The organism is Erythrobacter alti (assembly GCF_037996805.1).
Lineage (GTDB): Bacteria > Pseudomonadota > Alphaproteobacteria > Sphingomonadales > Sphingomonadaceae > Alteraurantiacibacter > Alteraurantiacibacter alti.
Window position 1 is genome coordinate 1 of sequence record NZ_JBBNAX010000008.1, and the last position, 54,533, is coordinate 54,533.

Sequence of the window (54,533 nt, forward strand, 5' to 3'; positions counted from 1 at the left end):
CGGGCATGTAAGCCCAGCCTTCACGGCAAACCAACAAAACGGGGCCGGGAGAGCAATCTCCCGGCCCCTTTTGTTTGATGGCGGCCTATTAGCCTTAGTCCGTATCTGCGGGTGAGCGGCGAGTGCGATCCCAGCGCGCGCGGATCATGTCGGAGGTTTCGCGGCTGCCATCGTGGGTCCAGCCGGGTTCGCGCCACAAGTAGGAAAGCTTGTGCCGCCACGGCGCTCGCCAGACGTCCTTTCCGATTGCCAGCCATTCGTGGAATACCGCTTTCAGCACGTTGAAGCTGCCAAGCTGGTGGACGATCCCGTAACGAATGCGGTCGGCGTCGTCCTCTGGCGCAAATGTGCCGAAAAGCTTGTCCCAGATGATGAAAGTGCCAGCGTAGTTGCGATCGAGATAGCGAGCATTGACGGCGTGATGGACGCGGTGGTGCGACGGGGTATTCATCACCGCCTCGAACCAGCGCGGCATTCGCTTGATGGCCTCGGTATGGATCCAGAACTGGTAGATCAGATTGATCCCGCCGCAGATCAGAATCATCCCCGGTTCAAATCCGGCAAGAGCCAGTGGCAGGCGGAAGATGAACGACAGCGCGAAAAAGCCGGTCCAGCTCTGCCGCAGTGCGGTCGAAAGATTGTAGTGCTGGCTGGAGTGGTGGTTGACGTGGCTCGCCCAGAACCAGCGGACCCGGTGGGCGCTACGGTGGAACGCGTAATAGGCGAGATCATCCAGCACGAAGCAGAGCGGCCAGGCCCACCAGACCCAGCCTATCGACAGCGGGGAAAGCCCGTGTCCCCACACCAGCAGGGCCGCAACCGCTCCGCCGGTCAGGGCACCCGCCACCGTGCTGCCCAGTCCGATTGCGAGCGAGGTGGCCGTATCGCGCGACTCGTAGGCGTCGGCACGTCGTTTCCGTGCCCAAAGCAATTCTGCCACGACCAGTACAACGAAGACCGGGATCGCATAGGTGACGGGGTTGAAGTCCATAATCTCCTATTTAGCAGCGCTGCTGCTGTTCGCCCAGTTCGCCGCGGCTTCTCCGAGCCGGAGCGCGATTGGCTTCGCGCCGAGTATCGGGTCATCAATTTTGAGAGTGCCGCCGTCAACGCTGCTCTTGGCATCCGGTCCGAGCGGCCTTGCAATGAACTGTTTCCCATGCGGCACAAGCACGGCGAGGCGGTGCTCGCGGTCGCGGGCGATCGCGCCGCATCCTTTGGCATCGAGCGCGATCTCGTCAGCCTCGAATCCTCCGGGCATGAGTTGGAACAGCGACCGCGCCTCTGCTTCGCTTTCGAGCCGTCCGCCTTTCGAAAACCCCAGATAATGCGCAGCCACTACCAGAGCTGTAATTGCGGCCAACGAGCCGAAAAATTGCAGTAGTTGGGCGTCCATGGCAATTTCAGTCGCGCTCGCTCGCCAGCATCTCGAGCGTTTCTCGAACCGGGCTCACGTCGTATCCGGCACCAAGTGCCGCGGCAGTAATCGTGTTGGGATCGTCCCCCGCACTGGCGCGGGCAAGCGCCCAGAGGAATGTGGACCGCGTGCCCGATCGACAATAGGCAAGCACCTTGCCGTTATCTCCGGCTGAATCGAGCGCGTCGGTCATCGCTGCGACTTGCGCCTGCGAAAATCCCGAATGCGTGATCGGTATGGCGCGATAGTCCATGCCCTGCGCATTGACCGCGGCAGCGATCGCATCACCAGCCGGTTGTCCGGTTTCTTCGCCATCGGGACGATTGTTGATGACCATGACGAAGCCCTGCGCCCGGGCTGCCGCGATGTCTTCCTCGCTGATCTGAGGACTCGCCCACACCTTGTCCGTCAACTTGCGAAAATCACTCACCGATCATCTCCTTTACCGAAATCGTATGGCGGCAGTCCCATGCCAAGCCCTGTGACAACAATGCAAGATGTGCGGCAGAAGTCACCATTGACACAGGCCTGCAATCTTAAAGTATTCGCGTCACCCCGATTTTACGGCTATACCCTGCATCAGGAGTGGCGGGGAAAGTCCATCATTTCTGGGTTGGCGGATATTTCGTCTGCACCGCCAGCTGAATTCGAAGGACGGAATTGAAGGTTTTTTAGGTTCATGGGTTACGACAAAGGACGTCGCGGTCGGGGGCGTGACAAGCGCGATAATATCGGTGAAGACGGTTTCGATCCGTTTATGGACGGCGCAGCTCCTCCGCCGATGGATAGCGGCGGTTGGCGCGATGGCGGCAATGATCGCTTCGGCGGCGGCGGCGGTGGCGGAGATCGCTTCAACAATGATCGCGGCGGAAATCGTGGTGGTGGCTTTGGTGGCCAGCGCAGTGGTGGTTTCGGCGGCGGCGATCGCGGCGGCGCACCGCGTGGCGGCGGCGGCGGCGGTGGCGGCATGCCTGCCCAGGTCGTTGGCACCGGACAGGGCAAGGTCAAATTCTTCAATGCACAAAAGGGCTTCGGCTTCATCCAGCGCGATGAAGGCGGCGAAGATGTGTTTGTGCATATCAGCCAGGTCGAACGCGCCGGGCTGGAAGGTCTCGCCGAAGGGCAGGAATTGCAGTTCAACCTCGTCGATCGCGGCGGGAAGGTTTCTGCAGCAGACCTGCAAGTTGTTGGCGATGTGATCGAAGCAGCACCGCGTGCTCCCCAGCGTGAACTCACTGGCGAAAAAGCGGTCGGCACGGTCAAGTTCTTCAATTCCATGAAGGGCTTCGGCTTCATCACGCGCGATGACGGCAAGGAAGACGCTTTCGTCCACATCAGCGCTGTAGAGCGTTCGGGCCTGCAGGGCATCGACGAAGGTGATCGCTTTGAATTCGACCTGGAAGTTGACCGACGAGGCAAGTACTCGGCTGTCAATCTGGTCCCGGTTCAAGGTTGAGCCACGTGTGACCAGGCGGCGGCCCGAGTTTGACCGGTCGCCTGCTCCATCATAGAGAGAAAGTCATAAGGCGGTCGGTCCCACGGGCCCGGCCGCCCTTTCTCTTTGTTTGCTTTTTAAGGATCTTCCGCGATGTCGATTACCCCGCTTATGCCCGTCTACCCTCGGTGCGGCGTTCGGCCCGTCCGTGGCGATCATTGCCACCTGATCGACGAGGACGGCACGCGCTATCTGGATTTCGCCTCTGGTATCGCAGTCAATTTGCTCGGCCACAGCCATGAAGGCCTGATCGGAGCCATCCAGCGGCAGGCGGCCACGCTCATGCATGTGTCCAACATGTATGGCAGCCCGCAGGGCGAGGAACTGGCCCAGCGACTGGTCGATAAGACATTCGCGGACACCGTATTCTTCACCAATTCCGGCGCCGAAGCGGTGGAGTGCGCGATCAAGGCGATCCGCGCTTATCACCAGCATGAGGGCAATGATGACAAGTTCGAGATCATAACCTTCAAGAATGCATTTCACGGGCGCACGATGGCAACGATCAGTGCTTCGAACCAGGAGAAGATGCACAAGGGGTTCAACCCATTGCTGCCCGGATTCCGCTATGTCGATTTCAACGATCTCGAAGGCGCAAAGGCGGCGATCGGCCCGAATACCGCAGGCTTTCTGGTCGAGCCGGTGCAAGGCGAGGGCGGCATCCGGCCTGCCACGCAGGAATTCATGAAAGGTCTGCGCGATCTTGCCGATGAGCGCGACTTGATGCTGGCGTTGGACGAAGTGCAATGCGGCGTCGCTCGCACAGGTACGCTCTACGCCTACGAACAATACGGGATCGAGCCGGATATCATGGCCAGCGCCAAGGGTATCGGTGGCGGTTTCCCGCTCGGCGCCTGTCTCGCCTCCGAAAAGGCGGCGCGCGGCATGGGTTTCGGCACGCACGGTTCCACCTATGGCGGCAATCCGCTGGCCATGGCCGCTGGCATGGCCGTTATGGATGCGGTGGCGAATGACGAATTCCTCGCCGAAGTGCGCGCCACGGGAGAGCGCCTGCGTGGCCGGCTTGAGCAGTTTATCGGTAATTATCCCGACCTATTCGAGGAGGTCCGTGGAATGGGACTCATGCTTGGTCTGAAGATGAAGAGCGAACCGCGACCCTTCATGGTTCATTTGCGCGACAATCATCAGTTGCTGACGGTGGCTGCAGGCGACTCGACACTGCGGCTGCTTCCGCCACTGGTTATCGGCGATGCCGAGATCGACGAATTCTTCGACAAGCTTTCCGCCGGTGCGGCAAGCTACAAGCCGGCCGAGAGCGACTGATGACGACCAGGCACTTCCTCGACCTGTCCGATGCGGGCGGCGACACGATTGCTGCGATGCTGTCCGACGCGCTCGACCGCAAGACCGCGCGCAAGAGCTGGCCGAAAGGCAAGGCTGACAGTGATGCGCCGCTCGCAGGCCGAGTTCTGGCAATGGTGTTCGAAAAGAACTCGACGCGCACCCGCGTGAGCTTCGACATGGCGATGCGTCAACTCGGCGGAAGCGCCCTCATTCTCGATGCCGGCACGTCGCAACTGGGCCGCGGCGAATCCATCGCCGACACAGCTCGTGTCCTCAGCCGGATGGCCGATGCGATAATGGTGCGGACAGACGATCACGCCAAAATCGAAGAGATGGCGCGCCACGCGACAGTTCCGGTCATCAACGGCCTGACAGACCGTTCGCACCCGTGCCAGATCGTCGCCGACTTGCTGACTGCGATCGAGCACCGCAAGGCCCTGCCGGGGCTCGAGGTGGCATGGTTTGGTGATGGCAACAACGTGTTGCACTCGATCTTGGAAGCTGCCGCTCTGATGAAGTTCAACGTGCGCGTCGCAACGCCTGCAGGGTACGAACCAGAAGAGGAATTCATCGAAATGGCGCGCGCTGCCGGGTGCACGGTAACATTGACGCAGGATGCCGGGGCAGCCGCAGCAGGTGCGGATGTCATTGTGACCGATACGTGGGTTTCGATGGGACAGGCCGACACCTCGGAAAAACTCGCGGCGATGCAGCAATACCGTGTTGATACGGCGTTGATGGCACGCGCGAAATCAGATGCGATCTTCCTCCACTGCCTGCCCGCTCATGTCGGCGACGAGGTTAGTGAGGAAGTTTTCGAAGGCTCCCAGTCGGTCGTCTTCGATGAAGCAGAGAACCGCATTCATGCGCAAAAATCGGTCTTGCTCTGGTGTTTTGGCCTGCTTGGCTGACACATCTTCCAATGGCGCGCATGCTCCCCATATTCGCGGGCATGAGCCAGACACCAAGTCAGACCTTCTCCGATCAACTCCTCAGCTTCACCATTCCCGAACGCGATTGTCGCGGTCGGGTGGTGCGGCTGGGCCCTGTGCTCCAGGATATCCTCGGCGCACATGATTATCCCACTGCGCTGACACATTGTCTGGCAGAGGCACTGGTGCTCACCGTGCTGATGGGAGGGTTGCTGAAGGATGATGGCGACCAGCTCACCATGCAGGCGCAAAGCGAAGGCGGCTTGGCCAATCTGCTGGTGTGCGATTATCGCGCCGGGGAGTTGCGAGGCTATCTCGAGCACGACCGGGCGCGCGATAGCGAGGCCGGGGCCAGCGCATCGCTGGAAACCCTGTTCGGCAAGGGACATCTTGCTATCACCTTCGATATCGCGCGTTCCGGCAAGCGATATCAGGGAATCGTGCCACTTGAAGGTGAATCATTGTCGGCCGCGGTGGAAAGCTATTTTGCCCAAAGCGAGCAAGTGCCCACTTTGATCAGAACCGCAGTCAAATCTGGGCCCGAAGGGGTCTTTGCCGCCGGGTTCCTCGTTCAACACCTGCCGGAAGGTGAGGAGGGGCGAGAGCGCCTCCACGCGCGGCTCGATCACCCCGAGTGGGAGCATGTCTCGATCATGGCCGAGAGCCTCCGCCACGAGGAGTTGGCGGACAACAGCCTACCGTTGGAGGATTTGATCTGGCGCCTCTATCATGAGGAAAGTGAAGTCCGCGTGCTGCCTGGTGCGCAGATATCCAAGGGCTGCCGATGCACGGTCAACCATTTTGAAGACGTGCTTGCCCGCTTCCCCAAGGAAGACCGTCGTGAAATGGTAAATGATGACGGGATAATTGTTGTCGATTGCGCGTTTTGTTCAAAGAAGTTTGCGATCCAGGACTGAACTTTCCAGCACAAGAACGACTCGTCGCTCAATAAGTGCAATTGGTCGTTCAGCTTTTGTCTGATATAGAGCATCGACACATGATCAAATTACCGAACATACCCAACGCTGTTACAGCGAAGGTTGCAGTGGGCGCCATTGCGGCCTTGTTTGCTGTCTTCCCGGCCTCCGCGCAGGCGCCAGGTCTTGCCATGCTGAATTCGCTGGATCGCGGCGGCTGGACACTCAATCTGCGCAATAGCGACCGCGATACGCGCATTTGCGTCAGGACGGGGCGCGAGTTTATTCAACTCCGTCATCGTCAGCCCGGTTGCGAGCAGTTCGTTGTCGAGGATGGTCCAACGCAGGTCACCGTGCAGTACACTTGCCGCGGCAACGGATATGGTCGCACGACGATTCGCAAGGAAGGCAGTGCTCTCGTTCAGGTTCGGAGTCAGGGTATCCAGGGTGGCACGCCCTTCTCGTTGGAAGGCGAAGCCCGGCGGACCGGCAGCTGTTAAGAGACACACTCGGGCTTGTGGCCCACGTGCTTGACGATTAGCGAGACCGGATGTCAAAAACCGGAAAAATTGCCACCATTCTTCTTTCGGGCGGACTGGATTCAATGGTCACAGCAGCGATGGCGCGCGAAAGCGGGTTTGCGCTGCACGCGCTGACCATTGATTATGGTCAGCGGCATGTCCGAGAATTGCAATCCGCTGTCAGCATTGCAGAGAAGCTGGGCGTGAAGCGACACGTCACCCTGCCTCTTGATTTACGAGAGTTCGGCGGAAGTGCACTGACAGCGGACATCGATGTACCGAAGACCGGCGTAGGCGAGGACATCCCCGTCACATACGTGCCTGCAAGAAACCTGCTGTTTCTCGCGCTGACGACTGCATTTGCTGAAAGCTCGGGTTCGAGCGATATTTTCATCGGGGTGAACGCGCTCGATTACTCCGGCTATCCGGATTGTCGACCGGAATTCATTGCGAGTTTTGCCGAGACTGCGCGGCTCGGCACCAAACAGGGCATTGAAGGCGATGCCTTCGAAATCCACGCCCCGTTGCAGCATATGACCAAGGCGGACATTGCAAGTGAATGCGCGCGCTTGTCGCTTGATCCGGCCTGGAGCTGGTCGTGCTACGATCCTACGGCAGAAGGGCTGGCATGCGGTCTGTGCGATAGCTGCCGATTGCGACGCAAGGGCTTTGCCGACGCACGCGTTCCGGACACGACGCGCTATGCAGCCGATCCTGACGAGTAAGGCCTAACCGCGAGTAACGACGCCGCAGGCTACCCGGCCGCCCGCTGCTCCGGCCGGATCACTGCGATAATCGTCCGCGCCTTCATGTACGACAATTGCCGTACCGTCGCTGTCGAATAGATTGTTTGTGACCGCGCTGACCGTGCCACGCAAGATCGTGCTCATTGTTCCGGATCCATCGGCTGATATGGAAACATTTGGCAAGTCACCTAAGTGCGCGCCACGCGGATTGAGCGTGCCATGTTGGTTGTTGCCGGGATTGAGATGTCCGCCTGCAGAAGTGAAATCCCCCGCGCTGCAGTTGCCCACGCCATGCAGGTGGACTGCGTGCGTGCCCTCTGAGAGTCCGGCAAAGCTCGCATTAAGTGTCACTTCACCGCGGAGCGAATACATCCGCGCCGTTCCCACTTCCGTGCCTTGACGATTCAGTATTGTGGCAGACGCGATTTGCGTGGCTGCGCTCTCGTAGACTGTCTGGCAACCGGTCAGAGCAAGCAATGCAATCGGGGCAGCGGCAATGATGGTGAGTCTTGGCATCGTATCATTCCTTTTCCTGTCATGCGCTGTAACACAACAGCTTGAGAAAAGGTCCCCTCAGCTTCCTGGTATCACGCCTGAATTGACCAAGGCTGCAATCAGCTGAGAAATCGCATTTCGCGCTTCAACATCCTCGTTCGCGCCTCCCACAGGAGCCGAGATTGCAGCTGAGCGCAACCATTCTCCATCGAAGTGAGCGACCGCGCCGCTACTCGCATCGAAGACCCGCATTCCTCGCGTCGGCACCGCAAACAACCAGTTTCCTGCCTGCCGCAATGCGATCTCGCCTGCATGGCCAGACCATTCGCCGGTCGGTTCCGGGCCAATGATCCAGCTATCACCGTCATCGGCCGCGGCGGGGGGGCATTGGCCTCTCCCTCGACTGCAGGATGCAACAGCCCGTCGATACGCGCCATAGCCTCGTTGATCGTAAACTCTTTTTGCGCCTGGGCGACAAGCATGGCTGTGTTGTGGTCCGCGTAGGCTCTCTGGTTCACCCGCCGAAAAGAGCGTTGCCTGCGCCCCGCCCGGCCATGTCAGGCGGCGCAGCGACGGCTCGAAAATCGGCCGGTCGTCACTGTCCCCGCAGCACGCGAGGATGCCGCTTTCGCCTTCCACCATGACCGCGCGTGCTTCACCGATGGAACGGGCGACCAGCGCGATGCGCGCCTCGTCATGCACTTCGGCAACATGCCTGACCCATTCGGCTCCGGCGCGGGTCTTGCCAAAGCCGCGTCCCGCGCAGATCAGCCACAGGCGCCATTGTGCGGACGGAGGCATCTGCTCCGCGCGAGCCCAAAGCGGCCAGTAATTTTCGAGCAGGTCGTTCTCTTCATCTGTCAGCTCTGCCAGAAACGCGCGGCGCTTGTCCGTGTTCAGCGTGGCGAGGGCCGCTCCGCGTTCAATCGCGGTCATTCGCGATTTCCCTGCGTGGCGCATCCTCGGCCAGAAGCCGTTCGGCCGCAGCGCGCCTCTCGCGCATCTTGTCCAGCTTGGCATTAAGGCTGGCGAGCACCGTTACACGGTCACGCTTGCCGCGGCGCGCCTTCTCGCGCGCCACCGACTCCTTGTGCGCGGCGAGCAGGCGAAGCGCATTGGGAATGTCGAACTTGGTGTCTCCTGCCGAGGTGCCGAAGCGCAGCCGCTCGAGCGTTTCCATCTCGAGGTGCTCGTACCCCTCAAGCAGTGCCGCGCCCCATTTACGGCGGAACTCGGGGTCCTCGCGCCGGTGCTTGTAGACATAGGAAGTCATCGCACCGCACTTCGTCGCTGCCTTGGTCACGTTGGAAGTTTCGGCAAGCTCTTCCAAGAAAACAAATTTCCAGTTCTGGGCGAGGTTCTGGTGCTTCTGGTCTTTCCTTGGTTTCACTCTCTTTGCCATGCGATCCCGTCCTTCTGGCGCGATAGGTGCCGGACACGAAAAAGGGCGGCTCCCCTGCGGGACCGCCCTTTTTGCCATCGTGCTGCCGACTCGGTTTATCGCGATGTTCCGTTTCTCTAACCAAACAGTGTCACGATGTCAATATAAAAGTGCCAAATGGGTTAGTTTGTAGGACTTGCGCCGCGCGTTGGGCTGGCCTAGTGGCGCGCAACACTGGCGCAAAACGGGATAATCACGCGATGATGGGTATGCTGCGCGGTCTATATGACTGGACCATGGCCAAGGCTGCCCACCCCAAGGCGGAGTGGTGGCTGGCCTTCTTCGCCTTCGTCGAGTCGAGTTTCTTCCCCATCCCTCCGCACCCGCTGCTCGGCCTCATGTGTCTGGCCGAACCGAAGAAAGCGATCCGCTTCGCGCTGGTGTGTACGGTCGCATCGGTCCTGGGCGGCCTGTTCGGCTATATGATCGGATACTTCCTTTACGAAGCCGTGGGGGCGTGGCTCATCGGCGCACTTGGCCTGACCGAAAGCTTCCCGGTCGCCGCCTGCTATATCCGCGAACAGGGCGCGGCAGCCGTGTTCCTGGCCGCAGGAACTCCGATACCCTTCAAGCTGATGACCATCACTGCCGGCTTCATCGAGATGAACCTGCTGACCTTCTTGCTTGCCGCGATCGCGGGCAGGGCGCTGATCTTCATGGTGGTTGGCGTATTGTTCCAGGTCTTCGGCGCGCCGATCAAGCGGATCATCGACGAATATCTGGGCACCGTGACGACGATCTTCGTCGTACTTGTGGTAGGCGGGTTCATCGCCCTCACGCAGCTTGGCGGGGGCGGAGAAGGCGACGCGTCGGACCATCCCTGCACCCAGGCAGCGAGCTCCGAACGCTAATAATTCGACTATTATCGAAATAACGCTTGCAAATCCGATTTATGTTTCGATAATAGTCGAAATGAAATCGGATGATGCAATCGCCGCGCTTTCTGCGCTCGCCCATGACCACCGGCTCGCGGTGTTTCGCCTGCTCGTGCAACAGGGGCGTGAAGGGCTTGCTGCGGGGACGATCGCCCGAATGCTCGACCTGCCCAATTCGTCGCTATCGTTCCATCTCGCGCAATTGCAGCAGGCAGGCATCGTCTCGCAACGCCGCGAAGGGCGCTCGCTCATCTATTCCGCTGACTACGCCGCGATGGAGGCTTTACTGGGCTTCCTGACCGAGAATTGCTGCGAAGGCGCCGAATGCGCGCCAACGGCACGCCAGAGCAAGGAGCAATGCAATTGAAACGGATGCACGTCCATGTTGGGGTCAAGGATCTCGAGGCCTCGATTGCCTTCTACAGCGAACTGTTTGCAGCGCAGCCTGCGGTGCAAAAGCCCGACTACGCAAAGTGGTTGCTCGACGACCCGCGACTGAATTTCGCCATCACGCAGGGGCATACCGACCGCGGGATCGAGCATCTCGGCATCGAGACGGATTCGTCTGACGAACTCGCCGAAGTCTATTCGCGCCTTGAACGCACCGAATCCGAAGTCCTCGAAGAAGGGCATACGACCTGTTGCTACGCCAAGTCGGAAAAAAGCTGGATTGCCGATCCTGACGGCGTGCTGTGGGAGACATTCCACACCAGCGGCGAGGAAACGGTTTATGGCGCGCATCCCAAGGACAAGGGCCTGCCTGCCTCCGCCCGCCCGAGCAATGTTTGCTGCCCCGGCTGACCAACCATGCGCAACATCCTGTTCCTGTGTACCGCCAATTCGGCGCGCTCGATATTGGCCGAAGCGATCCTGCGCGATCGCGGCAATGATCGCTTCACCGCATTCTCGGCCGGCAGCAAACCGCGCGGCGAGCCCAATCCGCTGGCTTTGCAGTTGCTGGAGGCAAAGGGCCATGACATCGCGCATCTATCTTCCAAGAACTGGGACAAGTTCGCAGTCCCCGGTGCGCCCGTGATGCACGCGGTGATTACCGTGTGCGACAATGCCGAGGGCGAGAGTTGCCCCATATGGCCCGGCCACCCTGTGCAGGCGCATTGGGGCATCCCCGATCCGGCAGGCATCGCGGCTGACGGCAGCCACATCGACGGCGACCTTGGCGGCTTCGAAACCGCCTATCGCCGCCTGGCGCAGCGTGTTGATGCAATGCTCGCACTGGATGAAGACTCGCTCGGCGACCGCGAATGGCGCGATGCGCTGAGCCGGATCGGCCAACAATCGGAAGGGGCCGGTTGATGGCGCTTTTCGAGCGGTACCTGTCGCTGTGGGTAGCCCTCGCAATCGGTGCCGGAGTCACGCTTGGCCTAGCCGCGCCGGGCTTTTCGGCGACATTGGCGCAGCTCCAGTTCGCCTCGGTCAACCTCGTGGTCGCGGTGCTGATCTGGGCGATGATCTACCCCATGATGGTGGCGGTAGATTTCTCCAGCATTTCGGAAATTGGACGCAAGCCCAAGGGCCTGATCATCACGCTGGTGATCAACTGGCTAGTGAAACCCTTTACCATGGCGGCGCTGGCCGTGGCATTCTTCGACTACATCTATTCCGGGATCATTTCCGGCGAGGATGCGCAGCAGTATATTGCCGGGCTCATTTTGTTGGGCGCTGCACCATGCACGGCAATGGTGTTCGTATGGTCGCAACTGACCAAGGGCGATCCGGCCTATACGCTGGTGCAGGTCTCGGTGAACGATCTGATCATGATCGTGGCCTTCGCGCCGATTGTGGCACTGCTGCTGGGCGTGACCGACATCGTCGTGCCATGGGATACGCTGCTGCTATCGGTAGTCCTGTTTGTCGCGATCCCGCTGCTGGCAGGATGGCTGACCCGCAAATATCTCATCGGCCGGTCGGAAGGTGACGATCAGGCAGTTGACGACTTCGTGGCCCGCTTGAAGCCGTTTTCCATCATCGGTTTGCTGGCGACCGTGGTCTTCCTGTTCGCATTTCAGGCCGAAACGATTGTATCACGGCCGGTGTTGATCGTGTTGATCGCCATCCCCATCATCATCCAGTCCTACGGTATATTCGCGATTGCCTATGCGGCAGCATGGGCGTGGCGTGTTCCGCACAACATCGCCGCGCCTTGCGCGTTGATCGGAACGTCCAACTTCTTCGAACTGGCAGTTGCGGTTGCCATTGGTCTGTTCGGACTGTCGAGCGGCGCGGCGCTTGCCACGGTGGTCGGGGTGCTCGTGGAGGTACCGGTCATGCTGTCACTGGTGGCGCTGGCGAATCGTTCCCGCAGTAGCTTTTCCCGGTAGCTGGCTCGTTACCCCTCGAACCGGGTTTCCAGCGTGATTTCCGCATTGAGCAATTTCGAGATCGGGCAGCCCGCCTTGGCCTCGGCCGCCAGCTTCTCGAATGTCGCCTGGTCCATGCCCGGCACCTTGCCTTTGGTGGAAAGCGCGGACTTGGTGACAGTGAAACCGTCACCGTCCTTTTCCAGCGTGACTTCCGCGCTCGTGACTACCGAGCCATCGCTGTGCCCAGCGTCGGCAAGCTTGAACGAGAGCGCCATCGTGAAGCAGCTCGCATGGGCCGCAGCGATCAATTCTTCAGGGTTGGTTCCCGGCGCATCCTCGAAACGCGTGTTGAAACCATAGGGCTGCGCCGCAAGCGCTCCCGATCCAGTCGAGACATGGCCTTTGCCGCTTTTGCCGAGGCCCTGGTAGGTTGCGCTGCCTGAGTTCGTGATCTTCATGGTAGAATTCCCTTCTTCCCAAAGACGATTGGCGAACGGCGGCAGTTCCCTAAATGATGCCCACGGCCTTGCCGGCGCGCTCGAACATACCGAGGATCGTCTCGACCTCTTCTGCGCTGTGTTCTGCGCAAAGTGAACAGCGAAGCAGCGTCATGTTGGCAGGAGTGGCGGGCGGGCGCGCGAGGTTGACGTAAAGCCCTTCCTGCAAAAGCGCCTCCCACATCGCCGCGCCCTTTTCCAGGTCGGGCATGATGACGGCGATGATTGCGCTCTGCGGCTCATCGGTGCCGAGGGTAAAACCAAGTTTTTGAAGCCCGCTGTGCAGGTTTTTCGAATTTTCCCACAAATGCGCTCGCTTGTTCGAGCCATGCATCAGCTTGCGGATGCTGGTCGCAGCGGTCGCCACCACGCTTGGCGGAAGCGATGCTGTGAACACGTAAGGGCGGCACACCAGACGCATGATCTCGAACTTGGGATGGTTCGAAACGCAGAAGCCGCCCACCGTGCCAACGCTCTTTGAGAAGGTGCCGATAATGAAGTCGCAATCGTCGATTACTCCGGCCTCTTCGCAGACCCCGCGGCCATTTTCGCCGATAAAGCCCATCGAATGCGCCTCGTCGACCAATACCATCGCGCCGTGCTTCTTGGCGATAGTGACCATTTCCCTGAGCGGCGCGACATCGCCCAGCATCGAGTAGACGCCTTCGAGAATGACAAGCTTGCCCGCCCCTTCCGGAACGCGCTTGAGGCGCTTTTCCAGCGCCTCCACGTCGTTGTGCTTGAACGGCACGACCTCGGCGTTGCCCATCGCGCAGCCATCCCAGATGCTGGCGTGGCTATCGATATCGAGGATGATGTAATCGCCCTTGCCAGCGATGGTCGAGATGATCCCGAGATTGGCGAGGTAGCCGGTCGAGAACACCATGGCATGGTCCATGTCATAGAATTCGCGCAATGCCTCTTCGCATTCACGATGGCCCTGATAGGTGCCATTAAGGACGCGGCTGCCGGTGGTGCCGGTGCCGAAATCGCGCAGTGCCTGTTCGCCTGCCGCGATGACATCGGGATCGAAAGTCATGCCCATGTAATTGTAGGTACCGAGCAGAATCGTGTCGCGCCCGTTGCAGATTGCCCGGGTCGGCGAGAGCACTTTTTCCATCACCAGCGAGAAAGGATCCTGAACGCCGCTCGCCAACAGGTTTGCGCGCATCGCAATGATGTCGTCGAATTTGGAGAAGAGGTCCTGGCCCTCACCCTCCAGCTCTTGCGGCTGGTCAGCCTGCATCACGCCCTCGCTCATGTTGAAATTACTCCGCCACCATTTTGGTTACAGCATCGACCAGCTGGCCGTACGACTCGATTTCTGCCTGCTGGTTCATGGAGATGATGATGTCGAACTCATCCTCGATCGCGGCGACGAAATCCATTACGGTCAGGCTGTCGAATTCCATATCGCCTGCAAAGGTCGTCGAGTCGTTTATCTCGACGCCCTTCTTGTTGAACGGCTCCATGATGGAGCGGATTTTCGTATCGACTGCGGCACGGTCCATGAACGGTCCAATCCTTGAAAGTGTTCTTTCCCGAAATTTTCGGGGCTATCGCAGCGGCAAAGCTATACCGCCGCCGCTTGTCAAGCGTGCGGCGTAGTGGCAGCGTTGCCGCCCTGTCCTGCAAATCATGCCGAGGGGGGCACGCAATGGACGACACGACACTGGTGTCAGACGATACGCCATCGGGCAAGGCCACACACGGCCCTGTAACCTACAGCCAGAATTCAGTGCACATGCTGCGCACCGTGCAGAACAATACGCTCCAGCTCTCGCAGATGGCCGATCAGAAAGCGTCCATACTTATGGGGGCGACGTTCCTGGTGTTCTCTATCGCGGTCAGCCGGTCGCTGGTCGGCGAACTGCCATGGTCGCTGGCGATCCTGGCACTTTTCGCCTTCCTCAGCTCGTTGCTCGCGGTACTGGCCGTGCTCCCGTCAGTCCGCCAGCCGCAAGCGCCGTCGAAGGCCAATCCGCTCTTCTTTGGGCATTTCTCTGCGATGGACGAAGACGCGTGGCAGCAACAGATGCTGGCCGCCCTGGAGGCGGATGAGACCGTATTTCGCGCAATGCTGCACGATATCTACCAGAATGGAATCGTGCTGCAGCGGCGCAAATACCGCTTTCTCGGCTATGCCTACCGGGTCTTTATCGTGGGGCTGGTGGTCACTCTTGCCAGCTTCGGCATCGAGTTCGGCAAGGCGCTTTAGGCGGCCTTTTCAACCAGCCCTTTCACAGCGGCCATGAACGGACCGATGCTTACCGGCTTGGAAAGATAGCCTTCCGCGCCAGACTCGCGAATGCGCTCCTCATCGCCCTTGCCGGCATAGGCGGTCACTGCCAGCACGGGTACGGCGAAAAGATCGTTGTCGCTCTTGAGCATGGCGATCAAATCAAGACCGGACACGTCCTGTAGCTGTATATCCATTACCACGAGATTGGGAGCGAAGATGCGGGCACGTTCCAGCGCAAGATTGCCATCGGCCACCGGCTCGACCGAAAACCCGCCTGCCTGCAATACGTCGCAGAAAAGTTTGCGGTTCAGATCGTTGTCCTCGACAACAAGGATTCTCTTCGTCATTGCGCCCCCGATGGCTTCGTCTGACCTGCCTTGATCGTAAGCCTTCACCTCGCCCTTACCCTGAAACGGGGCATGTTACAATTCACTCTGATCGTAAACAAATGTATAAACACGCTTCCGAAATGGCGCTCGCCGCCCTTGGCTGGATCCTCGCCGATCAGGCGCGCGCCGAACGGTTCCTCGATCTGACAGGCCTGACGCCGGACGGATTGCGCGCAGGCGTGGGTGACGCATCGACGCACCGCGCGATTTTCGATTTTCTCGCCGCGCACGAACCTGATCTGGTCGGCGCGGCCGAAGCGCTGGATGTGGAGCCGCAGGTCCTGATCGCAGCGCAACAGGAGCTGTCAAGATGAGCCGCCCGTTACTGGTCACCGATTGCGACGAAGTGCTGCTGCACATGGTGCGCCATTTCCGCGACTGGCTCGACAGCGAACATGACATCGACTTTTCGCTCGAGGGTAATCCTTTCGCGCAGTCGATGACGCGCCGCGGAGAGGGCGACCCGATTGACGAGCGTGAGATGTGGCGATTGCTCGGTGGATTTTTCGACACGCAGATGGACAAGCAGCTGCCTATCGCGGGAGCGCTGGAGGCCATTGCCGAATTGCAACGCGATGCCGATGTCGTCGTGCTCACCAATCTTACCGATGAACGCAACGCGGCCCGCACGCAGCAATTGCGAAAGCTCGGCATGGAGGCGCGGGTATTTACCAATCAAGGCCCCAAGGGCGCTGCGTTGAAGCGCATCGTCGAAGAGCATGGGGCGCGGCGGGCGGTCTTCATCGACGATATCGCGCAGCATCACGCCTCTGCCAAAGCCGAGATTCCGCACGTCCGGCGGCTGCATCTGTGCGGCGAGCCCGCGATCGCGCCGCATGTCCCCTGTGCCCACAGCGTCGGCGATGCCCACGCCCGGATAGACAGTTGGGACAAGGCTCTGCCATGGGTGCGCGAAGCATTGCATTCAGGAGATTGAGATGAGTATCGAAGCGCGCTTGACCGAATTGGGAATTACCTTGCCGCAGGCTGCAGCGCCCGTAGCATCCTATGTGCCCGTGGTAGTCGCGGGCAATATCGCGCATGTATCGGGACAGCTTCCTTTCGTTGACGGAGAATTGGTCACCGGACGGTTAGGCGAAGATGTTTCGCTTGAGGACGGGCAAGCAGCCGCACGGGCATGCGGGCTGATGATCCTTGCGCAGCTCAAGAACGCGGGAATAGAACTCGACCGCGTGGAGCGGATCGTCAAGCTTGGCGCATTCGTCAATTCGACCGGCGATTACACCGACCAGCCCAAGGTCGCCAATGGCGCGTCCGACCTGATGTTCGATGTGTTCGGCGAAGCCGGGCGCCATGCTCGCGCTGCGGTCGGCGTACCAGCATTGCCGCTGGGAGCTGCGGTGGAAGTCGATGCGGTAATTGCCCTTGCCGATGGCTGAAGCGCCCGCATGGCTGACGCGGCAGGCCTATGCCCATCGCGGCCTGCATGATGGCGAGATTCCGGAAAACTCGCTTGCCGCCTTTACCGGTGCGATCGAACGTGGGCTGGGTATCGAGTGCGACCTGCGGGTCAGCATGGATGGGCGGGCGATCGTCTTCCATGACGCCGAGCTGGAACGGCTGACCGGCCAGGCGGGTGTCCTGGCCGGGATGACCGTCGGTGAGCTGACTGCGCGCGAACTCGGCAAGAGCGCCGAGAAAATCCCGACCTTGCGCGATATGCTGGATCTTGTGGCGGGCCGGGTGCCGCTCCTCCTTGAACTCAAGACCGATCGGCGAGAAAGCGTGCAAAAGCTGTGCCGCGCTGTGCGCCGCGATGTCGAAGGCTATGGCGGGGAAGTCGCGGTGATGAGCTTCGATCCGCGCATCGCCCGATGGTTCAGCAGCCGTATGCCGGACTTGCCCCGCGGCCTGGTGGTCACCGAGGAAGATGGGCGCACGCTTTCAGGCGCGGTCAAGCGGCATTTGTCGCTGTGGCAGGCCCGCCCCCAATTCCTCGCCTACGACATCCGCGACCTGCCCAGCCGCTTCGCCACGCGCCAATCGCAGGCGGGATTCCCCCTCCTGACCTGGACGGTGCGCAATGCCGCGCAGGTCGATATGGCCCTCGATTGTGCCGCAGTACCGATTCTGGAAGGTGCAGGGGTGGCGGCATGGGAACGGGCTTCCTAGATTAGGCGAATGGCCGACGCCGCGCTGACTGCACGTATATATCCGTCCGTGAGTGACATCGCGCAAGCGGATTGGGATCGGCTGGCGGGCACTGCCAACCCCTTCGTGTCACATGATTTTTTGGCGACCATGGAGGATTCGGGCAGCGTTGGGCCGGGCACCGGCTGGCAAAGCGCGCCGCTAGTGCTGGAAGATGACGCGGGCCGTTTGCTTGGTGCCATGCCCAGCTATCTCAAACATCACAGCCAAGGCGAATATGTATTCGATCATGCCTGGGCCGACGCCTTCATGCGCGCGGGCGGTTCCTATTATCCCAAGCTGCAGATCAGCGCGCCCTTCACACCCGCGACGGGCCCGCGCTTGCTGGTCGGGGACCCGGCGCATGCCTTGCCCCTGTTGCGCGCTGCCGAGCAATTGGTCGCCAACAACGGCTGGTCGAGCGCCCATGCAACCTTTGTCGAGCCAGAACAGGTGCCGTTGTTCGCACAAGCGGGGTGGCTGGAGCGCGAGGATATCCAGTTCCACTGGAGCAATCGGGGTTATGCCAGTTTCGACGATTTCCTCTCCACGCTCACATCGCGCAAACGCAAGGAATTGCGCAAGGAACGTCGCGCCGCGAACGAGGGGATCAGGGTCGAGGCGCTAGGCGGGGCGGATATCCGGCCCGAGCATTGGGATGCCTTCTGGCTGTTTTATCAGGACACTGGCGCGCGCAAATGGGGCACTCCCTATCTGACGCGGACGGCATTCGATCTGCTGGGCGAGAGGATGGGGGATCGCATCCTGTTGCTGCTGGCATATAAAGACGATGCACCGATCGCCGGCGCGCTCAATCTGATTGGCGAGGATGCGCTTTACGGGCGCTATTGGGGTTGCCTCGCCGACAAGCCCTTCCTGCATTTCGAGCTATGCTATTACCGCGCAATCGACGCCGCGATCGAGCGGGGTCTGAAACGGGTAGAGGCCGGTGCGCAGGGTGGTCACAAGATGGCACGTGGCTACGAGCCTGTGGCGACCACATCGATGCACTATATCGCCGATCCCGGCTTCCGCTCTGCGGTTGGCGAATTCCTTGAAGCCGAGCGCCGCGGCGTGGCCCTGGATCGGCAATACCTTTCGAGGCGTATGCCGTTCCGCAAGGATTGATCAGGCGGCGCGGTCCATTCCTGCGCGCAGCCATTCGCGGGCGCGGCGCTGGGCTTCGCAGATATCGCGGGCGGTCATCTCGTCGGAAATGTCGGCGCGGCACCAGCTGGCAGCTTCGTGACCCTTGGAAGCGGCGAGGTTGAACCATTTGTGCGCTTCGATGAGATCGCAGTCCACACCGTGGCTTCCGGTCGAGAATGCTACGCCGAGATCGTAATAGGCGTTGATGTCCCCCTCGGCGGCTGCGGCCAGGCAGCTCGCGACCATCATGTCGGCACCGCTGGTATCGGCTGCTTCGACCTTGGCAAAAGTTTCGATCTTGGCAAGTTCCATGATCGTTAGTCCCCTGTTTGTGGCCAGGTCATCGATTGCCGGGCCTTCTGATCCCGATGTTTGTCCAACGTGGTCAATAATTGGTTAACGCGGCACATGATTTGTTAACACGCACTGGGTGAAGAAGCGCTTCAAAGCGCGAGGGAATGGTCGAATTTGTCGCAAGGACAGGCTTCTCCCAGATTGCCGCTTGTATGCAAAACGCGCGGCCCTTATAGGCGCGCCAAACCGAGCAGCCTTTGCAGCGCGCGTCGACAGACCCGGAAACCGGGCGGGCACCGTTGCAGCAGGGAAGGCTAATCGGATGGGATACCGGAGAACCAGATGGCCACTGCCACCTTTGACGATATCGACATCCTTACGAAGGCGAAGCGGGCCCTGCCGCGTGACTATGCGCCGACGGATGATGAAGAATACATGTCAGCCAAGCAGCTCAACTATTTTCGTGTGCTGCTGCTGGAGTGGAAGAAGTCTGTCGTCCTCGCCTCCGAAGGCACGCTGCAAAGCCTGCAGGACGGCCCGATCCGCGAACCCGACCTCAACGACAGGGCTTCGAGCGAAACCGATTGGGGTATCGAATTGCGCACCCGCGATCGCCAGCGCAAGCTGATCGCGAAGATCGATGCCGCGCTGCGGCGGATCGATGAAGGTGAGTACGGCTGGTGCGACAAATCCGGCGAGCCCATCGGGATCAACCGGCTGATAGCCCGCCCGATCGCCACGATGACGGTGGAAGCGCAGGCTGCGCATGAACGGCGCGAGAAGATTTCGCGCGACGACTGACCCGAATTGGGACAGTTTTACAATTGGCAGCGGCAATTAACTCGCGGTTAGCCTGTGCCCGCGCATGCCGGATCTTCAATTGCACGGTCCCATCGGCAAGGGATATTTCCTTGCGTGATGGCAGGATGCGTGAAGAAGCGAGGGTTGAATTTAGCACGATGAGCAATGTCGATACCCGCCAGGTCGGCCGTGACAGTCTCTTCCTGTTGGCACAGGTTCGTGTCGACGGGCAAGACACCCCCGTCCGCGTGAAGGTGCGCAATCTTTCTGCCGGCGGGATGATGGCCGAAGGCGAAGTACGCGTCATGCGCGGCGCGCATGTCGAGGTCGAATTGCGCAATATCGGCTGGGTCGATGGAAATGTGGCGTGGAAGCAGGGTAATCGATTCGGAATCGCCTTCGCCGAAGAGATCGATCCGAAAATCGCCCGCGCCCCGATTGACAGCACGGTCGACCACCTGATGGGCGACTTCGAGAAGCGAGGACCTCGGATCAACAGGCGCGAAAGAGAGCGATCGTTGCGCAAACTGTAACAGGTCATCCGGGCGTGCGAATCTTTTCCTGATCAAATCATAGCACCAGATCCAGCACGGGCGGTTGAAGCCTGCCCTGCCTCGGCCTATCGCCGCAATATGCTAGGCGCCACTCGCACCCTGAACACCCGTGTTCTAGCCCTCATACTGGGCTTCACGCTTCTTGGAGGATGCGGCAGCGGCAATGACGGCACGCTCGAAGTGGCGCTGATCGGCTCCGAAGACGTGGTGTTTTCGGATGGTATTCGCTTGTCGGCAGGCGCCCAATATGTACGCGCCGCGACCGACTCGGGGCTGGTTTCGCTGAACGAGAACGGCGATGTCATTCCCGCACTCGCCGAGACATGGTTGCCCACGGAAGACGGACTGAGCTTCATCTTCCGCCTGCGCAGCACCACATGGCCCGACGGCACCACGCTGACCGCTGAAAGCGCGAGCGAGGCGTTGATGGAAGCGATCGAGCGGTTGGACGGAACCTCGCTGGGGCAGGATCTCGCCGTGATCGAAGAGGTGCGGGCGATGGGGGGACGGGTGATCGAAATCCGTCTGTTCACGCCCGAACCCTATTTGCTGCAATTGCTTGCCCAGCCCGAACTTGCCCTGCGTACGGCTCGCGGCGGCACCGGCCCGATGGTTTTGACGCGTGGCGTCCTGAGCGAAGACGGATCCGATCGCGGTATGGCCTGGTTGAACTTCAAGCCACCGCCCGAACGCGGCTTGCCCGAGCGCGAAGATTGGGAGGAGGACGTTCGACAAGTCGAACTGGCCGTGGTCAATGCAGACGAGGCGATAAGGCTGTTCAACGCGGGCGAAGTCGAACTGGTACTGGGAGGCGACCTGGGTAGCCTGCCACTGGTCGATACCGGGCCACTTGCGACCGGCACCTTGCGCGTCGATCCCGTCATCGGCCTGTTCGGGCTGCAGGTGCGCACCGGCGTCGGCATGCTGAGCAACGCCGGTGTGCGCGAGGGCATTGCCATGGCAATCGACCGGGCGGCCCTGCTATCCCCCTATAATGTCGGCGGATGGGAACGCACAACGCGTCCCGTCGCGCCCGATTTGCCCGGCGATCCGGGCTTGGTGGCTGAACGGTGGAATGGCGAGGCAATCGATAGCCGCCGGTCCGAAGCGGCGGCGCGGATCGGTGCGTGGCGGCGCCAGTTCGATCAGGGGGACCTTGCGCAGCCGGTAGCTGTATCGCTCTTCATGCAGGAAGGCCCGGGCTGGGATCTTTTTCAGCAAAATCTCGCGGCCCAGCTTGCGAATATCAACATCCGTCTGGAACGCGCTCAATCGCTCGCGCAGGCCGATCTGGTCGTGGTAGACCGTGTCGCTCGCTTTCCTGCGCCTCACTGGTTCCTCAATCAATTCAATTGCTCTCTGAGGCGCGGATTGTGCAGCGAGGAAGTCGACAGGCTGGTGGCGCAGGCGTTGGCGCAAACCGACCCTGCCGTACGCGCCACGATGATGGCCCAGGCCGAGGCCGAATTGACGCTGGAAAACATTTATATTCCAATAGGCTCTCCGCTGCGCTGGTCGCTACTGCGCGGCAGCGTGGATGGCTTCGAGCCCAATGCCTATGCGTTCCATCCCTTGCCGCCGATGGCCCAGATACCCAGATAAGCGCCAAGGAGAGCAGCGCATATGGCCGAAATCGACAAGCCAATTGTCATCGAATCCGATCCCGTAAGGCCCGAAGCCATGGGATTCGACCTGCCGCTGGGCAATGATGTGCACTCGATCCGTCGCCGCATCGAAGCGATGGAAACCGTGCTTGAACGGGCATTCGTGATTCCCGGCATCAACCGGCCTGTTGGCCTCGATTCGATCATCGGCCTCGTCCCGATCGTGGGCGATATCATCGCCATGGGCATGGGCGCCTATATCGTGTGGGAAGCGCGCAATCTGAACATGCCCAAGTGGAAGCTGATGCGCATGGCCGGCAATGTCGCCTTCGACACCGCCGTGGGCGCGGTTCCCGTCGTGGGCGATCTGTTCGACTTCATGTTCCGCTCCAACACCCGCAACCTGCGTATCGTGAGGAAGCATCTCGACAAGCACCACCCGGAAAGTCGCATCATCGAGCAATAGCTTCGGCATAGTTTCATTCGTGACCGCTCTCGCCTAAAGCTGGCTCCATGGCCAAGAACGACGTCACCTACTCATCCTATCTCGATCTCGACCGCATCCTGTCGGCGCAGCATCCCGCGTCCGATGCGCATGACGAGTTTCTCTTCATCATCGTCCACCAGGCGAGCGAGCTGTGGCTCAAGCTGTGCCTGCACGAGCTGGAGGCTGCGCGCGAGTTGATCATCGCCGATGACCTCAGCCCCGCGTTCAAGATGCTGGCGCGCGTGGCGCAGGCGCAGCGGCAGCTGATTTCCAGTTGGGATGTGCTGGCGACGATGACGCCGCATGATTATTCGCTGGTGCGCCCGCATCTGGGGAAGTCGAGCGGCTTCCAGTCGGCGCAATACCGTCTGATGGAATTCATCCTCGGCGGCCGCAATCCCGACATGGTGACGATGCACGAAGCGGTGCCCGAAGTGGCCGCGAAGCTGCGCGCCGAGCTTGCCCGGCCAAGCCTGTATGGCGAGGTATTGCGGCTGCTGCGGCGGCGCGGATTTGCCATTCCTGATGGCGTGGTCGAGGCCGAGTTCGGCGGTCCGCACGAACCGATTGCGAAAGTTACCGAGGCGTGGGCGCAGGTCTATCGCGACCCAAAGACGCATTGGGACCTTTACGAACTGGCCGAAAAGCTGGTCGATCTGGAATACCACTTCCAGCGTTGGCGCTTCGGCCACCTCAAGACGGTCGAACGCGTGATCGGCTTCAAGAAAGGGACCGGCGGGACGGCGGGTATTCCCTATCTCGAAAGCGTCCTAAAGCTTGGCTTCTTCCCCGAATTGCTCGCCGTGAGGACCGAGCTGTGAGCGATCTGATGCAACAGGCAGAGCGGCTGGACGCCGCCGATCCGTTGGCGAAATGGCGCGGTGAATTCCTGCTCGATGAAGGCCTTGCCTATCTCGACGGCAATTCGCTCGGCGCGCTGCCCAAGGTGGTGCCGGCGCGGGTCGAAGAGGTGGTGCGCGAGGAATGGGGCGCACAGCTGATCGCCAGCTGGAACGATGCCGGATGGATCGACCTGCCGCAAAAAGTGGGCGGCAAGATCGCGTCGCTGGTGGGGGCGCAGGGCCATGAAGTGATCGCGGCGGACACCACCTCGATCAATCTGTTCAAGCTGATCTCTGCGGCGCTCGCGATGCGTCCCGGGCGCAAGCAGGTGCTGAGCGAACCGGGCAATTTTCCCAGCGACCTCTACATGATCGAGGGGCTTGAAGCACAAGGTCTTGCAGAGCGGCGGCTGGCCGAGCGCGGCAATATCGAGGCGGCGCTGGACGAGAACGTCGCGCTGCTGCTGCTAACCCATGTGCATTACAAGACAGGCGAAATGTTCGATATGGCGCGCCTCACCAAGGCCGCGCATGATGTCGGCGCGCTGGTGGTGTGGGATTTGTCGCACTCGGCGGGCGCGGTGCCGGTCGATCTGAACGGGGCAAATGCCGATTTTGCGGTCGGGTGCGGTTATAAATATCTGAACGGCGGCCCCGGCGCGCCTGCCTTCGCCTATGTTGCCGAGCGGCATCAGGCGGGCCTCCAGCAACCGCTCAGCGGGTGGATGGGGCACAAGGCGCCCTTTGCCTTCGTCGACGACTACCAGCCCGCGCCGGGCGTCGATCGCCTGCTGTGCAGCACGCCTTCGGTCATCGCGATGAGCGCGCTGGAAGTGGGCGTCGATTTGATGGCAGGCATCGGCATGGAGGCGCTGGTCGAAAAGTCCCGCGCCCTGTCGGAATTCACCCGCAAGGCGATGGCGGAGCATGTGCCCGAACTGCCCTGCATCAGCCCCGCCGACCCGGCGCAGCGCGGCAGCCAACTCTCCTTCCGCCATCAACATTCGTATCAGCTTTGCCAGGCACTGATCGCCCGCAATGTGATCGGAGACTTCCGCGCGCCCGATGTCCTGCGCGTTGGCTTCGCCCCCGCCTATGTCCGCTTCGCCGACTGCGCGCGGCTGGTGGAGGAACTGCGCGATATCCTCGACAGCGGTGAATGGCAGAAGCCGGAGTATGCCGAGCGCGGGGCGGTGACGTGAATGACAGCGGCTATTCGGCGATGCGCGAAGCTATCGAGCATTATCTCGGATTGCTGGATGGCTCCGAATTACCCGAAGATTGCGTCGCACTTGCACGCACGCTCGATCGATTGACAGACGCCTATTTCCAGACAGAGGATTGCGATCCGGGCGATGCAGCCGACGCTCCGCAAATTGATTACAAGGAGCTCTACAAGTCAGCGGGAAGCGCTTTTCCGTCCTTGGGATATTACCCTGCGGTCGATCCCGGTGGCGAATTAACGAGGCAGGAAGCGAGCGTTGGCGATGCGATAGACGATCTGGCAGATATCGCACGCGATTTGAAGGAAGTGCTTTGGCATTGTGAGAACACCACACCGCAGGCCGCAATCTGGGAATTCCGCTTCGGTTATCAGACGCATTGGGGCGTTCATCTGCATCAGCTAAGGGGCTTCCTTCACTCGTCACGCATCGCTGCGTGGTGACTTCTCAAGCCTCCAGCTCAATATCCCAGTAGAGCCAATCCCGCCATGTCTCGTGGAGATAGTTCGGCGGGAAGCATTTGCCTTGCTGTTGCAGCTGCCAGCTCGTCGGGCGGATCGGGCGGTATTGGAGGTGCATTCCCGCTTCTTTCGGCGTGCGTCCGCCTTTTTTCATGTTGCACGGCGCGCAGGCCGTCGCGATGTTTTCCCACGTGGTCCGGCCGCCCTGCCGCCGGGGGATGACGTGGTCGTAGGTCAGGTCCTTCTGCACGCCGCAGTATTGGCAGGAGAACCGGTCGCGCAGGAACAGGTTGAACCGCGTGAAGGCGGGAAACTGGCTCGGTTTCACATATTGGCGCAGCGCGATGACGCTGGGCACCGCCATGTCGAGCGATTGCGAATGCACCGCACGGTCATAAGTCGCGACGATATCGACACGTTCGAGAAACACCGCCTTGATCGCGGTCTGCCACGGCCACAGGCTGAGCGGATAATAGGATAACGGAGTGTAATCCGCGTTGAGCACCAGCGCGGGGCAGCTTTCCAGTGCGCGTTCCGGGTCTCCCTCAGCGCTCCTGAATCTCGCAGTCCGTTCAATCAGTTCGGCTTTGAACACGTCCAGCTTCTCCCTGATTTCTAGGAATGTGCATTTGCACGCGAAAGCGTCAACCCTGTTACAGACAGGCTATCCACAGGGATGTGCACACGCGCCGCGTTCTGACATGAGCCGCAAAGCCCTATGCCCGACCCTATGACAGTCACCCGTTTCGCCCCCAGCCCCAACGGCCCATTGCACCTCGGCCACGCCTATTCAGCGATTGTCGCGCATGATCTGGCGGAGCAATCGGGCGGACGATTCCTGCTGCGGATCGAGGATATCGACGGTGCACGCTCACGCCCTGAACTGGCCGATGAATTCCGCCGCGATCTGGAATGGCTTGGGCTGGAATGGGAGGAAGTGCCCGCGCAATCGACGCGCCTCGCCAGCTACGAGGCGGCAGCGCAACGCCTCCTGGACGAGGGGTTGCTTTACCGCTGCACCTGCACCCGCGCCGAGATCGAGGCGCTCGAACCGCGCATGGGGCCGGAAGGCATGGTCTATCCCGGCACCTGCAAGCACGGCAATCACGACGCTATGCGCCCTCACGCCTTGAGACTGGATATGGAAAAAGCGCTCGCCCGCACCGGGCCGCTGACATGGGAGGACGCACTCCAAGGCCCGCAACAGGCCACCCCGCAGGAATTCGGAGATGTGGTGCTGGTGCGCAAGGATGCACCTGCCAGCTACCACCTTGCCGCGACGATGGACGATGCGGCGGACGGGGTCACGCTGGTCACCCGCGGGGCAGATTTATTCGCCGCCAGCCACATTCACCGGCTGCTCCAGGCGCTGCTCGGCCTGCCGGTGCCGCGCTGGCATCATCACGCCCTGTTGCTCGACAGCGACGGCAAGAAACTGGCCAAGCGGCGCGGTTCGCCTTCGCTGGCAGACCGGCGCGCAGCAGGCGAGGATGGCAAGGCACTGGCGCAAAGCCTGCGTATGGGCCAAATACCGTGTGGCATAACGCTCTCACGCTCCCCACATGGTGACACATGAACGCAATTTTCATCATCCTGATCGCCTTTTTCTCCATCATGGTGCTGGTCTCGCTTGTGCGCGGCATCATCGCCTTCCTGCAGACGACGAAGATCGACCTCGAGAACGGGGGCGAGAATTCGCAGGCTTTGCAGGCGAAGCAGAATCAGGCGATGTTCGCGCGGATCAAGTACCAGGCGCTTGCCATCGTGGTGATTGCCGTGCTGTTGGTCGTTAACAGCTAGCGTCGCATCGGGCGACGGCGAGGGGCAATTGGTCAAGCTGAACAAGATTTATACCCGCACGGGCGACGACGGGACTACCGGCCTCGTCGATGGATCGCGCCTGCCCAAACACGCGCCGCGCATGGAAGCCGTGGGCGCTGTCGATGAAGCCAACGCAGCCCTGGGCTTTGCGGTGCAGGTGATCTCCGGCACTTATCGCGATGACCTGGTGCGACTGCAGAACGATCTGTTCGACCTGGGCGCCGACCTTGCAACGCCCGCTGGCGAGGACGAGGATTTTGCGCCATCCGAAATGGTGCTGCGGATCGTGCCGGCACAGGTGGAATGGCTCGAACAACGGATCGATGCGGTGAACGCCGATCTGGCACCGCTCACCAGCTTCATCCTGCCCGGCGGCAGCGAGGCGGCAGCACGGCTGCACCTTGCCCGCACCTCCGCCCGGCGGGCCGAACGCGCGGTTTCTGCACTGGCAGCGCAGGAGCCTACTAATGCCGCAGCCCTGCAACTGGTCAACCGCCTGTCAGATTACCTATTCGTACTCTGCCGGGCAGTGAATGATGGCGGTGCAGGCGATGTCTTGTGGACTCCCGGCGCCAATCGATAGTCAGGAACAAGCCTCCTTGCCCGTCCGTTGATTGGGCAAAGGAGAATTACATGACCGATAGCAAACCGACCAGCCAGGAAGCGCGCCAGGCAGACCTCGCTCCCGAGACCCATAATGACGAGCAGGACGACCACCGCGACCAGGCACAGGAAGTTGCCGAACAGGCCCAAGCGCTCACCGAAGATACGAGCAGCCCGACCGAGAGCACCAAGGGTCCCAATTCGTCAGGCATCATGGGCGATTCAACGCAGGATACCGTCGATCACATGCGCGACATGGAAAGTTCGGGTCGCATCGACATGCATGCCTATGACGGTGAGCCAAACCACGATGACAATGTCGACAAGTATGGCAAGGACAAGAAGCCGGACGGCCTGCGCGGCGATGGCACCTGAAGGGTCTAGCCCTCCGGCCCGATCGATCCGTCATTGAGTACCCAGAGCGCCACGATCAGCAAGAGGGCGCCGGCCGATATCGAATAGGCGATCAGCTTGATATTGGGCAGTTTGGGTGAATCGATCGCGTGCGAAGACAGGCGTGAGAAGGCGCGGCAGGCGCGCCTTTCCGCGCCGATGGCAAAGACAATTGCCAGCATGATGAAGCCCGTCGCAATCGCCTTTGCTAGCCACGGTGGTTGGAATTCGCCGAACAGCGCCCGGAAACCTATCCCGATGGCGATGGCGGCAAAGGCGGTGCGCATCCAGCCCGCAAATGTGCGTTCGAGCGCCATGATCGTGCGATCTTCCGCCCAGTCGGTGCGGTTTTCCGCCCATTTGGTCGACTTATCGACTGTGTCGTCTGCGGGGTCGTCCTGTGCCATCGGAAAAACAACGATCGGGTTAGGGCGGACGTTCCCTCGGGCTTGGCAATGGCTAGCCCTGCGGCTGCACGACCTCATCGCCCCATCCATCGTCGGCTAGTGTTTCCGCGGTCCAGCCATCCGCTTCGGTGTTGCCGGGATGGTTGGAATGCATGGCTTCGGCCTGTGCAGTAATCCGATCCGAGGCGGTCGCGAGTTCACCGCCATTGTCCTCGGTCCCGACCACCCGGAAAACCGCAAGCATGATGAAGCCCAGGAAGACGAGCGCCCCGACCTTGCTGCGAAACATGTAACCACTCATGCACCAGAAGGTAGCGGCGTGCAGTTAATGACCGGTTTCGTCCGCAAGACGGCGCAATTCGTACAGCAACTCCAGCGCCTCGCGCGGACTGAGCGCATCGATATCGAGCGTTTCGAGCCGGTCGCGAAGGGCGTCGCATTCTTCCGCCTCGGCTTCGGCTGCAGCAGCGAACAGCGGCAATTCGCCAAGCCCTGCGGCCAGACCTCCGGTTTCGGCGCGGCCCTTCTCCAGCTTGTCGAGCACCGATCTGGCGCGCTTCACCACAGGGGCAGGCACGCCAGCGAGCTTGGCAACCGCGAGGCCATAGCTGCGGTCTGCCGCGCCTTCCGCCAGTTGGTGCAGCAGGACGAGGTCGCCTTTCCATTCCTTCGCACGGACATGGTGCAGGCTGAGCGCCTCGCAGGTCTCTGCCAGCCGCGCTATTTCGTGGTAATGGGTCGCGAACAGGCAGCGGCACTTGTTGGTCTCGTGGATCGCTTCTGCGACCGCCCATGCCAGTGCCAGCCCGTCATAGGTCGATGTCCCGCGTCCGACCTCGTCGAGGATAACAAAGCTGCGCTCGCTCGCCTGCGACAGGATGGCCGCGGTTTCGACCATCTCGACCATGAAGGTGGAGCGGCCGCGCGCGAGGTTGTCCGATGCGCCGACGCGGCTGAACAGTTGGTCGACCAGACCGATCCGCGCCGACCTGGCAGGCACGAAACCGCCCGCCTGCGCCAGCAGGATGATCAGCGCGTTCTGGCGCAGGAAGGTCGACTTGCCGCCCATGTTCGGGCCGCCGACCAGCCACAGGCGGTCACTTTCGGACAGCGCGCAGTCATTGGCGACGAACCGCTCGCCCGAAGCCGCCAGAGCACTCTCGACCACCGGATGGCGACCCGCCTCGATCTCGAGAAGCGGCGCGTCGGCAATGACTGGCCTGCACCACTCGCCTTCGGTCGCACGCTCGGCCTGGCCTGCCGCGACGTCGAGCCGGGCAAGCGCGGCAGCGGTTGCGGCGATTTCCTCACGGCGGCTGGCCACGCGGGCCACAAGCTCATCGAAATGCGCTTCCTCGGCAGCCAATGCACGGCCACCCGCCTCCGCAATCCGGCCGGCTTCCTCGTGCAGGGTGAGCGAGTTGAAGCGCACCGCATTGGCCATGGTCTGGCGATGGGTGAAGCCGCTGTCGGGATCCATCAGCTTGTCGGCGTGCTTGCTGGGAACCTCGATGAAATAGCCGAGCACGCCGTTGTGCTTGATTTTCAGCGAAGGCGTGCCGGTTTCCTCGCGGTAACGCGCCTCCATCGCGGCGATGGCGCGGCGCGCATTGCCGGAAACTTCGCGCAATTCATCGAGCGCGTGGTCGTATCCATCGGCAATGTAGCCACCGTTCTGCCGCTCTGTCGGCGGGGAGGGTACGAGCGCGTGGCCCAGCAAGTCGGTCAGCTCGGCATGGCCTGTCAGCGCGGGCAGGAGTGCGTCAAGCAGGGCTGGGCGGTCGGATTTTTCCTTGAGCACATCATGGATCCGACGCGCTTCGCACAATCCGTCGCGGATCTGGCCAAGGTCCCGCGGCGAGCCTCGACCTGCCACCAGCCGCCCGAGCGCACGGCCGATATCGGGGAGTGCGCGAAGCAAGCCGCGCAAATCGGCACGCAGCAGTGGGTCGGCGTGCAGATAGGACACGAGCGCCAGCCGCGCTTCGATCGCGGGCCGGTCTGCCAGCGGGGCCGACAGGTCTTCGGCCAGCAGCCGCGCACCCGCTCCGGTCACGCAGCGATCCACCGACCCGATCAGCGAATGCATGCGCCCGCCTTGCTGCGAGCCAAGGATTTCAAGGCTGGTGCGCGTCGCCTCGTCCATCGCCATATGGCCGCCCGATGCCCGCGCTTGCGGAGGCAGCAAGAGCGGCAGGTTGCCGCGTCCGGCATGGTCGAGATAGGCGAGCAATCCCCCTGCCGCTGCAAGCATGGCGCGGCTGAATTGGCCGAACCCGTCCAGTGTCGCGACACCGTGAATTTTCTTCAACGACGCATCACCATTATTGCTGGCAAACGTTGCCGAAGGGCGCAGAACGGCACCGTCGGGCGCTGGCTCCCAGCCTTCGGGCGCGATGATCTCGCTGGCTCCGATCCGCGCCAATACCGCTCCCAGCCTTTCGGGAACGCATTCCTCCAGCACCATTGCGCCGGTCGAGATATCGCACGCAGCAACGCCGCATGTGCCGCGCACGTCGCAGATCGCCGCGAGCATGTTCGCTCGGCGCGGTTCGAGTAGCGCTTCCTCGGTCAAGGTTCCGGCTGTGACGAAGCGCACGATGTCGCGCTTCACCAACGCCTTGGACGTTGGCGTGCCTTCGCGTTTGGCGCGGGCCTTGGCCTCGTCAGGCGTTTCAACCTGTTCGGCAATCGCGACGCGGCATCCGGCCTTTATCAGCCGCGCGAGATAGCCTTCGGCTGCGTGAACTGGAACGCCGCACATGGGTACTGGCTCGCCATCATTCGCGCCGCGCGTGGTCAGTGCGATATCGAGCACACCGGCGGCCGTCTTCGCATCGTCGAAAAACAGCTCGAAAAAATCCCCCATCCGGTAGAACAGCAAGCAATCCCCGGCCTCTGCCTTGAGGTCGAAATATTGCTGCATCATCGGAGTTGCGGTGCCGGCCATGAAGCTGAATGCGGTAGCGGCGATTGAGTCGATTCGGAAAGGGCGGTGACCGAACCTTTCCCCTATCGCCACCGCGAAACAGGCTCTATGCGAGATTCCAAACAGGAGAGAGCGTCTTGGACGAGAAAGAAAACACCAGCTTCACCACCCGCGAGGCTTTGTTCTACCACGAGACTATCCGCCCAGGTAAGATCGAGATCATCGCTTCCAAGCCGATGACAACGCAGCGCGATTTGAGCCTTGCCTATTCGCCAGGTGTCGCCGCGCCGGTTGAGGCCATCGCCGCCGATCCCTCGCTCGCCGCGCGCTATACGGCGCGTTCAAACCTTGTTGCGGTGATTTCGAACGGCACCGCCATCCTCGGCCTTGGCAATCTCGGCGCACTCGCTTCGAAGCCGGTGATGGAAGGCAAGGCCGTCCTGTTCAAACGTTTCGCCGATGTCGACTCCATCGATATCGAGCTCGATACCGAAGATCCCGAGGCATTCATCAATGCGGTCGCGCTGATGGAGCCGAGCTTTGGCGGCATTAACCTCGAAGACATCGCCGCGCCTGAATGCTTCATCATCGAGCAGGCGCTGCGTGAACGGATGAAGATTCCGGTCATGCACGATGACCAGCACGGCACCGCCATCATCGCGGCCGCCGGCCTGCTCAACGCTGCGCATCTGACCGGACGCGAGCTGAAAGACTGCAAGATGGTCGTGAACGGCGCGGGTGCATCGGCGCTCGCCTGCACCGCGCTGATCAAGGCCATGGGCATTCCGCATGAAAACGTGATCGTGTGCGACCGTTCCGGTCCGATCTATCACGGCCGCGAGAATGTCGATCAGTGGAAGAGCGCCCATGCCGTCGATACGCCGCACCGCAGTCTCGAAGAGGCGCTGGACGGCGCAGACATCTTTCTCGGCCTGTCAGCCGCCGGTGCCCTGAAGCCCGAATGGGTAACGAAAATGGCCGACCAGCCAATCATTTTCGCCATGGCCAATCCGACGCCGGAAATCATGCCGGACGAGGCCAAGGCCGTGCGCCCTGATGCAATCATCGCGACCGGACGCAGCGATTTCCCCAACCAGGTCAACAACGTGCTTGGTTTCCCGTTCATTTTCCGCGGCGCGCTCGATGTACAAGCCACCGCGATCAACGAGGAGATGAAAGTCGCCGCAGCCCGCGCAATTGCCGAACTCGCGCGCGAACGGGTGCCCGAGGAAGTGGCGGCTGCCTACGGCATCAATCACAAGTTCGGACGCGAATACATCATTCCCGCTCCGTTCGACCCGCGCCTTATGGAGCGCGTCTCCTGCGCTGTTGCCAAGGCGGCGATGGATTCGGGTGTCGCGCAGCAACCGATCGCGGATTTTGAAGAATACACCCTGCGGCTGCGCAGCCGTCTCAATCCGACGACTTCCGCGCTCACCCGCGTTTACGAAGATGCCAAGGCCAATCCCAAGCGCATGGTGTTTGCCGAGGCGGAAGAGGACGTATCGCTGCGAGCGGCGATCCAGTTCCGCGATTTCGGTTACGGCACGCCCATCCTCGTGGGCCGCACAGACAAGGTGCTGGAGAAGCTGCGCGAGCTGGCGGTGGACGATCCCGAAAGCTACGAAATCGCCAATTCGGCCAATTTCGCGGATATCGAACCGATGGTCGAATATCTCTACAAACGGCTCCAGCGCCGCGGGTATACCGAGCGAGATGTTCGCCGCATGGTGAACCAGGAACGTAACGTCTTTGCCGCCTTGCTGGTGGCGCTAGGACATGGCGACGCCATGATCTCGGGCCTGACCCGTACCTTCAGCCAGACCGCGCGCGAAGTGGCCCGCGTGCTTGATCCCAAGCCCGGCGCGACACCGTTCGGCATCCACATGATCGTGGGCAAGAACCACACGACCTTCCTTGCCGACACGACCATCAATGAACGCCCGAGCGCCGAGCAACTGGCGCATATTGCCAAGGAGACCGCTGCCGTGGCGCGGCGCATGGGGCACGAACCGCGCGTTGCATTCCTCTCCTATTCGACATTCGGCAATCCCGCCGGCCAATGGCTCGGAAATGTGCGCGATGCAGTGGCAATCCTTGATGCAGAGGACCCCGGCTTCGAATATGAGGGTGAAATGGCCCCCGATGCTGCGCTCAATTCGACAGTGATGGAGATGTATCCCTTCAGCCGCCTGTCGGGCCCGGCCAATGTGCTGATCATGCCCGGACTGCAAAGCGCCAATCTGTCGGCCAAATTGCTGCGCGAACTGGGCGGTGATGCGACGATCGGGCCGATGCAGATTGGCATGGAAAAGCCGGTCCAGATTGCCCCGATGACCGCGATTGCGCCCGAAGTGCTGACGCTGGCGGTTCTCGCAAGCGCGGGTATCGTCGGCTAGCGCGACCATTCGCGACAATTTGGTACGCCTGTGTTCAGGATGGCTTGCTATGACTGTGCCTCATGACGGACACGGCAAGCATTGCGAATGACCGGTTTGGTCTGGGAGCGCGGCCTGAAACGCGCGTTCCTGGCGATGTGCGTGGCTGGTTGGCGGAACAATTACGCGCGTTCGAGCCGAATCCCACTGACATATCCGACTTGGCATCCACCGCAGATCTCATCACCGATCTCGCTGAATCGCGAGGGATGATGCAGGCTGCGCGTCGGTCTGGCAGTTCGCAATCACAGGATGAAGTACGCCAAGCGCGCCTTGAAGTTACAAGGCGTGATCGCCGTAATGCCTTTGCGGCAGGTGCCGCCCGGTTGCGTATCGCGGCGCAGAGCGAGACACCCCTTGCCGAGCGGTTGGTCCATTTCTGGTCCAACCATTTCGCAGTTTCGGCAGAGCGCCTTCCGGTCCGTTCGCTGGCAGCCGACTACGAATTCAGGGCAATCCGCGGCAATCTAACCGGCAATTTTGCCGACATGCTGCGCGCTGCCATCGGCCATCCGGCAATGCTGACATTCCTCGACCAGACTCGGTCTGCCGGGCCCAACAGCGCGTTGATCAGCAGGATCAATGCTCGCCGCAACAATACGCAACTGGGCCTGAACGAGAACCTGGCCCGCGAGGTTCTCGAACTGCACACGCTCGGGGTGCGCAGCGGATATACACAGGATGATGTCGAGGAACTTGCCCGTGCGCTTACCGGCTGGACCGTGGCGGGATTCGCGCGCGGGGGAATGCGCCGCTTTGTCGACGGCGAACCAGGTGAGACCGTGTTTATCCCTGAACTTCATGAGCCGGGCGCCCGCACCGTGCTTGGCAAGCGCTATCCCGAAGTTGGCGAAGCCCAAGCGCTGGCCATCCTCGGCGACCTTGCCCTGCACCCCGCCACAGCGCGCCACCTTGCGACCAAGCTTGCCCGCCATTTCATTGCAGACGTTCCACCCCAAAGTGCAATCGTGCGATTGGAGCGCGCCTATCTCGACAGCGGTGGGGAATTGGGAGCGGTTTATGATGCTCTCATCGATGCGCCCGAAGTCTGGTCGGCGCCGCGCGACAAGTTTCGCACCCCGTGGGACTGGATCGTGGCAACAGTGCGCACGCTGGGCCCCAATGCGATCCCGCGCAATCCGCAAGCGCTGCACCGGCTGTTCGAAATGCTGGGCCAACCCGTCTGGCAGCCGGGCAATCCTTCGGGATGGGGCGATGTTGCGAGCGACTGGGCTTCTCCCGGCGCCCTGTTGAGCCGCGTGGAAATTGCGAATCGCCTGACCATGAGCGCGCCGCGCAATGCGAGGGGCCATTTCGATCCGCGCTCGCTCGCGCAATCCGTGCTCGGCGAGGCTTTGCAGCCGGCTACGGCGGAGGCAATCGCACGCGCCGAGGCACCGGGCATGGGTGTCGCCCTGCTGCTTTCCAGCCCCGAATTCATGCGGAGATAGGCCATGGATGTGAACCTTACCCGCCGCCAGATACTGCTCGCTTCGGCCATCGCCGGAGCCGGGATCAGCTTTCCACGTGTCGCCTTTGCTGCCGGCCAGCAAAAACGCTTTGTCTTCGTACTGCAACGCGGCGCAGCGGACGGACTATCTCTGGTACAGCCGCACGGCGACCCTGCCTTGCGCGCCTTGCGGGAACGGCTGGTGGACGAGGATGCACGCCCGCTCGACGGGTTTTTCGCGCTTCACCCCGCGCTGGAGCAGACCGCCGCAATGTTCGCCAGTGGCGAGGCGCGAGCCTGGCACGCCGTGGCCACCGGCTACCGCGCCCGCTCGCATTTCGATGCTCAGAACGTTCTCGAAAGCGGCCACGCCGAGCCTTATGCTTCCGACACCGGGTGGTTGGGCCGCTTGCTGCCGCTCCTCCCCGGAACGCCCGGTGCGCTGGCGCTGTCTGCCGCTGTCCCGCTGACCTTGCGCGGTAGTTTGCCTGTCGGGACCTATGCGCCCAGCCGCTTGCCCGATCCCAGCGAAGACCTGCTCGCCCGCGTAGCTATGCTCTATGGTGAAGACGCACAGCTCGGCCCATTGTGGGAAGAAGCGATGCGGACCCGCATGGTGGCGAGCGATATCGGCGAGAATGCCGGACGCAACGGCCAGCAGGTTGGAGAATTGGCATCCTCGCTGATGATGGCCGATCGCGGCCCGCGTGTGATGATGGTGGAAACCGGCGGCTGGGACACGCACCAGGCACAACCTGCGCGGCTGGCCACGCAATTGCGCGGGCTCGATGGACTGCTCGGTGCGCTGCGCACGGGGCTGGGCGATGCCTGGCGCGATACGCTGGTGCTGGTTGCGACGGAGTTCGGGCGAACCGCCGCGATCAACGGTTCGCTCGGCACCGATCATGGCACTGCATCGGCTGCGCTGCTGCTTGGCGGTGGACTGCCCCCGGGTGACAAGGTGATCGCCGATTGGCCCGGCTTGGGTGCGGCTCAACTCCACCAGAACCGCGACCTGCGCCCGACCGGCGATCTGCTGGCATTGGCAACCGGCGCTGTTGCAGACCATTTCGGTATCAACCGCGACCGCGCGCTGGCGGCTTTGCGAGGTTGAGCCCTACTTCCGCCGGTACCTGAAATACCAGACTTCGTGCTTGAACGTGTTGCGCGCCTTGTGCTCGTAGCGCGTTTCGGGCCAGCCCGAGGGACGATTGCGAAAGCTGTCCGGCCCTTCCGTCACCCACTCGAATTCGTCGCGGAAACGCCGCATGACCATCAGCGCGTGGCGCACGTAGATCGGGTGATCGGTGCCAAAGCGGAACTCGCCGCCCGGCTTCAATTTGTCGGCGATCATGCGCACCGGCCCGTCATTCATCATGCGTCGCTTGGCGTGCTTGTTCTTGGGCCACGGGTCTGGATGGAGCAGATACGCCATCGTCAGCGCGCCATCGGGAATGCGCGCCAGAACTTCCAGCGCGTCTCCGTGATGGATGCGCACATTGGCGAGCGTGCCGTCGCGCACATGTCCCAGCGCCTGCGCTACGCCGTTGAGGAAGGGCTCTGCGCCGATAAATCCGTGATTGGGGAGCAGGTCGGCGCGGTAGGCCATATGCTCGCCGCCGCCGAAACCGATCTCGAAATGCAGCGGGCAATCCTCGCCGAACAGGCGCTGCGCGGTGACTTCGCCATCATCGGGGACGGCAATACGCGGCAAGAGCGTGTCGACCAATTCCTGCTGACCGGCGCGCAGGGGCTTGCCCTGGCTGCGGCCGTACAACCGCTTGAGCGTGGTGGGATCGCCTTCCTTGTGGGCGCTCATCGTTCAATTCCTGACATGCGCGCGCGTTAGCGCCCTCATCCCCATGCCGTCCAGATGCCATATCCGCTTGTCGCCGTCAGCACGATGCCGACCAGGACCAGCATCAGCTTGGGACTGAAATGGCGCGCGGCCATCGCGCCGAATGGCGCAGCGGCAATGCCTCCGATGATCAGGCCGAGCGTGGGGCCGGCAATATGCGAGATGCCGAAGTGGTAGATGAAAGAGGCCGAGATGCTCACGGTCAGGAAGAACTCGACCGAATTGACCGTGCCGATGACCTTGCGCGGCTCTGCCCCCTGGATCAGCAGGTTCGACGTGACGACCGGGCCCCAGCCGCCGCCGCCCGCAGCATCGAGGAATCCGCCGACAAGGCCGAGCGGCGCGACATGTTTCGCCTCGCGCAGCTTGGGCGGATAGAGCAAGCCGCGCACCAGCAGCCACACGCCGATTCCTGCGAGATAGATCAGCACGAAAGGCTTGATCAGATCACCGGGTATCGAAGCCAGCAGATAGGCACCTGCCGCACCGCCAATGACGCCCGGGATCAACAGGCGGAAGAACAGGCGCTTGTCGATATTGCCGTGGAGCAAATGGCTGATGCCGGAAGTAGCGGTAGTAAAACACTCGACCAGATGGACGCGCTGCGAGGCGAGGCCGGGAGGCACGCCCAGCAGGCCGACCATCAACGTGTTGGTGATGACGCCAAAAGCCATGCCCAGTGCGCCATCGACCATCTGCGCTGCGAACCCGATCAGGACGAACGGGAGTATGACCCAGATATCTATTCCGAAAATTTCCACCCGTGCACGCCTTGTGGTTGATCCGAAGTAATCCGGTTAGCGGCTTGGAGGCGGCGCGGCGAGAAGGAAAGAACTTGTTGCCTGCAATCAAAAATTTCCCGCCCGGAAGGACGAGAATGCCCCGGAAGTGCGAGGGGAGAAACTCGCACATCCGGGGCAATTTTCGGGCACCCTCGTCCGTCAGGACGAAAATCTCGTGTCAGGCAGCTTCGGCTTCCACATCGGGATCGCGCAAGACGTAGCCGCGGCCCCATACGGTTTCGATGTAATTGTCACCGCCGCACGCGCTCGACAGTTTCTTGCGCAGCTTGCAGATGAACACGTCGATGATCTTGAGTTCAGGCTCGTCCATCCCGCCATACAGGTGATTGAGGAACATTTCCTTCGTCAGCGTCGTGCCCTTGCGCAGCGAAAGCAGCTCGAGCATCGCATATTCCTTGCCGGTCAGGTGAACGCGGGCACCATCGACTTCGACAGTCTTGGCATCAAGGTTCACGGCCAGCTTGCCGGTGCGGATGATCGACTGGCTGTGGCCCTTCGAACGACGCACGACAGCATGGATGCGGGCAACCAACTCGTCACGGTGGAACGGCTTGGTCACATAGTCGTCCGCGCCGAAGCCGAACGAGCGGATCTTGGAGTCCATCTCGGCAATGCCTGAAAGGATCAGCACCGGCGTCTGCACCTTGGCGACGCGCAGCTTCTTGAGCACATCATAGCCGTGCATGTCGGGCAGGTTCAGGTCGAGCAGGATGATGTCGTAATCATACAGCTTGCCCAGATCGAGGCCTTCCTCTCCCAGATCGGTCGAGTAGACATTAAAGCCTTCGGTGGTGAGCATCAGCTCGATAGCCTTGGCCGTTGTTGGCTCGTCTTCAATCAACAGAACGCGCATTATCGGACCCCTTTGTCCCCGTGGTAAGACCCCGTTAGGAGGTGTTGCCATGAATTAACCACGACACTTCTCTCCAAAAAAGGTTAACAATCGGTTTCCAGCGTTAAGACTTTTTGGTGAGTCTTCCTTGCAACAGCCCCAAGCCGTTAATTTCCGGCGCTTTCGCGCGGCGAAGGTGTGAAGGCCCGCGAAAGTTTTGCGGCGCGCGAAGGCAGCCGCGAAGCAAACACCAGCCACTCGGTTCGCCGCAGCCACGGGGCATTTGGAGCACATGGAGCACAGTCCAGGGTGTGAAAACTGAAGCGCCGCCGAGAGTGCGATTTGCGAGCGCGTAGGGCGCGGCATTTGCATGACGTGCGGGTGGTTTGGACGAGATGGCATGGAACGGACCTGACTTCGGCGGCAAGAGGGGTGCGACGAAGTTGGCGGAAAGGTGCGGATGTAGGGAAGCGGGGTGCGCCGGACTTTTCTGGGTCGAATCCTGACTTGGCCTCACGCACTAATCACAGAAGGATACGAAATTCGCGTGCTGTGTTCGACACAATTCGCATATCGACCAAGCCTTCGGGGGCGAGAGGTCAAATCCCGGTAAGGAGGATTGACCGTTACTGGCAATCCGTGTTGACGCAGCGGGAGTCGCAATTTGGGGTGGGAAGCGGACCTTGCTGCCGCAGCGCTTTCGATTAACATGCCGGACCATGGATGCGCGCATATCTTTAGCTGATATCGGTCAATATGTAGAGACGGAAATCGAATCCTTCGCGGTGCCTGCCCAGCGCCCTGATCAGCTTGGAGAGCCACTCCCCGCTGAATGGTTTTCGAAGCAACTTGACGAGATGACAGCGGCACTGGTCGAGCCTTACCTCTTCGAGATTGATGGTGACGGGCGCTTTCCCGGAGGTATACCCAAGCCGGTGCCAAGGCAGGTTATCATAGTTGCTGAGGACGACTATCTCTTCCTCGCTTATGATCCGGACCCCGACGGTGATTTCGCCCTGATATTCAAGTCCGCTTCCGGGTTTGGCGTATCGCCCATTCGCGGCGGGGCCGTGGATTGCTTCATGTCACGCTAGGCAAAGTGGGTTGCCAAAAATCGGCCACACTCAATGGCCGCAATTGGGTCATTTGCTGACCAGCCGCATTTGTCTGTCGGTGCAAATAACTGCCAGTCTGGTTTCAGGAGATGGCGAGCGGTTGTCGATAGTCCGCTTATGGGGTGGGAAGCGGACTTTGAGACTCGAAAGAATTAGTGTCCGCTTTGTCCACGAAGTGAATGCCAATAGCTATCGACTGCCCGTTCAGCCTTAGTTTCCTGATATATCCCCGTCCCCGTCTGTGGCCTGATCATGCAGCTCTAAAAGACCTGCGGCGATCTTGAAAGATTCCCTGTTCACGAGTGGCGCGGGCATCAAGTCGGCTGAAAACTACGAAGGTTACAAGGCCGAACAGGCTCGCCAAGGTTATTACGTTCCAGAATCCGGTAATACCGCCGAGGTCATAAACGTCGCCCATCATCGCGGAACTTATAACCCGAGCCACCGAGGAGGTTGCAACCAAAAGCGAAAACTGGGTTGCGGAGATTGTCTTGAGGCAAAGGTTCATCGCCGTCGCACAGAACATGATGAACATGGCCTGCGCAGCAATAGTTTGGACAAAGACGTAAATTCGGAAATTCAATTCTGTTTGCTGGACAGGTTCCAGTATCGCAAAGATCAGCGAGGCCAGGGCCATGACCAGGAACAACAGAATACCGGTGAATGTGGCACCGATCCGTTTTGTGACCGAACCGAGCAACAGCATGCAGCCCAGCCCGGCAACAATTCCGGCGACACCGGCGAGCGAACTGTAGCCCGTCTCGTCCCATTGCAGCACCTCCGATGCAAAGATCGGGCCCCCGACATCAAGGCTCGCATAGATTGCTCCGGTCGACATGAATGCCGGTACGAAGAACAATATTCGGCGTTGGAAAAACGCCTTTCGCATGTCCTTGAGCAACGGAAGCCATTGGGTGCGGTGCAAGGCCATACATTCCACTGATGCTTTGCCCCCGGTCCATGGCAGCATTCTTTCGCCCGGGCGTTCGCGCACAAGGATGACGATGGCCAACACTACGCCCAAAAACGCCGCAAAACAAAGCGCGACAGCACCGATCCCGTAGAATTTTAGAAGAAGTCCCGCCACGGCAGCGGCGACGCCGGTTCCGATAATCTGTCCCGCAAACATCACCGAATTGGCCGAAACGCGCTGTTCTTCAGGGGTCACTTCGACGGCAATGCCATCGATGGCCGAATCCTGAATTGTAATCGCGACATTCATGAAGAACGCAATTGCGGTGAGCAACGCCATTTCCTCAATGCCGGGTGCAAAAATCGCGAGTACGATAAGAGACAGGATTGCACCGGCCTGTGCCGCAATCAGCCACACACGTTTGCGGCCCATGGGCGGAAAGGTATAGCGATCCATGAAGGCGCCATAGAACAGCTTGAACGCTGCCCAAGGGAGCATAGCCAGACCAATAAAGCCCCCGATCTCGCCAGCGGATGCTCCGTTCACGGCAAGCCAACTGGGTACAGCAATCGTCCAGAGGCCAATCGGAGCACCTTGCGAGAAATATAGCAGGAAATAGCAGACATACCGCAAAGCCCGATTTTCGGTCAGGGCGAGTGATTTTGGAAAGGATAATGCAGCTAGCTTGGTTCTTTGAGGTGAAGACATTCTCGCATGTTAAACACGCGATCCATTGTCTGCAACACGGCCGTTAGCTGAACGCTAAACAGCAAGATTGTCCGCTTTTGCGCCCGTAGCCGACATTGGATCGGACTAACGCAAATGTCCGCAAATGGGTCGCGAGCGGAATGTCGGCTTTCAGAGCAGAATGGCAAATATAGTTGACGCATTGGGCACCAGCGCAACCCGTGCGCGCAACCCTGTTTCCCGCTCACCCAATCCCCGCCAGCTTCTTCGCCCGTCGCCGCTGCACGCTTGAGCCGATCCCGATAGCTTCGCGGTATTTCGCCACGGTGCGGCGTGCGAGGTCGAAGCCTTCGGCTTTCAGCAGTTCTACCAGCTTGTCGTCCGACAGCACTTTCTTCGGGTCTTCGGCGTCGGTCAGCGCCTTGATGCGCGCCTTGACCGCTTCGGCGCTCGCGCCTTCGCCGTCCTCGCCGCCGCCCACTCCGCTGGTGAAGAAGTATTTGAGCTCGAACGTGCCGCGTTCGCAGTGGAGGAACTTGTTGCTGGTGACGCGGCTGACGGTGGACTCGTGCATGTCGATCGCCTCGGCCACGGTCTTCAGCGTCAGCGGGCGCAGTTCGGACACGCCCTTGCGGAAGAAGCCGTCCTGCTGCTTCACGATCTCGGCGGCAGTTTTCAGGATGGTTTTCTGCCGCTGGTCCAGGGCCTTGATCAGCCAGTTGGCATCGGCGAGCTTTTCGGACAGCCAGCTTCGCGCTTCCTTGCCGGGGCTGCCATCGCGCAGCTCGATATAATAGCCGCGATTGACCACAAGGCGCGGCAATGTGGCCTCGTTGAGCTGGATGTCCCAGCGGTCCTTACCGTCGGCATCCTTGGCCGCGTTGATCAATATGTCGGGCACCACCGCCGCGCTCGTGCCGCCGCCGAATTGCAGGCCGGGCTTGGGATCGTAGCTGCGCAATTCGGTGAGCATTTCGGCGAGGTCTTCCTCGTCCACCTGGCAGATGCGGCGGATATGCGCGAAGGCGCCCTTGGCGACGAGATCGAGGTTGTCGATCATCACTTTCATGCACGGATCGTAGCGGTCAGCCTCTTTCGCCTGCAGCGCGAGGCATTCGCTCAGGGTCCGCGCGCCGACGCCGGTGGGGTCGAGCGATTGCACCACTTCCAACCCCGCTTCGGCATCGACCAGCGTCACGCCGAGCGCGCCCGCCACATCGCGGAGGGAAGCGGCAAGGTAGCCCGCCTCGTCCAGCAAGCCGATGATGTAGCGCGCGATAAAGGCTGTTTGCTGGTCCGGAGCAGACGCGCCGACCTGTTCTTCGAGATGGTCCGCCAGCGACAGCGCCTCGCCCTCGCGGTTTTCCAGGTCCGGCCCGTCTTCGCCCCCGCCGCTGGCCATTTGCGCCGACCAGTCGCCTGTATCGCGGTCGCGGTCCAAGGCGCTGTCGTCGATATCAAGTGCGCGCTCGCCCTCGGCAGAGGTGGCGTCACGCGGTTCGGTATCGGCAGGTGCCTCGCGGTCTTCGCTGCCGATCTCGCCCGCTTCGAGCAGCGGATTGCTTTCCAGCGCATCGCCGATGAAGCTCTCGATCTCGAGGTTCGACAGCGCCAGCAGCTTGATCGCCTGCTGCAACTGCGGCGTCATCACCAGCGATTGCGATTGCCTGAGGTCTAGGCGTGGGCCTAGCGCCATGGACTATTCCCCCCGGCCCTGGGTCACAGCTCGAAATTGTCGCCCAGATACAGGCGGCGCACGTTTTCGTCGGCGACCAGTTCCTGCGGACTGCCGGCGAACAAGACCTGTCCGCCGTAGATGATGCAGGCGCGGTCCACGATGTCGAGAGTTTCGCGCACGTTGTGATCGGTGATCAGCACGCCTATGCCGCGTGTCTTCAGATCGGTCACAAGGTCGCGGATGTCACTGATCGAGAGCGGATCGATCCCGGCGAAGGGCTCGTCCAGCAGCATGATCGAGGGGTTGGCCGCCAGTGCGCGGGCAATCTCGCAGCGCCGCCGCTCACCGCCGGACAATGCCATCGCCGCGCTATCGCGCAGGCGCGTGAGGCCGAATTCGTCGAGCAGGCGTTCAAGCTCGCAGGCGCGCGTTTCCTTGTCAGGCTCGACCATTTCGAGCACGCAATTGATGTTCTGCTCCACCGTCATGCCGCGGAAGATGCTGGTTTCCTGCGGCAGGTAGCCGAGGCCAAGGATCGCGCGGCGGTACATTGGCAGGTTGGTGACATCGACGCCGTCCATCAGGATGCGACCACTGTCGGGCTTCACCAGACCCATGATCGAATAGAAGCACGTCGTCTTGCCCGCGCCATTGGGGCCGAGCAGTCCGAGCACCTCGCCCTTCGCCACGCTGAGCGAAATATCCGATAGCACGCTGCGCTTGTCGTAGCTCTTGGCGATGGAGACGACTTCGAGGCCGCCTTCGGGCGGCAGTTCGGGCGATGCGTTGGAAGGAGCCTCTGCCATCGTGTGTGCCAGGGCTTCCTCATCCAGGAATTCATTGTCGAGCGCGCTCATGTCTTGTCATCTAGCATGAGACGGGCGGGTTTGAAGGGTGTTTGGCAAGATTCGTGCATGAGTGGTGCAATCCGTGGTATAAGAGTGTCCCATTATTCCTCACACGGCTCGCCACCCGGGTTGCCGCACTTGTGTTTTGGCCGTGAGTTTGGAATAGCCCCGAGTCGGGATTGGAGAGGAGAAAAGCGTGAACAAGACGCTTTCACCGGAACCGAAGGTGCAAGAGCACACGGCTCCGAAGTCGCATACAGGCGTCGATTGGCGCCGCAAGGCAAGCGACCATGTCGCATTCGGGCTGCTGGTTTACACCGGCCTGCATATCTTTTTGACCATGAAAGAGCTGAAGACGGGCAGCGGATCGATCCTGCCCTATTTCGCGCTCATCGTGCTGGTTGCTGCAATCATCCCGGCATGCCGCTGGGTCGAGATGCGCTGGGAAAAGCTATCCGATTCGCAGGCGAGCGATCCTGCGCTGGCGCCGGTCTTCAAGAAGGAAATGATCCTCGTGTGGTGCGCCGCGATCGGCTTGCCCATTGCGCTGACCTTCGGTTTCAAGGGCCTGGTCGCTCTGTTCTGAATATACTTGCACGCCTTTGTCTTGCGCTCCTGCTCGCCTTCGGTGCCGCATCCGCGCAGGCCGCGCTCGTGCCCGAAGCTCCTGCCGAGGAGCAGGCGGCAGACGCGCCCGAAGCAGGCTCCATCGATGTCGAACAGAGCGAAGGCGCGGATGAGCGGATCGCCGCCCGCCTTGCCGATATTTTCGCCAATGTCCCAAGCCTTTCTGCCGTCACGGTGAGCGTTTCCGAAGGCGTCGTCACCCTGTCGGGCAGCGCGCCCGATGCCGAAGCGGTCGCGCGGGCGGAAAGCATCGCCATCGGCGTGGACGGCGTGGTGACGGTCGAGAACGCGATAGAGCGCGATGTCTCGGTCAATCTCGAGGACGGCGTCGGCGGGCTGGAGGACAGGCTGCGCGATCTCTGGCGCATGTTGCCGCTGGTGGGGATGGCCGTGGTGGTGGGCGTGCTGATCGCTGCATTCGGTTATCTGCTCGCGTCGTTCAGCGGATTCTGGAAACGCATTGCGCCCAATGTCTTCCTCGCCGAGCTTATCGCCAGCGCATTGCGCTTCGTGTTCGTCATCATCGGCATAGTGATCGCGCTCGACATGATCGGTGCAGGCGCGCTGATGGGCGCGGTGCTGGGCGGTGCGGGCGTGATCGGAGTGGCGCTGGGCTTTGCCATGCGCGACACGATCGAGAACTATGTCGCCAGCCTGATGCTGAGCCTGCGCCAGCCTTTCCGCGCCAACGACCATGTCGTGATCGAAAGTCATGAAGGCCGCGTGATCCGGCTGACCAGCCGCGCGACCGTGCTGATGACGCTCGATGGCAATCACCTGCGCATTCCCAATTCCACCGTCTTCAGCGGCACGATCCTCAATTACACGCGCAATCCGCAGCGGCGGCTCGAGTTCGTGCTGGGTGTCGATGCCGATGACGATGCCAATGCCGCGCGCCAATTGGGGCAGGCAACATTGGCGGCGCAGGATTTCGTGCTCGACGATCCCGCACCCGAAGTGCGGATTACCGAAGTTGGCGATTCCAATGTGACACTGCGGTTCCTCGCATGGATCGACCAGCGCGAGGCCGACTTTCACAAGGCCAAGAGCCGCCTGATCGCGGTATGCAAGGCGGCGCTGGAAGAGGCAGGCTTTGCCCTGCCCGAACCGATCTACCGCCTGCGCTTCGACCAGCGCACTGCCACGCTGCCGTTCCAGAATGTGGGCGACATGGCGCCATCAGCATCTCCGTCTCCGGCACCCGCACCGCCTCCGCCATCACCGCCCAAACCCGCCGCAACGCCCGCAGTCGAAGAAGACGTGACGCCCGAGGACGAGGTCGCGCGCATGGTCGAGGCAGAACGCAAGGTGTCGGGCGAACAGGACAATGATTTGCTCGATAGCAGCAGGCCGGTGGAATGAAGGGTTCGAGATAGGACTGCGCTGGGTGTTTCCTGCCGTCAGATCATGAGGCCGGCCCAACTGCCGTCTGTTAAATCGGGCTGATCGCTTGCGAACGCTGGATCGAAGTCCGGCTGCCACGGAAAAAACCCCGCACGGTCTGGCCAAATAAGCTGGAGGCACGGGAAATCATCACCGCGGTAAAACCACTGACTCCAACCAAGATGCTCGGCGTAGAGGTCCCGAGAGACAGGAAGGAGCACAGCCTGATGGTTCCCGAATATGCCCGAGAGCCTTATCTCCGGTTTCGGAACATTCCCCGCGCGAATGTTGCGGTAAATGTCCCATAAGATGTCGTGGGACACCTGCTTCGGCAATGAGAACACAATGATTTCCGGATGGCTTAGGCCATGGAAGAAGCCGGTTGAGTAGGTGAAATCAAGTTCCTTCTTCTCTGGATCGAAAACGCGTGTTCCGAACCACCCATGCTCCCGGATTTGTGCGAGGAAGGCTCGATCTGTGGGGTCAAGTTCAGTTTCATGGAGCTCGAGCGCTGTTTTCATGCCCATGAAGCTGAACGCAAATACCACTTTTCGCAATGACCGCTATTGGGTCGTTAGCTGAAGCGGATGGCTACCCCTTCGCCCGTTCAATCGCTTCGATCACCACCTGCTTGGCTTCGGCGGCATCGCCCCATTTGCCGATCCGCACCCATTTCTCGGCTTCGAGATCCTTGTAGTGGGTGAAGAAGTGCTCGATCTGCTGGAAAATGATGCTCGGCAGGTCCTTCGTTTCGGCGACGTCCGAATAATAAGGGAAGGTGGTATCGACCGGCACGCAGATCAGCTTTTCATCGCCGCCATGCTCGTCTTCAAGATTGAGCACGCCAATGGGCCGGGCGCGCACGACGCAGCCGGCGATGAAGGGGGAACGGGCGATCACCAGCGCGTCCAGAGGGTCGCCATCGGGTGACAGCGTGTGCGGCACGAAGCCGTAATTGGCGGGATAGCGCATTGGTGTGTGCAGGATGCGGTCGACAAACAGGGCGCCCGACGGCTTGTCGAACTCGTACTTCACCGGCTCGCCCCCGGTGGGGACTTCGATGATGACATTCAGGCTTTCGGGCGGATTGTCGCCTGTCGGTATATTGTCGATACGCATGGATGCACTCTTTCTATGTCTTGCGGTGCCAGCCCGACTCCCCCTCCCAGCCACCCGATAGGATACCGGCGGGAAAATCGGGTGGCTGGGAGGGGGAGTTGGGCAGGAGCCGAACCCAGCCGCTAGGCTGAAAAATCGACGCGCACCTAGCGCAACCCTTATGCATTGGCGAGAGGGGATTTGCGATTCATACGAAGGTCGGTAAGGGCTGCGTCCATGGCAAAAGGCAAAACCCCCCAGGCGATACGCGGTACGCAGGACATTTTCGGCGCAGATGCGGAGGCGTTTGCCTTCGTCGCCGAGACATTCGAACGGGTGCGCAAGCTCTATCGCTTCCGCCGCGTGGAAATGCCGGTGTTCGAAAAGACCGAGGTTTTCAGCCGCGCAATCGGCGAGACGACCGATGTTGTGTCGAAGGAAATGTACTCGTTCGAGGATCGCGGCGGGGACTCGCTGACACTGCGGCCCGAATTCACCGCAGGGATCGCGCGTGCCTATCTTACCAACGGCTGGCAGCAGCACGCGCCGCTCAAGGTGGCGACGCACGGCCCGCTGTTCCGTTACGAGCGCCCGCAAAAGGGTCGCTACCGCCAGTTCCACCAGCTCGACGCCGAGATCATCGGCGCGGCCGAACCGCAGGCGGACGTGGAATTGCTGGCGATGGCCGACCAATTGCTCAGGGAATTGGGTATCGAGGGTGTGACCTTGCACCTCAACACGCTGGGCGATGGCGACAGCCGCGAAGCATGGCGCGCCGCGCTGGTCGAGTATTTCAGCGCGGTGAAGGGCGAGCTTTCCGAAGATTCGCAGGAGCGGCTGGAGAAGAACCCGCTACGCATTCTCGATTCCAAGGACCGCCGCGACCGGAAATTCGTCGCCGATGCGCCCAAGATCGATGCCTTCCTGTCCGATGAGGCCAAGGCCTTCTTCGAGGCCGTGACCAGCGGGCTGGATGCAGCAGGCGTCAAATGGAAGCGCGCCGAGAGCCTTGTGCGCGGGCTGGACTATTACCGCCACACCGCGTTTGAATTCATTCCCGACGAAGGCTCGGCAGCCGCCGATGCCTTGGGCTCGCAGAGCACGATTCTGGGCGGCGGGCGCTATGACGGACTGATGGAATCACTCGGCGGCGCGCCGACACCTGCGGTCGGCTGGGCCGCGGGTATCGAGCGGCTTGCTATGTTGGTGGGGGACAAAGGCGAGACTCCCGCTGACGTTATTGTGGTTGTCGAGGAAGATGACGAGGGAAGTCACGCAAAGGCTTCATTTTTGCTATCCTTATTGAGGAGCGAAGGCTTCACCACAGAGTTGATTGCGTCAGGATCTCCTCGAAAGCGCTACGACAAGGCAGTAAAAAAATCCCCAAACGTGCTGGTTTCGTTAAGGTCGGGTGGTGACAGCTCAAACGTGAGCGGGGATGCAGATCGCAAGCTGCTCGACATTATCGATCGTATTACATGACCATCCCCGCCGAACGCCTGCGACAGATCGCCAATCGCTTTGCCGAGCTTGAGGCGCGCATGGCGTCGGGCCAGCTTGAGGGCGAGGAATTTGTCCAGGCGAGCCGCGACTATGCCGAGCTGGAGCCGGTCGCCAAGTCGGCGGCCGAAGTACAGGCCATGCGCGAGGAAATCGCCGGGCTGGAGGAGATGCTCTCCGATCCCGAGATGAAGGCCATGGCGGAGGAGGAGCTTGCCTCGCTGCGTAAGGACTTGCCACAGGTCGAACGTGCGCTGGCGCTGGCGATGCTGCCCAAAGACAGCGCCGATGCGCGGCCTGCCATGCTTGAGATACGCGCAGGAACGGGCGGCGACGAAGCCGCGCTGTTCGCGGGCGATTTGTTCCGCATGTACGAGAAATTCGCCGCCGAGCAGGGCTGGAAAGTCGAGCCGGTCAGCATGGCCGCGGCCGATGTCGGCGGGTTCAAGGAAATTGTCGCCAACATCAAGGGCACGGGCGTTTTCGCCAAGCTCAAGTTCGAAAGCGGCGTCCACCGCGTGCAGCGCGTGCCGGTCACCGAAAGCGGCGGGCGTATCCACACCAGCGCGGCAACCGTCGCGGTGCTGCCCGAGCCGACCGAGGTCGACGTAAGCATCGACGAGAACGATTTGCGGATCGACATCTACCGCTCGAGCGGTGCAGGCGGACAGCACGTCAACACCACCGACAGCGCGGTGCGCATCACCCACGTTCCCACCGGGATTGTCGTGGCGATGCAGGACGAGCGCAGCCAGCACAAAAACCGCGACAAGGCGATGAAAGTGCTGCGCGCGCGCTTGTATGAGCAGCGCCGCGAGGAAGCGCATGGTGCCGAGGCCGAGGCGCGCAAGGCGATGGTCGGCAGCGGCGACCGCTCCGAACGCATTCGGACGTATAATTTCCCACAAGGCCGCGTCACCGATCACCGCATCGGGCTGACGCTGCACAAGCTCGACGAAGTGCTCGCCGGGCCGGGCCTGCGCGAATTGACCGACGCGCTGATCGCCGAGGACGAGGCCAAGCGGCTGGCGGCGATGGATACGTGACCATCACCAATGCGCTGCGCGAGGCCGCCGCGCAATTGTCCGCCACCAGCGACACCGCCCGCCTCGATGCCGAATTGCTGATGGCCCATGCGCTGGGCATTTCGCGCTCCGACCTGCTGTTGCGGCATATGGCCGAAAGCGCGCCCGATGCTTTTTTCAGCATGGTGAAGCGCCGGGCTGCGAATGAGCCTGTGGCACACATCATCGGTAAGCAGGAATTCTACGGCCGCGAGTTTATCGTAACCCCCGATGTCCTGATCCCGCGCCCCGACAGCGAGAGCGTGGTGCAGGCCGCGCTCGATGCGGCGCCCACTCCTAAGCGCGTGCTCGACTGCGGCACCGGCTCTGGCGCGCTGCTGCTCACGCTGCTGGCCGAGCGGCCCCCGGCGCAGGGCGTGGGTGTCGACAGCTCGCCTGCCGCGCTCGAGGTGGCGCAGCGCAATGCTCTCAATCTCGACATGGCGGACCGGGCGCAAATGCTGCTCGCCGACTGGACTCAGCCCGGTTGGGCGGACAATCTTGGCCGCTTCGACCTGATTATCGCCAACCCGCCCTATGTCGAGGACGATGCCGAGCTGGCCCCCGATGTGCGCGAATATGAGCCATCGCGGGCGTTGTTCTCCGGGCCGGAGGGGCTGGACGACTACCGCATATTGATCCCGCAACTGCCGCAATTGTTGACAGAATCGGGCGTTGCGGTGTTGGAAATCGGACACAAACAGGCCGCTGCTGTTGCGAAAATAGCTGAAACACAAGGGTTTGGCACCGAAGCGCGGGAAGACCTCGCCGGGCGTGACCGCGCGATTGTGCTGCGATTAAGGCTTGGCAAAGGCGAATCGAGTAGCTAACTCTTGAATCAGGCCTCGGTTGCAGGGAATTGCCCGGGTCCTGAACTCCTACATTTGCCTGGCAGGGGGCGGTTTCTCGCTTCCATTGGTGCAGATGATAGGCGAGCTGGCATCCGTGTGGGATGCGCTCGGTAAATTTGGTCATCTGATCGCAAGCGGCCTTGGTGTCGCCGATCGAGACAGGGAAGCGGAATTCCTTTGAACAGCAATCGTAACAACAATCGTCGCCGTGGTCGCGGGTCAAACCGTGGGGGTGGAAATCCCAACCAGGCCAACCGGATCGACAGTCGGTCGCGCGGCAATGCGCCGCAGATGCTCGACAAGTACAAGAAGCTGGCGCACGAAGCCTCGCTGAATGATGACCGGGTGCAAACCGAATATTACCTGCAATTCGCGGATCACTATTTCCGCGTGCTGGCCGACATCAAGGCGCAGAAGGACGAACAGCGTGCCAAGCGCGAAGGCGACCGCGGGCAGGACAATTCCGACGATGATGACGATGATGACAATGATCGCCGGAGCAACCGCAAGGCACGCGGAAACGATCGTGACAATGATCGGGATGATGACCGCGATAGCGACCGGGACAACGACCGCGACGATGATCGCAAACCGCGCCGCAACAGCCGCTCACGCAAGGTTGCGAACGAGCCGGTAGAAGGCAATGAGGGTGACGAAGGCAACCAGGCAGACGGTGAAAACCCGTTCACCGCCGATGCGCCCAAGGCAAAGCCCGCTCGCAAGCCCCGCGCACCGCGCAAGAAGGCCGTGACCGAAGAAGCTGTCGAGAACGACGGCAGCCTCGATCCTTCCATGCTCCCGCCCGCCATCGCACGTGCGAGCGCGGACGAGGATGAAGCGCCCAAGGCGAAGAAGGGCCTGCGGCCCCGCCGTCCGCGTGACGAAGACGGGGAAGATTCGCTCAAAGCCGTCGGCTGACCAGCCGGTATAACGCAAGGCGGGGCAGAGGCGTATCGCACATGACGTCAACGGGTCGCTTGCTTCCGATCATCGATTACGCACCGACGCGTAGCTGGCTTTGGGCGCTTGCGCTCGGGCTCCTGTCGGCGACCGGATTCGAGCCGCTTGGGCTATGGCCGCTCGCGCTGGTAGCCGCCGGACTGTTTATCTTGCTGGCGGCGCATTCACAGAGCTGGAAACAGGCCGCGTGGCTGGGCTGGCTGTTCGGCTGGTCGCACTTCACGCTCGGCAACAGCTGGATCGCCACGGCCTTTACTTACCAGGCGGAAATGCCCGCCGTGCTCGGTTGGGCCGCGGTGCCGCTTCTCGCGGTCTATCTCGCGATATATCCCGCACTGGCCGCGCTCGCAGCACATGCGATCGTCCGGAAAGGCCCGCTGTGGGCCTACGCCATCAGCTTCGCCGGCGCGTGGATCGTTACCGAATGGCTGCGAAGCTGGGTTTTTACCGGCTATGCTTGGAACCCCTTTGCCATGGTGCTGCTTGGCCCATTCGACCGGCCCGGCCTTGCCGCGCTGTCGCCGGTAATGGGCACATATGCGCTTTCGGGCGTGGCCATGCTGCTTGGCGGCGCGCTGATCCTGCTGGCGGCAGAGCGGCGCTTGCGCGTGCTCGCGCTGGTGGCGGCCCTTGTCGTGACGGGCATGTACTGGCCGGCATCGCCCCCGCGCGAGGGCGAGTTGCTTGTCACAATCGTGCAGCCCGACATCAGGCAGGACAGCCTCAACGATCCGCGCGCTTTCGAGGCAAATTTCCAGAAGCTGGCGCGGCACTCGTTGCCGCAAGACACTTCAGAAACGCGCCCGCGTATCGTGCTCTGGCCCGAGAGCGGGATGGTCGATTACCTGCGCGAAGGATATCCGCAGGCCTATTACGACCAGACCACCGCCATGGGCAGTCCGAGCTTTGCGCGTCGCAGGCTCGGCCTGACCGTCGGGGAGGGCAGCTTGCTGCTGACCGGTGCGGTCGATCTGGAAATCGGCGAGGATGACAGCGGCGTGCTCCGTGCGCTGGGTGCGCGCAACGCCGTCACCGCCGTCTCGTCCGAGGGCGAGCTGCTTGGTGGTTACGACAAGGCGCATCTGGTGCCCTATGGCGAATATCTGCCGATGCGCGAGTTGCTGGAACCGTTGGGGCTTTCGCGGCTGGTTGCAGGCTCTATCGATTTCTGGCCCGGACCCGGTCCGCAAACACTCGACCTGCGTGATTACGGCAAGGCCGGAATGCAAATCTGCTACGAGATTGTCTTTTCAGGGCAAGTAACCGATCCCGCCATGCGCCCCGACTACATTTTCAACCCGTCCAACGATGGCTGGTTCGGAGCATCGGGTCCGCCGCAGCACCTAGCCCAAGCGCGGATGCGCGCGATCGAGGAAGGCTTGCCCGTGCTGCGTGCGACCACTACCGGCATCAGCGCGGTGATCGATGCACGCGGGGTCGTGCGTCAACATCTTGGCCAGTATGTCGAGGGCCGCATCGACGCTGTCGTGCCGCCCTCTGCGCCGCCCACGTTGTTTGCACGGACGGGCAATATACTACCGCTTATCTGGGCCGTTGTTTTTCTGCTTGCAGCTTTCGTTGCCATGCGCCGCACAGGCCGTTAGAGCCGCCCACCGAACTCATTATAATTTCACGAGAAGGCAATCTCCAACATGCGCCAATCCTACCTGTTTACGTCCGAAAGCGTCTCCGAAGGCCATCCGGACAAGGTTTCCGACCAGATTTCCGATGCCATTGTCGACATGATGCTGGCCAAGGACCCTGAAGCGCGGGTCGCTTGCGAAACATTGACGGCAACGCAGCGCATCGTGCTGGCGGGCGAGGTGCGTTGCAAGGGCGTGTACGAGAACGGCGAATGGGCAAATGGCGCGCTCGAGGAAATCGAGGCCATCGCCCGCCGGACGGTGCGCGAAATCGGATATGAGCAGGACGGTTTCCACTGGGAAACGCTGACGCTGGAAAACCACCTCCACGGCCAGAGCGCGCATATCGCGCAGGGCGTGGATGCCAGCGGCAACAAGGATGAAGGCGCAGGCGACCAGGGCATCATGTTCGGGTTCGCTTGTGATGAAACGCCCGACCTCATGCCCGCGACGCTCGATTACAGCCACAAGATCCTGCACCGCATGGCCACCGACCGCAAGAGCGGTGCAGCGCCATTCCTCGAGCCCGACAGCAAGAGCCAGGTCACGCTGCGTTACGAAAACGGCAAGCCGGTCGAGTGCACTGCCGTTGTCGTCTCCACCCAGCATTCCGAAGGCTATGACGAGGGCGACAAGGAAGCCGAGCTGCACGCCTATGTGAAGGGCGTGGTGGGCGACATCCTGCCCGACGGGCTGATCACCGATAATACCGTGTGGCACATCAACCCGACCGGCAGCTTCGTGATCGGCGGCCCCGATGGCGATGCCGGCCTTACGGGTCGCAAGATCATCGTCGACACCTATGGCGGCGCTTCGCCCCACGGCGGCGGCGCCTTCAGCGGCAAGGATCCGACCAAGGTCGATCGCAGCGCCGCCTATATCACGCGCTATCTCGCCAAAAACATCGTTGCCGCCGGGTTGGCAACGCGCTGCACAATCCAGCTCGCCTACGCCATCGGTGTGAGCGCGCCACTGTCGCTCTATGTCGACACCCACGGCACGGGCAGCGTCGATGATGCCGCGCTTGAAGATGCCATTCGCGGTATCGAGAAGCTGGGCGGTCTGACCCCGCGCGGCATCCGCACGCATCTCGGCCTCAATAAGCCGATCTACCGCCCGAGTGCAGCCTACGGCCATTTCGGTCGCACGGCTGAAGGTGACTACTTCCCCTGGGAACGCACCGACCTCGTGGACGATCTGAAGGCCGCAGTAGCCTGATACGGGGAGGCGGATGGTGAGCGCCGACGGAACGCCGCTCACCACCGCGCCCTTGCCTCACAAGGATCGCGTCATCGCGCTCGACGCCTTGCGCGGACTGGCGGTGATCGGCATCGTGCCGATGAACGTCATCGCCTTCTCCATGCCACCGGCCGCCTATTTCAATCCGCGCAGCTATGGCGGGGACGGACCGCTCGAGGTGGCGCTATGGGCGGTTTCCTTTCTGCTGATCGAAGACAAGTTCCGCACGCTGTT

Annotated in this window: 64 protein-coding genes (1 of these 64 running past the window's edge); 41 read left to right on the forward strand and 23 right to left on the reverse strand. The window is 61.3% G+C overall.

The annotated features are described in order from the left end of the window. Positions 1-94 precede the first annotated feature (94 nt). Genes AAC850_RS09745 through AAC850_RS09755 form a run of 3 tightly spaced genes read right to left on the reverse strand, consistent with a single transcriptional unit; the run spans position 95 to position 1,847 of the window. Complete coding sequence (locus AAC850_RS09745; RefSeq protein ID WP_340588946.1) at positions 95-994, reverse strand: sterol desaturase family protein; 900 nt, start codon at positions 992-994, stop codon at positions 95-97. A gap of 3 nt (positions 995-997) precedes the next feature. Further along, positions 998-1,396 (reverse strand): hypothetical protein, encoded by a 399-nt coding sequence (locus AAC850_RS09750; RefSeq protein ID WP_340588561.1) that lies wholly within the window; start codon positions 1,394-1,396, stop codon positions 998-1,000. Between the two features lie 7 nt (positions 1,397-1,403). Further along, on the reverse strand, positions 1,404-1,847 hold the full coding sequence (locus AAC850_RS09755; protein ID WP_340588562.1) for a protein tyrosine phosphatase family protein: 444 nt from the start codon (positions 1,845-1,847) through the stop codon (positions 1,404-1,406). A gap of 249 nt (positions 1,848-2,096) precedes the next feature. On the opposite strand from AAC850_RS09755, the gene AAC850_RS09760 reads away from it, so the two are divergent. The 6 genes from AAC850_RS09760 to queC all read left to right on the forward strand — a co-directional run bounded on the left by AAC850_RS09760 (position 2,097) and on the right by queC (position 7,312). Then, complete coding sequence (locus tag AAC850_RS09760; RefSeq protein ID WP_340588563.1) at positions 2,097-2,873, forward strand: cold-shock protein; 777 nt, start codon at positions 2,097-2,099, stop codon at positions 2,871-2,873. Positions 2,874-3,005: 132 nt separating this feature from the next. After that, positions 3,006-4,196, forward strand: a complete 1,191-nt coding sequence (locus tag AAC850_RS09765; protein WP_340588564.1) for an aspartate aminotransferase family protein — start codon at positions 3,006-3,008, stop codon at positions 4,194-4,196. Continuing rightward, positions 4,196-5,128 carry an ornithine carbamoyltransferase gene (gene argF, locus AAC850_RS09770; RefSeq protein WP_340588565.1) on the forward strand — a complete coding sequence of 311 codons (933 nt, stop codon included), beginning with the start codon at positions 4,196-4,198 and terminating at the stop codon, positions 5,126-5,128. Before AAC850_RS09765 ends, argF begins: the two co-directional genes overlap by 1 nt. 41 nt (positions 5,129-5,169) lie before the next feature. Then, positions 5,170-6,066, forward strand: coding sequence for an Hsp33 family molecular chaperone HslO (gene hslO, locus AAC850_RS09775; RefSeq protein WP_340588566.1), 897 nt, complete (start codon positions 5,170-5,172; stop codon positions 6,064-6,066). A gap of 41 nt (positions 6,067-6,107) precedes the next feature. Continuing rightward, positions 6,108-6,566, forward strand: coding sequence for a DUF3617 domain-containing protein (locus AAC850_RS09780; protein ID WP_340588567.1), 459 nt, complete (start codon positions 6,108-6,110; stop codon positions 6,564-6,566). Between the two features lie 50 nt (positions 6,567-6,616). Then, entirely contained in the window at positions 6,617-7,312 is a 696-nt protein-coding gene (gene queC, locus AAC850_RS09785) for a 7-cyano-7-deazaguanine synthase QueC (protein WP_340588568.1), read from the forward strand. A gap of 3 nt (positions 7,313-7,315) precedes the next feature. Here queC and AAC850_RS09790 read toward each other — a convergent pair whose 3' ends face one another. From AAC850_RS09790 to AAC850_RS09805, 3 genes are read right to left on the reverse strand one after another with little or no spacing between them, the layout of a single operon-like run. Further along, a complete protein-coding gene (locus tag AAC850_RS09790) occupies positions 7,316-7,849 on the reverse strand; it encodes a superoxide dismutase family protein (RefSeq protein WP_340588569.1) in 534 nt (177 codons plus the stop codon). 57 nt (positions 7,850-7,906) lie between these two features. Further along, positions 7,907-8,764: a DUF2793 domain-containing protein gene (locus AAC850_RS13980; protein ID WP_422723192.1), complete on the reverse strand. Its 858-nt coding sequence runs from the start codon at positions 8,762-8,764 to the stop codon at positions 7,907-7,909. Beyond that, positions 8,751-9,230 carry a hypothetical protein gene (locus tag AAC850_RS09805; protein WP_340588570.1) on the reverse strand — a complete coding sequence of 160 codons (480 nt, stop codon included), beginning with the start codon at positions 9,228-9,230 and terminating at the stop codon, positions 8,751-8,753. The genes AAC850_RS13980 and AAC850_RS09805 overlap by 14 nt, the downstream gene beginning before the upstream one ends. Before the next feature lie 248 nt (positions 9,231-9,478). Here AAC850_RS09805 and AAC850_RS09810 point away from each other — a divergent pair, with 248 nt between their 5' ends. The 5 genes from AAC850_RS09810 to arsB all read left to right on the forward strand — a co-directional run bounded on the left by AAC850_RS09810 (position 9,479) and on the right by arsB (position 12,483). Beyond that, the gene (locus AAC850_RS09810) at positions 9,479-10,120 is read left to right on the forward strand and encodes a YqaA family protein (RefSeq protein WP_340588948.1); all 642 of its coding nucleotides are present in this window, start codon (positions 9,479-9,481) and stop codon (positions 10,118-10,120) included. Positions 10,121-10,181: 61 nt separating this feature from the next. Next, positions 10,182-10,511: an ArsR/SmtB family transcription factor gene (locus AAC850_RS09815; protein ID WP_340588571.1), complete on the forward strand. Its 330-nt coding sequence runs from the start codon at positions 10,182-10,184 to the stop codon at positions 10,509-10,511. Positions 10,512-10,516: 5 nt separating this feature from the next. Continuing rightward, complete coding sequence (locus AAC850_RS09820; RefSeq protein ID WP_479691105.1) at positions 10,517-10,945, forward strand: ArsI/CadI family heavy metal resistance metalloenzyme; 429 nt, start codon at positions 10,517-10,519, stop codon at positions 10,943-10,945. Between the two features lie 6 nt (positions 10,946-10,951). After that, the gene (locus AAC850_RS09825) at positions 10,952-11,458 is read left to right on the forward strand and encodes an arsenate reductase ArsC (protein WP_340588573.1); all 507 of its coding nucleotides are present in this window, start codon (positions 10,952-10,954) and stop codon (positions 11,456-11,458) included. Continuing rightward, positions 11,458-12,483: an ACR3 family arsenite efflux transporter gene (arsB, locus tag AAC850_RS09830; RefSeq protein WP_340588574.1), complete on the forward strand. Its 1,026-nt coding sequence runs from the start codon at positions 11,458-11,460 to the stop codon at positions 12,481-12,483. Before AAC850_RS09825 ends, arsB begins: the two co-directional genes overlap by 1 nt. An 8-nt stretch (positions 12,484-12,491) precedes the next feature. Here the strand turns inward: arsB and AAC850_RS09835 are convergent, their stop codons facing one another. The 3 genes from AAC850_RS09835 to AAC850_RS09845 are packed head-to-tail and all read right to left on the reverse strand — an operon-like array spanning position 12,492 to position 14,473. Continuing rightward, on the reverse strand, positions 12,492-12,923 hold the full coding sequence (locus tag AAC850_RS09835) for an OsmC family protein (RefSeq protein WP_340588575.1): 432 nt from the start codon (positions 12,921-12,923) through the stop codon (positions 12,492-12,494). Between the two features lie 49 nt (positions 12,924-12,972). Further along, positions 12,973-14,223 (reverse strand): serine palmitoyltransferase, encoded by a 1,251-nt coding sequence (gene spt / locus AAC850_RS09840; RefSeq protein WP_340588576.1) that lies wholly within the window; start codon positions 14,221-14,223, stop codon positions 12,973-12,975. Positions 14,224-14,230: 7 nt separating this feature from the next. After that, positions 14,231-14,473, reverse strand: a complete 243-nt coding sequence (locus AAC850_RS09845) for an acyl carrier protein (protein WP_340588577.1) — start codon at positions 14,471-14,473, stop codon at positions 14,231-14,233. 146 nt (positions 14,474-14,619) lie between these two features. Between AAC850_RS09845 and AAC850_RS09850 the strand changes: the two genes are divergently transcribed. Beyond that, complete coding sequence (locus AAC850_RS09850; RefSeq protein ID WP_340588578.1) at positions 14,620-15,180, forward strand: Pycsar system effector family protein; 561 nt, start codon at positions 14,620-14,622, stop codon at positions 15,178-15,180. Here AAC850_RS09850 and AAC850_RS09855 read toward each other — a convergent pair. Continuing rightward, on the reverse strand, positions 15,177-15,551 hold the full coding sequence (locus AAC850_RS09855; RefSeq protein ID WP_340588579.1) for a response regulator: 375 nt from the start codon (positions 15,549-15,551) through the stop codon (positions 15,177-15,179). The genes AAC850_RS09850 and AAC850_RS09855 overlap by 4 nt on opposite strands. Positions 15,552-15,652: 101 nt before the next feature. Here AAC850_RS09855 and AAC850_RS09860 point away from each other — a divergent pair, with 101 nt between their 5' ends. The 5 genes from AAC850_RS09860 to AAC850_RS09880 are packed head-to-tail and all read left to right on the forward strand — an operon-like array spanning position 15,653 to position 18,872. Next, entirely contained in the window at positions 15,653-15,907 is a 255-nt protein-coding gene (locus tag AAC850_RS09860) for a DUF3572 family protein (RefSeq protein ID WP_340588580.1), read from the forward strand. Continuing rightward, positions 15,904-16,530, forward strand: a complete 627-nt coding sequence (locus AAC850_RS09865) for an HAD family hydrolase (RefSeq protein WP_340588581.1) — start codon at positions 15,904-15,906, stop codon at positions 16,528-16,530. Before AAC850_RS09860 ends, AAC850_RS09865 begins: the two co-directional genes overlap by 4 nt. Position 16,531: 1 nt before the next feature. After that, on the forward strand, positions 16,532-16,993 hold the full coding sequence (locus AAC850_RS09870; protein ID WP_340588582.1) for a RidA family protein: 462 nt from the start codon (positions 16,532-16,534) through the stop codon (positions 16,991-16,993). Beyond that, positions 16,986-17,726: a glycerophosphodiester phosphodiesterase family protein gene (locus AAC850_RS09875; RefSeq protein ID WP_340588583.1), complete on the forward strand. Its 741-nt coding sequence runs from the start codon at positions 16,986-16,988 to the stop codon at positions 17,724-17,726. The genes AAC850_RS09870 and AAC850_RS09875 overlap by 8 nt, the downstream gene beginning before the upstream one ends. A gap of 9 nt (positions 17,727-17,735) precedes the next feature. Beyond that, positions 17,736-18,872, forward strand: coding sequence for a GNAT family N-acetyltransferase (locus tag AAC850_RS09880; RefSeq protein WP_340588584.1), 1,137 nt, complete (start codon positions 17,736-17,738; stop codon positions 18,870-18,872). Here the strand turns inward: AAC850_RS09880 and AAC850_RS09885 are convergent, their stop codons facing one another. Beyond that, the gene (locus AAC850_RS09885) at positions 18,873-19,205 is read right to left on the reverse strand and encodes an SEL1-like repeat protein (protein WP_340588585.1); all 333 of its coding nucleotides are present in this window, start codon (positions 19,203-19,205) and stop codon (positions 18,873-18,875) included. A gap of 324 nt (positions 19,206-19,529) precedes the next feature. On the opposite strand from AAC850_RS09885, the gene dksA reads away from it, so the two are divergent. From dksA to AAC850_RS09920, 7 genes are all read left to right on the forward strand, one after another. Further along, positions 19,530-19,988, forward strand: coding sequence for an RNA polymerase-binding protein DksA (gene dksA / locus AAC850_RS09890; protein ID WP_340588586.1), 459 nt, complete (start codon positions 19,530-19,532; stop codon positions 19,986-19,988). A 158-nt stretch (positions 19,989-20,146) separates the two neighbouring features. Then, positions 20,147-20,521, forward strand: coding sequence for a PilZ domain-containing protein (locus AAC850_RS09895; protein WP_340588587.1), 375 nt, complete (start codon positions 20,147-20,149; stop codon positions 20,519-20,521). A 99-nt stretch (positions 20,522-20,620) separates the two neighbouring features. Next, a complete protein-coding gene (locus AAC850_RS09900) occupies positions 20,621-22,144 on the forward strand; it encodes an ABC transporter substrate-binding protein (RefSeq protein ID WP_340588588.1) in 1,524 nt (507 codons plus the stop codon). A 78-nt stretch (positions 22,145-22,222) separates the two neighbouring features. Then, on the forward strand, positions 22,223-22,612 hold the full coding sequence (locus tag AAC850_RS09905; protein ID WP_340588949.1) for a DUF4112 domain-containing protein: 390 nt from the start codon (positions 22,223-22,225) through the stop codon (positions 22,610-22,612). A 47-nt stretch (positions 22,613-22,659) separates the two neighbouring features. Then, complete coding sequence (locus tag AAC850_RS09910; RefSeq protein WP_340588589.1) at positions 22,660-23,454, forward strand: tryptophan 2,3-dioxygenase; 795 nt, start codon at positions 22,660-22,662, stop codon at positions 23,452-23,454. 5 nt (positions 23,455-23,459) lie between these two features. After that, on the forward strand, positions 23,460-24,677 hold the full coding sequence (gene kynU / locus AAC850_RS09915) for a kynureninase (RefSeq protein WP_340588950.1): 1,218 nt from the start codon (positions 23,460-23,462) through the stop codon (positions 24,675-24,677). Next, positions 24,635-25,141: a DUF5063 domain-containing protein gene (locus AAC850_RS09920; RefSeq protein ID WP_340588590.1), complete on the forward strand. Its 507-nt coding sequence runs from the start codon at positions 24,635-24,637 to the stop codon at positions 25,139-25,141. The genes kynU and AAC850_RS09920 overlap by 43 nt, the downstream gene beginning before the upstream one ends. A gap of 4 nt (positions 25,142-25,145) precedes the next feature. On the opposite strand, the gene AAC850_RS09925 is transcribed toward AAC850_RS09920, so the two are convergent. Continuing rightward, positions 25,146-25,754 (reverse strand): HNH endonuclease, encoded by a 609-nt coding sequence (locus tag AAC850_RS09925; protein WP_340588591.1) that lies wholly within the window; start codon positions 25,752-25,754, stop codon positions 25,146-25,148. Positions 25,755-25,889: 135 nt separating this feature from the next. On the opposite strand from AAC850_RS09925, the gene gluQRS reads away from it, so the two are divergent. The 4 genes from gluQRS to AAC850_RS09945 are packed head-to-tail and all read left to right on the forward strand — an operon-like array spanning position 25,890 to position 27,958. After that, positions 25,890-26,735, forward strand: a complete 846-nt coding sequence (gene gluQRS / locus AAC850_RS09930) for a tRNA glutamyl-Q(34) synthetase GluQRS (RefSeq protein ID WP_340588592.1) — start codon at positions 25,890-25,892, stop codon at positions 26,733-26,735. Beyond that, the gene (locus AAC850_RS09935) at positions 26,732-26,959 is read left to right on the forward strand and encodes a hypothetical protein (RefSeq protein WP_340588593.1); all 228 of its coding nucleotides are present in this window, start codon (positions 26,732-26,734) and stop codon (positions 26,957-26,959) included. Before gluQRS ends, AAC850_RS09935 begins: the two co-directional genes overlap by 4 nt. A gap of 28 nt (positions 26,960-26,987) precedes the next feature. Beyond that, the gene (locus tag AAC850_RS09940) at positions 26,988-27,563 is read left to right on the forward strand and encodes a cob(I)yrinic acid a,c-diamide adenosyltransferase (RefSeq protein ID WP_340588594.1); all 576 of its coding nucleotides are present in this window, start codon (positions 26,988-26,990) and stop codon (positions 27,561-27,563) included. 50 nt (positions 27,564-27,613) lie between these two features. Beyond that, positions 27,614-27,958 carry a hypothetical protein gene (locus tag AAC850_RS09945; RefSeq protein WP_340588596.1) on the forward strand — a complete coding sequence of 115 codons (345 nt, stop codon included), beginning with the start codon at positions 27,614-27,616 and terminating at the stop codon, positions 27,956-27,958. Between the two features lie 5 nt (positions 27,959-27,963). Here the strand turns inward: AAC850_RS09945 and AAC850_RS09950 are convergent, their stop codons facing one another. From AAC850_RS09950 to mutS, 3 genes are read right to left on the reverse strand one after another with little or no spacing between them, the layout of a single operon-like run. Continuing rightward, on the reverse strand, positions 27,964-28,383 hold the full coding sequence (locus AAC850_RS09950) for a YidH family protein (protein WP_340588597.1): 420 nt from the start codon (positions 28,381-28,383) through the stop codon (positions 27,964-27,966). Between the two features lie 52 nt (positions 28,384-28,435). Continuing rightward, positions 28,436-28,672 carry a hypothetical protein gene (locus AAC850_RS09955; RefSeq protein ID WP_340588598.1) on the reverse strand — a complete coding sequence of 79 codons (237 nt, stop codon included), beginning with the start codon at positions 28,670-28,672 and terminating at the stop codon, positions 28,436-28,438. Positions 28,673-28,708: 36 nt separating this feature from the next. Next, positions 28,709-31,333, reverse strand: coding sequence for a DNA mismatch repair protein MutS (mutS, locus tag AAC850_RS09960; RefSeq protein ID WP_340588599.1), 2,625 nt, complete (start codon positions 31,331-31,333; stop codon positions 28,709-28,711). 116 nt (positions 31,334-31,449) lie between these two features. Here mutS and AAC850_RS09965 point away from each other — a divergent pair, with 116 nt between their 5' ends. The 3 genes from AAC850_RS09965 (at position 31,450) to AAC850_RS09975 (ending at position 36,314) form a co-directional block, all read left to right on the forward strand. Further along, the gene (locus AAC850_RS09965; protein WP_340588600.1) at positions 31,450-33,711 is read left to right on the forward strand and encodes an NADP-dependent malic enzyme; all 2,262 of its coding nucleotides are present in this window, start codon (positions 31,450-31,452) and stop codon (positions 33,709-33,711) included. A gap of 62 nt (positions 33,712-33,773) precedes the next feature. After that, positions 33,774-35,201, forward strand: coding sequence for a DUF1800 domain-containing protein (locus AAC850_RS09970; RefSeq protein ID WP_340588601.1), 1,428 nt, complete (start codon positions 33,774-33,776; stop codon positions 35,199-35,201). Between the two features lie 3 nt (positions 35,202-35,204). Beyond that, the gene (locus tag AAC850_RS09975; protein WP_340588602.1) at positions 35,205-36,314 is read left to right on the forward strand and encodes a DUF1501 domain-containing protein; all 1,110 of its coding nucleotides are present in this window, start codon (positions 35,205-35,207) and stop codon (positions 36,312-36,314) included. Positions 36,315-36,317: 3 nt separating this feature from the next. Here the strand turns inward: AAC850_RS09975 and trmB are convergent, their stop codons facing one another. The 3 genes from trmB to ctrA all read right to left on the reverse strand — a co-directional run bounded on the left by trmB (position 36,318) and on the right by ctrA (position 38,714). Next, positions 36,318-37,019 (reverse strand): tRNA (guanine(46)-N(7))-methyltransferase TrmB, encoded by a 702-nt coding sequence (gene trmB / locus AAC850_RS09980; RefSeq protein ID WP_340588603.1) that lies wholly within the window; start codon positions 37,017-37,019, stop codon positions 36,318-36,320. Between the two features lie 35 nt (positions 37,020-37,054). Then, entirely contained in the window at positions 37,055-37,819 is a 765-nt protein-coding gene (locus AAC850_RS09985; protein ID WP_340588604.1) for a sulfite exporter TauE/SafE family protein, read from the reverse strand. A gap of 199 nt (positions 37,820-38,018) precedes the next feature. Then, positions 38,019-38,714: a response regulator transcription factor CtrA gene (gene ctrA / locus AAC850_RS09990; RefSeq protein WP_274698854.1), complete on the reverse strand. Its 696-nt coding sequence runs from the start codon at positions 38,712-38,714 to the stop codon at positions 38,019-38,021. Between the two features lie 698 nt (positions 38,715-39,412). Between ctrA and AAC850_RS09995 the strand changes: the two genes are divergently transcribed. Further along, positions 39,413-39,787: a hypothetical protein gene (locus tag AAC850_RS09995; RefSeq protein WP_340588605.1), complete on the forward strand. Its 375-nt coding sequence runs from the start codon at positions 39,413-39,415 to the stop codon at positions 39,785-39,787. A 271-nt stretch (positions 39,788-40,058) separates the two neighbouring features. Here AAC850_RS09995 and AAC850_RS10000 read toward each other — a convergent pair whose 3' ends face one another. The 3 genes from AAC850_RS10000 to lptB form a co-directional block, all read right to left on the reverse strand. Continuing rightward, positions 40,059-41,429 carry an MFS transporter gene (locus tag AAC850_RS10000; RefSeq protein ID WP_340588606.1) on the reverse strand — a complete coding sequence of 457 codons (1,371 nt, stop codon included), beginning with the start codon at positions 41,427-41,429 and terminating at the stop codon, positions 40,059-40,061. Between the two features lie 223 nt (positions 41,430-41,652). Further along, complete coding sequence (rpoN, locus tag AAC850_RS10005) at positions 41,653-43,104, reverse strand: RNA polymerase factor sigma-54 (RefSeq protein ID WP_340588607.1); 1,452 nt, start codon at positions 43,102-43,104, stop codon at positions 41,653-41,655. Between the two features lie 23 nt (positions 43,105-43,127). Then, a complete protein-coding gene (gene lptB / locus AAC850_RS10010) occupies positions 43,128-43,892 on the reverse strand; it encodes an LPS export ABC transporter ATP-binding protein (protein WP_340588951.1) in 765 nt (254 codons plus the stop codon). Positions 43,893-44,130: 238 nt separating this feature from the next. Here lptB and AAC850_RS10015 point away from each other — a divergent pair, with 238 nt between their 5' ends. Beyond that, a complete protein-coding gene (locus tag AAC850_RS10015) occupies positions 44,131-44,520 on the forward strand; it encodes a hypothetical protein (protein WP_340588608.1) in 390 nt (129 codons plus the stop codon). 68 nt (positions 44,521-44,588) lie between these two features. After that, complete coding sequence (locus AAC850_RS10020) at positions 44,589-45,923, forward strand: mechanosensitive ion channel domain-containing protein (protein WP_340588609.1); 1,335 nt, start codon at positions 44,589-44,591, stop codon at positions 45,921-45,923. Positions 45,924-45,961: 38 nt separating this feature from the next. Here the strand turns inward: AAC850_RS10020 and AAC850_RS10025 are convergent, their stop codons facing one another. Further along, positions 45,962-46,465: a DUF4262 domain-containing protein gene (locus AAC850_RS10025; protein WP_340588610.1), complete on the reverse strand. Its 504-nt coding sequence runs from the start codon at positions 46,463-46,465 to the stop codon at positions 45,962-45,964. Between the two features lie 70 nt (positions 46,466-46,535). Beyond that, positions 46,536-47,063, reverse strand: coding sequence for an inorganic diphosphatase (gene ppa, locus AAC850_RS10030; RefSeq protein ID WP_340588611.1), 528 nt, complete (start codon positions 47,061-47,063; stop codon positions 46,536-46,538). Between the two features lie 216 nt (positions 47,064-47,279). Here ppa and hisS point away from each other — a divergent pair, with 216 nt between their 5' ends. The 7 genes from hisS to AAC850_RS10065 all read left to right on the forward strand — a co-directional run. Beyond that, positions 47,280-48,524, forward strand: a complete 1,245-nt coding sequence (gene hisS, locus AAC850_RS10035; RefSeq protein WP_340588612.1) for a histidine--tRNA ligase — start codon at positions 47,280-47,282, stop codon at positions 48,522-48,524. After that, positions 48,521-49,588, forward strand: coding sequence for a peptide chain release factor 1 (gene prfA / locus AAC850_RS10040; RefSeq protein WP_340588613.1), 1,068 nt, complete (start codon positions 48,521-48,523; stop codon positions 49,586-49,588). The genes hisS and prfA overlap by 4 nt, the downstream gene beginning before the upstream one ends. Further along, complete coding sequence (prmC, locus tag AAC850_RS10045; RefSeq protein WP_340588614.1) at positions 49,585-50,436, forward strand: peptide chain release factor N(5)-glutamine methyltransferase; 852 nt, start codon at positions 49,585-49,587, stop codon at positions 50,434-50,436. The genes prfA and prmC overlap by 4 nt, the downstream gene beginning before the upstream one ends. Positions 50,437-50,634: 198 nt before the next feature. Then, a complete protein-coding gene (locus AAC850_RS10050) occupies positions 50,635-51,375 on the forward strand; it encodes a DUF4167 domain-containing protein (RefSeq protein ID WP_340588615.1) in 741 nt (246 codons plus the stop codon). A 41-nt stretch (positions 51,376-51,416) separates the two neighbouring features. Next, a complete protein-coding gene (lnt, locus tag AAC850_RS10055) occupies positions 51,417-53,021 on the forward strand; it encodes an apolipoprotein N-acyltransferase (protein ID WP_340588616.1) in 1,605 nt (534 codons plus the stop codon). Between the two features lie 48 nt (positions 53,022-53,069). Beyond that, positions 53,070-54,278, forward strand: coding sequence for a methionine adenosyltransferase (gene metK / locus AAC850_RS10060; RefSeq protein WP_340588617.1), 1,209 nt, complete (start codon positions 53,070-53,072; stop codon positions 54,276-54,278). A 13-nt stretch (positions 54,279-54,291) separates the two neighbouring features. Next, on the forward strand, positions 54,292-54,533 hold the start of the coding sequence (locus tag AAC850_RS10065; RefSeq protein ID WP_422723193.1) for a DUF418 domain-containing protein. The gene runs 1,015 nt beyond the window's last position; only the first 242 of its 1,257 coding nucleotides appear in the window; the start codon lies at positions 54,292-54,294; its stop codon lies beyond the right edge, outside the window.

Excerpts from the sequence above, each read along its gene's own strand:
- hisS (WP_340588612.1), top strand. The coding sequence starts at position 47,280 with ATGGCAAAAGGCAAAACCCCCCAGGCGATACGCGGTACGCAGGACATT.
- AAC850_RS09920 (WP_340588590.1), top strand. The coding sequence starts at position 24,635 with ATGGCAGAAGCCGGAGTATGCCGAGCGCGGGGCGGTGACGTGAATGAC.
- AAC850_RS09790 (WP_340588569.1), bottom strand. The coding sequence starts at position 7,849 with ATGCCAAGACTCACCATCATTGCCGCTGCCCCGATTGCATTGCTTGCT.
- gluQRS (WP_340588592.1), top strand. The coding sequence starts at position 25,890 with ATGACAGTCACCCGTTTCGCCCCCAGCCCCAACGGCCCATTGCACCTC.
- AAC850_RS10000 (WP_340588606.1), bottom strand. The coding sequence starts at position 41,429 with ATGTCTTCACCTCAAAGAACCAAGCTAGCTGCATTATCCTTTCCAAAA.
- arsB (WP_340588574.1), top strand. The coding sequence starts at position 11,458 with ATGGCGCTTTTCGAGCGGTACCTGTCGCTGTGGGTAGCCCTCGCAATC.
- queC (WP_340588568.1), top strand. The coding sequence starts at position 6,617 with ATGTCAAAAACCGGAAAAATTGCCACCATTCTTCTTTCGGGCGGACTG.
- AAC850_RS09845 (WP_340588577.1), bottom strand. The coding sequence starts at position 14,473 with ATGGACCGTGCCGCAGTCGATACGAAAATCCGCTCCATCATGGAGCCG.
- AAC850_RS09810 (WP_340588948.1), top strand. The coding sequence starts at position 9,479 with ATGCTGCGCGGTCTATATGACTGGACCATGGCCAAGGCTGCCCACCCC.
- AAC850_RS13980 (WP_422723192.1), bottom strand. The coding sequence starts at position 8,764 with ATGACCGCGATTGAACGCGGAGCGGCCCTCGCCACGCTGAACACGGAC.
- lptB (WP_340588951.1), bottom strand. The coding sequence starts at position 43,892 with ATGGCAGAGGCTCCTTCCAACGCATCGCCCGAACTGCCGCCCGAAGGC.
- AAC850_RS09905 (WP_340588949.1), top strand. The coding sequence starts at position 22,223 with ATGGGATTCGACCTGCCGCTGGGCAATGATGTGCACTCGATCCGTCGC.
- AAC850_RS09760 (WP_340588563.1), top strand. The coding sequence starts at position 2,097 with ATGGGTTACGACAAAGGACGTCGCGGTCGGGGGCGTGACAAGCGCGAT.
- AAC850_RS09815 (WP_340588571.1), top strand. The coding sequence starts at position 10,182 with ATGAAATCGGATGATGCAATCGCCGCGCTTTCTGCGCTCGCCCATGAC.
- AAC850_RS09900 (WP_340588588.1), top strand. The coding sequence starts at position 20,621 with ATGCTAGGCGCCACTCGCACCCTGAACACCCGTGTTCTAGCCCTCATA.
- AAC850_RS09875 (WP_340588583.1), top strand. The coding sequence starts at position 16,986 with ATGGCTGAAGCGCCCGCATGGCTGACGCGGCAGGCCTATGCCCATCGC.
- AAC850_RS09955 (WP_340588598.1), bottom strand. The coding sequence starts at position 28,672 with ATGTTTCGCAGCAAGGTCGGGGCGCTCGTCTTCCTGGGCTTCATCATG.
- mutS (WP_340588599.1), bottom strand. The coding sequence starts at position 31,333 with ATGGCCGGCACCGCAACTCCGATGATGCAGCAATATTTCGACCTCAAG.
- AAC850_RS09880 (WP_340588584.1), top strand. The coding sequence starts at position 17,736 with ATGGCCGACGCCGCGCTGACTGCACGTATATATCCGTCCGTGAGTGAC.
- AAC850_RS09995 (WP_340588605.1), top strand. The coding sequence starts at position 39,413 with ATGGATGCGCGCATATCTTTAGCTGATATCGGTCAATATGTAGAGACG.
- spt (WP_340588576.1), bottom strand. The coding sequence starts at position 14,223 with ATGAGCGAGGGCGTGATGCAGGCTGACCAGCCGCAAGAGCTGGAGGGT.
- AAC850_RS09765 (WP_340588564.1), top strand. The coding sequence starts at position 3,006 with ATGTCGATTACCCCGCTTATGCCCGTCTACCCTCGGTGCGGCGTTCGG.
- AAC850_RS09855 (WP_340588579.1), bottom strand. The coding sequence starts at position 15,551 with ATGACGAAGAGAATCCTTGTTGTCGAGGACAACGATCTGAACCGCAAA.
- hslO (WP_340588566.1), top strand. The coding sequence starts at position 5,170 with ATGAGCCAGACACCAAGTCAGACCTTCTCCGATCAACTCCTCAGCTTC.
- AAC850_RS09850 (WP_340588578.1), top strand. The coding sequence starts at position 14,620 with ATGGACGACACGACACTGGTGTCAGACGATACGCCATCGGGCAAGGCC.
- AAC850_RS09950 (WP_340588597.1), bottom strand. The coding sequence starts at position 28,383 with ATGGCACAGGACGACCCCGCAGACGACACAGTCGATAAGTCGACCAAA.
- AAC850_RS09825 (WP_340588573.1), top strand. The coding sequence starts at position 10,952 with ATGCGCAACATCCTGTTCCTGTGTACCGCCAATTCGGCGCGCTCGATA.
- trmB (WP_340588603.1), bottom strand. The coding sequence starts at position 37,019 with ATGAGCGCCCACAAGGAAGGCGATCCCACCACGCTCAAGCGGTTGTAC.
- AAC850_RS09910 (WP_340588589.1), top strand. The coding sequence starts at position 22,660 with ATGGCCAAGAACGACGTCACCTACTCATCCTATCTCGATCTCGACCGC.
- AAC850_RS09820 (WP_479691105.1), top strand. The coding sequence starts at position 10,517 with ATGCACGTCCATGTTGGGGTCAAGGATCTCGAGGCCTCGATTGCCTTC.
- AAC850_RS09865 (WP_340588581.1), top strand. The coding sequence starts at position 15,904 with ATGAGCCGCCCGTTACTGGTCACCGATTGCGACGAAGTGCTGCTGCAC.
- ctrA (WP_274698854.1), bottom strand. The coding sequence starts at position 38,714 with ATGCGCGTTCTGTTGATTGAAGACGAGCCAACAACGGCCAAGGCTATC.
- lnt (WP_340588616.1), top strand. The coding sequence starts at position 51,417 with ATGACGTCAACGGGTCGCTTGCTTCCGATCATCGATTACGCACCGACG.
- AAC850_RS09750 (WP_340588561.1), bottom strand. The coding sequence starts at position 1,396 with ATGGACGCCCAACTACTGCAATTTTTCGGCTCGTTGGCCGCAATTACA.
- AAC850_RS09885 (WP_340588585.1), bottom strand. The coding sequence starts at position 19,205 with ATGGAACTTGCCAAGATCGAAACTTTTGCCAAGGTCGAAGCAGCCGAT.
- AAC850_RS10025 (WP_340588610.1), bottom strand. The coding sequence starts at position 46,465 with ATGAAAACAGCGCTCGAGCTCCATGAAACTGAACTTGACCCCACAGAT.
- rpoN (WP_340588607.1), bottom strand. The coding sequence starts at position 43,104 with ATGGCGCTAGGCCCACGCCTAGACCTCAGGCAATCGCAATCGCTGGTG.
- prfA (WP_340588613.1), top strand. The coding sequence starts at position 48,521 with ATGACCATCCCCGCCGAACGCCTGCGACAGATCGCCAATCGCTTTGCC.
- AAC850_RS09860 (WP_340588580.1), top strand. The coding sequence starts at position 15,653 with ATGTATAAACACGCTTCCGAAATGGCGCTCGCCGCCCTTGGCTGGATC.
- argF (WP_340588565.1), top strand. The coding sequence starts at position 4,196 with ATGACGACCAGGCACTTCCTCGACCTGTCCGATGCGGGCGGCGACACG.
- AAC850_RS09975 (WP_340588602.1), top strand. The coding sequence starts at position 35,205 with ATGGATGTGAACCTTACCCGCCGCCAGATACTGCTCGCTTCGGCCATC.
- AAC850_RS09805 (WP_340588570.1), bottom strand. The coding sequence starts at position 9,230 with ATGGCAAAGAGAGTGAAACCAAGGAAAGACCAGAAGCACCAGAACCTC.
- AAC850_RS09870 (WP_340588582.1), top strand. The coding sequence starts at position 16,532 with ATGAGTATCGAAGCGCGCTTGACCGAATTGGGAATTACCTTGCCGCAG.
- dksA (WP_340588586.1), top strand. The coding sequence starts at position 19,530 with ATGGCCACTGCCACCTTTGACGATATCGACATCCTTACGAAGGCGAAG.
- AAC850_RS09895 (WP_340588587.1), top strand. The coding sequence starts at position 20,147 with ATGAGCAATGTCGATACCCGCCAGGTCGGCCGTGACAGTCTCTTCCTG.
- AAC850_RS09935 (WP_340588593.1), top strand. The coding sequence starts at position 26,732 with ATGAACGCAATTTTCATCATCCTGATCGCCTTTTTCTCCATCATGGTG.
- AAC850_RS09970 (WP_340588601.1), top strand. The coding sequence starts at position 33,774 with ATGACGGACACGGCAAGCATTGCGAATGACCGGTTTGGTCTGGGAGCG.
- AAC850_RS09945 (WP_340588596.1), top strand. The coding sequence starts at position 27,614 with ATGACCGATAGCAAACCGACCAGCCAGGAAGCGCGCCAGGCAGACCTC.
- AAC850_RS09835 (WP_340588575.1), bottom strand. The coding sequence starts at position 12,923 with ATGAAGATCACGAACTCAGGCAGCGCAACCTACCAGGGCCTCGGCAAA.
- ppa (WP_340588611.1), bottom strand. The coding sequence starts at position 47,063 with ATGCGTATCGACAATATACCGACAGGCGACAATCCGCCCGAAAGCCTG.
- metK (WP_340588617.1), top strand. The coding sequence starts at position 53,070 with ATGCGCCAATCCTACCTGTTTACGTCCGAAAGCGTCTCCGAAGGCCAT.